The following is a 57,671-nucleotide window of genomic DNA, read 5'->3' on the forward strand; positions in this document are numbered from 1 at the left end:
CAAAATAGCCAACAATCCGAAAAAAATTTCAGAGGGTTGGCTATTCATCGTGCGCACCGTAAGGGTGCGCTATTTTTTTATATTTCGGGCTTACAGTCGAATAAGAAAAAACGATTCGCCAATAATAACGAATCGCCCTTAGTGCAACAACTTTTTATATGAAAATATTATTATTCCGCAAATCAATGTTATGCTAATAATTGTTAATAAATAAAGATAAGGGGAAGTAACCTTACCAAAAACAACCTCATTTTGAAGGGTCTCTGCTTTTTCCCACGCACTTGTAATTTCTGTTTTGTAGTTTTTTGTTTTTATATAACTAACTAGCATCATTCCGACTATATAGACTAAATGAATAACAATTGAACAAATAAATGCTTGCAGGATTGTTTTCGTTTTAGACACCCCTCTACTTACCTATATTAAGATAAGCACCATTTATTTTTAGTCCACTATTTCACAATAGTAAATTTTATATTTATAATTTGTAAATTTTCCACAAAGGAGAATTACATAACTAATGATTATCTAGTCCTTTTTACCTTTATAGTTTGCTAACGAGTAACCAATAACCATACAAATAAATCCACCTACCCCAGTCGTAAAAAGTTCTTTTTTAAAGAAGATCAGACTTATAATCCAAAATAAAATAATTAACCATCCTAAGAAATTTATTTTGTTAGGTTTTATTCCTCTACCTCCATTAGACTCAGGTAAGTAAAAGCTAATCGCGATTAAAGAGAATCCGAATATTTGAAATAATGCGCCTTTAATAAACCAATGAAATGAGGCGTAAAAATAAACCCCTATCAAAAATAAGAGTAAGCCAATCCAAAATAATATACCTCCTATTTTCATTTTTCTTCTCCCCTCAAGAATTTGTTTATTGAGTTTTAATACAATACCACCCAATCTAAACCGCCTATGTCGTTAGTTCAAGAACCAATGAAATCCTTTGTCTAAATAAGACCTATAAACCTTTTTCTATTCTTTTATTAAATTCCCATTTTCATCATATAACTTATACTTATATTCCCCAGATTTTTGTTTAGGCAAATCAATCCACGCTACTGAACTTTCGTGTACTTTTAATTCGTTTTTAAAGACTTGGCCGTTCACGGATAATTCCACTTTTGCAATCTCATTATCTTCATTAGTCACGAACAAAAACTTTAAATTAGGTAACTCCTCACCTTTGAGATGCACCAAGAACGAAGCGAAGGACTGATTTTCCGTCTTCTCAATATGATTCCATTCATAGTTCCCTCTTTTATTCTTGGAAAACTGAATATAACCAGGATTATTATTTATTAAAAACGGAACAACCCGTTCATTTTTTATATCTTTAATTTCTACTATTGTTATAGATTGAGAGTTATATCCGTCAATTGATCTAATCACCTTTAAAATGGATTCTTCATCATTACCATACTCTCTCTTCGTTGCGTTTAATATAAATGTTATTAAAATAAGTACTATGATTACTAAAACAACATAAAGAATTTTTTTATTCTTAATGACCATAAACCAATCCCCCCTCTCCCTACGAAAGCCCTTGCAATATCCACTTATTCAACTTAACTGTCCCGTTATTTGAAGAAGAAAAGCATTGCAGTTGTTCCAGTAATGCACTCCTTTAGCTGAAGAACAACACTTCATAAACTAAGTACGATATACCTATTATTTAATGTTTGTCTTATCCTTTCTTACCTCTATATAATATTAACGTCATACCAGTAATCAGACAAATAAGTCCACCAAACCCAGTCGTAATTATAGATAGTTCATCTTTAAAAAAGTACACACTTAAACTCCAAAATATAAAAATTACCCAGCCTAAGACATTTGTTATTTTAAGTTTTATTCCTGCACCTCCATTAGACTTAGGCAGATATAAGCTAATCGCGGTTAAAAAAAGTCCTAATAATGCAATTAATGTGCCGATTATAAACCAATGAGTTGATAAAAAAGTTTGAACATATACTCCTACCATTAATAAGAGTAAGCCAACCAAAATTAATATTCTTCCTTTTTTCATTTTTCTTCCCCCTAAAGAAATTTTAATTCAATACTATCCAATATACTTAAATACCGTAATATCTTTCCGTTAGTGCAATTAGTATTATTATTTCGCCAGAAGGATATTAAAAAAGAAGTTATTTCTTATACATATCGGTCCACAAAACTCTGTATACAAGTGCAATCTCAGCATCTTCAATACCCGTGGGTAGTTCCCCCTTTTCGCTTCCAACAGAACGCAGTCCATTTTTAGTAGTTCCTAGCCATGCTGCAAAATAAATTGGTTTATTTTTCTCTAAAGTAACTTTTTCGCCTACTAGCTTAATGAAAGAAGAAGTTGTCACTTTCATTTTGGTTGGATAAATTGCTGTATTTAGCCCAGTAGGTGTACCAGCTGTCAGTTTTAAAGTATGGTCTTCATCTAAGATTTTACTTATTCCAAAAGAAATGAGGCTGTCTTTAAATTTTGCTTTCGGTTCATTCGAAGTGGCTAGCAACACTTCTTTAAGCTTTCCGTTTTCATATAACTCCACGGCAAATTGTAAATCATTATCTCCCTTCAAATCGCCTGCAAACTTAAAAAAACCAATTTCATCTACACCTGTTTTACTAATGAGCAAACTTTCTTTTTCACTCATGTTATATGGCGCAATAGTTATTTTCCCAATTGATGACGGTTTTTCTTTTTCTACACCTGTGCACCCCGTTAACAACAAGGTGAAAATTATAAACAACCAGCAGATTTTAATGTATCCCATTCTTTATCCCCCAATTAATCAATGTTCCACTAAATTATTTCAAACTATTCCAATTTTTGCAATATGTCACTCAATTAATAATTTCATTAGCCTTCGGGGTACTTTTTATTCGAAAACAAGTGTCATTAAATGTCGAACGATAGTATTTGTTAGCGAACTACCTTTGCCTGATAATATAAAGCAGAATAGGAAATTTATGAATAGGGTGAGAGTTTATGGCTGGGAATGCTCGGACAAATACGAAATCGGTAATTTCTTTAATACTTGGAATTCTTTCAATTGTAATACCTACATTTGGAATAGTCCTTGGTATTATTGGACTTGTAATATCTAGAATAGGAATAAGGGAAATTGAGAATTTAAATGAGAATGGTAGAGGACTTGCAACATCCGGATTTATTTGTAGCATTATTGGAATTGCTATTAATTTATTTTGGATTTTATTAGCTATTTGGCTTTTCTATTCTTATTCTAATCCAGGGCAGCATATCTACTCTTAAGATTGTTACAAAACAAACGAGATCAGCCTAATGTGGGGCTGATCTCTTATAGTTTATTTTAAATAAAAATCCTGATAGGCAGCGGAAAGCTCCTTGGTTGACCCATAAACCTTTGCTAGTGCTTCCACACTTCTTTTATTAAGTATATCTAACTTATGCTCAGACCTTTTATCAATATAATCAAATTTTGAAAGGTAGTTTAACATCTCTAAATATTTGTTCTTCAACTAGCCATGCAGTTAGTAGAAGAAGGAATAATTAAACCTTTATCGAATATGGACAAACAGGGAGTTTAAAAAGGGAAGGCTGTGAGGATTGATGGTTGATGAGAAAAAAGAGTGTTCAATTTTAGGAACAGTCATAGCGGTTAGTTTAAGTAAGAAGCATACGTTTAGTAAAGAAAATCAAGAGATTATAAAATTATTGAAGGGTTTTGGGGTCGAAGGCGATGCACACTTTGGTTCAACGGTTAAACATCGATCAAGAGTGGCACAAAATCCAAACCAGCCGAACCTAAGACAAGTGCATTTAATTCAAAATGAGTTATTCGAAGAGTTAGTAGACCGTTTTAATATTAAACCTGGGCAAATGGGTGAAAATATAACAACTGTCGGAATAAATCTTCTTGAATTACCTACTGACACGATATTATTTATAGGTGCGTCTGCAATTATTAAAGTAACAGGCTTACGCAATCCTTGTGCTCAAATTGATAATTTTAAACAGGGTCTTTTAAAGGCTGTTTTGGATAAGGATTCAGACGGAAATCTAATAAGTAAAGCAGGAATAATGGGAGTTATATTACAGAGTGGAGAAGTGAAACCAGGTGATACCATCCGTGTTGAATTACCTCCTAGACCATTTAAAAAGCTTGAACGTGTTTAACCAGCCTGGTGCGTATTTGTTCTGTTTTAGACAATGTTGATAGGTGACATGCTGCTGATAACCCATTTCGAGAGGACCCTCGATTCCCATGGCAAAACCCTACAATAATCATTCTTCAGCCGAGCTGTACCATTAGCTTGGCACATTTGGTGGAAAAGCGACTATAAGAAGAAAAGGGTACTCAATAAAGCTTATTGGAACCCGTTTCTACTAAATAATCTTCAAAAAGGTATCCAATTGGCGCTATTGGAACCCGTTTCTACTAAATTATCTTGTAAAAGGTATCCAATGGGCGCTATTGGAACCCGTTTCTACTATTTAATCTTGCAAAAGGTATCCAATTGGCGCTATTGGAACCCGTTCCTACTATTTAATCTTGCAAAAGGTATCCAATGGGCGCTTTTGGAACCCGTTTCTACTATTTAATCTTGCAAAAGGTATCCAATAGACGCTATTGGAACCCGTTCCTACTATTTAATCTTGCAAAAGGTATCCAATGGGCGCTATTGGAACCCGTTTCTACTATTTAATCTTCAAAAAGGTATCCAATGGGCGCTATTTGGATAAGTCGCAATTGGTGGAAATTCTGTAGCAGCCACTCCCAAAAGTGCTCCTATCGGGGAGTTTTGTTTTATTATAAAAAAGTCAGGTAACTGACCTTTGGTAGCCCCCTCTTCTTTTAGTTATTGGCTGGTTCAATAAGGTCTGTTGATTTCCGCTCCAGGCGGCTTCGCGGACCTTAGGGGTGGGCGGTGAGCCTCCTCGGCGTAAACGCCTGCGGGATCTCACCTGTCCCACTGCTCCCGCAGGAGTCTTCGCCGCCTTCCGCTCCAATCAACAGGGTGCAAATATCAATATTGTGCTTTTTAATATAGCCCGGTTTAGTTTACTTAGTTTTCTCCTTTTCTTCTTTTCCATCTGACATTAAATCCTTAGCAGAGTGTTTAAATTCTCTAAGTGTGTTACCGAAAGCACGTCCAATTTCAGGCAGCTTAGATGGACCGAATATGATTAGAGCAATGATAAGAATTAATATTAATCCTGGTACTCCGATATTTTGAAACATGGTGTTTCCTCCCTAATAAATGATTCTATTTTTATCAACAGCAAAATGTTATAGGATCTTCATTCATTTCTAGTTTTGTTTACTGCCAACGGTGAATGTTGTTGATGCAACTTCATCGTAGCCACTACCATAGAAATAAATTAATTTATACGTAGAACCTTCTTTGTATCTTCCTGGATAACTATTATTTTTTGGATTATAAGTAAATTTACAGATTCCATCTTTTACTTGAGTGTACATCCACCATATTGACGCGATTGGTCCCGGTGTTTCATTTATTTCATATAAACCGATCCAATCACTTTTTGGATTTCTAGCATTTTCTACCGTAACTTCAACCGTATCTTCTACTCCATTTAAAACATTTTTAGATAAGCTAATCGTTACTTCTTCTACTACACCGTCCAGCGTTTTCCCTAATACTTTTAAAGAGCTTTTACTTACATTTTCGTATGCATCAAGGGCATGCACTTCAATCTCGTATGTTGTGTTTGGCTTCAATTCGTCAATTTGCACTGTTAATGGATTTGGTACAGGATCTTTATAGAACTCTGAGAAAGCAAGAAATTCTTTCGCTACTTCGTTTGTTTCAACATTTCTTGCTACCACTTTATAGTCATGTACAAGAAGATTGTCTTTAGCTTGAGTAAACATTATGGCTAAACCGGTAACTGTCGTTTTTTCATTAACAACGGAAAGCATCGCATCATTTGTAAAGAAAGGTGCCTTTTTGTCTCTATCTTCTATGTATTTAAAATTATGCTTATTAGCCGGGTAGCTGATTTCGAATGGCTCACCTGTCCAGTCATCGTTATGAATATCACGGCGTTTAATAATTACTTTGTTATTATGAACCTCTACAATCAGAGCTTGATTAAGGATAGCGGCATCTTCAGGCACTTCTCCTTGGATTCTTCCGCTATCAAGCCATAAATAGGCACCTGTTGAAGTCCCAATAGAAGTAAAATCTTTTTGGTGTATAATTCTAGGGTCATCTAACGGATAGTGAGTATGACCAGAAAAAGAGATTACTTGCGGATATTTTTTCAACGTATCGTAAAAAAGATCTCTATTTTGATTGAAGCCCCATTCGCTTCCATAGATGGTTCCTTTAATAGGCTGATGATGAAAGACAAAAATCGGTTTTTTCGGATCATCATCATTTGCTAGCCTTAATTGCTCACCTAGCCATTCAATTTGTTTTACTGAGAAGGTACCCTCTGTGGTACCATCTTCAGTATAAAGAATGATAAAATGATATCCTTTGATTATCTTATGATAGTAAATGGATTCCATCCCCGTTTTCTCTAGGAAACGTTTTTGAGCATCTGCTACCGATAAGCCATTCCAATAGTCATGGTTTCCAATCGCAAACATAGAAACAGCTTGTGGCTGTTTTCTCACATTATAAGCAGACATAAACTTATCATATTCTGATGCAATTCCATAATCCGTTAAATCTCCAACTACCACAAAAGCATCTTGCTTCGGAACAACTTTATTTAACTGTTCTAGAGTAGTAACCAACTTTTCCAAAGTACCATCACTATTATAATTAATATGTACATCACTTATTACCGGAAAAACTAAATCTGGTTTATTGCCAAGTGAATGAAAAACAGAAGAGCTAGATGCTGCACTCACAGGTATACTAGTTAACGAATTTACTAGAGCTAATCCTAAAGCAGCTCCAGCAATTTTAGTTGTCCCCTCCAAAAAGGTCCGTCGATCCATCGCCTTATTTAAAAGATTATCGCGTAACGATTTTTCTGCTTCATGGTTCAATTTATCGTTTTTCATTAGTACTACTCCTCTCAGATGATAGATTAGGTAATTTCAATTTCAAGAAACAGAGCATTTAATGATGTAGAATAAAATTGTAATAATGTACCATATTCATCAAACAAAGTACCTTTAATCCCACAAATTCAAATCTTTTTACTAACGGACTGTAATTTTCACCAAGTTAGAACCGTCGTGTTTCCCACATTGAATTGGAATAAACGACAATTGATACGCACCCCCAAACAGCACGAAATGTAACATTTTCACACAAATTACCACTTACGCAAATTAATAATACTTAAAATTTATTGATTTACTGTAAATAATGTGTAAATTATTGTTGTTTTTATCGTGAATAGCACGAAATGAAACAATTACACAAATTTGCTCTTATGGTGAATTTTTGAACCTTGTCAAAAATAGTAAATAATCAATTTTTCAACTTGAAATTTAAGGAGAGATGGAGTAATAAGGTATTCAGTTAATTTTATATAAAAACCAAATAAAAAGAGGAAAAGTAGACAGTCACTTTTCCTCAAGAATTAACTTATTCACGATATCAATACCTTCTTTATTATATTTCTGTCGTATTTTTTCAGATAGCTTTGAATCAGAAATAATACGTTCAATCTTTTCAAAGTGACAGACTTTCAATAAAGATGCAACATCAAATTTGCTGCTATCCGCTAACACAATGCAGCTTTGAGAATTCTCAAGCATTTTCTTTTTCACTTGGTATTCACCTAACCCATAATCCGTCAGCCCTTCCGTTAAGGAAATACCGCTAATGCTCATAAAAAACGTATCAATGTGAAATCCTTCAAAAAATTCTTCCGCCATAGAACCTACTAGACATAATTCTTCATTTCTAAGTACTCCACCGGGCAGCAATATTGTGTAATGAGGCATTTCTGAAAGTTCATTGGCAATGATTAAGGAATTTGTTAAAATTGTTAGTCTTTGAAATCTGCTTTTTAATTCCTTCGCGAATTCGGTATTGGTTGTGCTGACATCTAAAGCAATAGATTGGCCTTCTGTAACATATTGTGCAGCAATTTTTGCTATTTCCTTTTTTTCCTCAATATTCTTGGTTTCCCGTAATGAGAAATTCATTTCTGTACTGTTAACATTATCTAAGACCGCGCCTCCACGGATCCTTCTTAAATATCCTTCTTTCTCGAGATATTCAAAATCCCTGCGGACTGTTTCAGTAGATACTCCTAACATTTTTGTGATCGAAGATACCTTTACTAATTTATTTTTTCGCAAGCATTCCATGATGTTTTCATGGCGTTCATAAGCTAACAATATTTTCACCGACTTTAGTTATTTAGTATTATTTAATTTTACTAAAATAACACAAATTTGCAAAATTTCACAACAAAACTCATAAATTTTTGTTAATTTTATGCAAATCGCCCTTAAAAGTAGATTCAAACATTCTTCAGAAAGATTATTTCTTAGTTGAAAAAACTCTATCAAGGCATGCCGAAGTTTTGTGGTAATTTGGAGTTTATCAAGCTAACTGAGTGCTTAAAGTTCACCAATTTTATCTAGGAAAATAGTCGGTACCTATCGGGGCGTGACAGGCACCGGGATTAACGAAGTAATTTAACAATAGAGTCAATTCATAAGAGGGACTAATTCATGTCACCTGCTTTAATCCATTTTAGATTTCTAATCATAGCGTCTTTAGACCAATCAGCGGGCATTTCTTGATCTGTAATAACACAATCAATTGATGAGAATGACCCTATATGAAAAAGAGCCTGCTGATTAATTTTGGAAGAATCAGTTACAACATAAACATTTCTTGATCTTTTCATCATAATGGTAGATGCAGTTGCTTCATCTATATTGAAATCGCATATTCCATCTTTGCTAATTCCTCCACATGAAATAAACGCTTTATCAAAATAAAACTGTTCTAATAACTGATTGGTTAATGGTCCACTGATTGAACGTTGCAGTGGATTAGTTGTTCCTCCAAGTACGATTACTTTGCCATCAAATAGTTGGCTTTCTAATCGATTATTTAAGATTTCAGCTGCTGCTAATGAGTTGGTCACAATCGTGATATTTTTTACATGATTAATTGAACTTGCAATATGTAAGGTTGTTGATCCTACATCTAGAGCAATCGTTTCTCCATCCATAATGAAAGTTGCCGCAGCTTCCCCTATCATTTTCTTTTGATTATGAGAGAGGCCGATTTTTTTATTAAAATGAGGTTCTTTAATAAAACCAAAAGATCGAATAGCCCCACCGTGAATTCTGCGTAATTTCTTTTTCTCCTCAAGCGCGCTTAAATCTTTTCGAATCGTTTCTGGTGTTACGTTTAATTTTATTGCTAAATCCATTACATTAATTTTATTTTTTATATCAAGCTCTCTAATTATTACTCTATACCTTTCTGTCATTAAATCCTTATTCATACTATCCTCCTAATGCCTCGATCATTTGAATTTGGTTTTATTTAAACCAATTATAAGAACTGAATATAACAAAATGCCTAAGAATATATTAAGTTTTGTAAATTAATCAAAAATAGAAAATAAAACAAAATCAAAAAGCATCTTTTTCATCTATCTTTTCTACTATAAATAATCTGAATATTTTACTTAGAAAGGCTATTTGTGTCGTTTTCTTTGGCTTATTGTTTTCTGTTTTCTCTTTGTTTTCTTTACTTACCTTCCTAGCATAATTAATAATCTATCAATATTTTTGTTCTACGATGGAATAGTAGATTACGGGGACAATTGCGGCAGTTCTGCTTGTACACGAAACTGTATAATGCTTTTTCCCCTATTTTTACTCTTTTCGATTGCTAGGCTCTATTATTTTTTAAAAATTTGGAGGTAATTTTTATGAGTAATCAGGATCTAAACAAAGGGTTAGACAGAAGGAGTTTTATGAAAATAGGAGGCATGAGTACGCTTGCGTTAACACTTGCGTCTACTGGATTGCCGGGAGATTTATTTACTAAAAATGTACATGCTGAAAAATTAGAAAATCCTAAGCTGCAATTTAACTCCGATGGAAAGTATAAAGTTGTACAATTTAACGACACTCAAGATGATGAACGAATTGATCGCAGGACACTTGAACTTATGGAGAAAGTTCTTGACTCAGAGAAGCCGGATTTTGTTGTTCTTAACGGTGACAATATTACAAGTGGCTGTGATAACGAATTAGAGATGAAACAAGCATTAAATAATCTTGCTCAACCAATGGAACAAAGAGGTGTCAAATGGGCAGTTACATTTGGAAATCATGATGAAGATTCTTCACCCCAAAGTGGAATGTATGAGAATGACATGCTGAAGTTCTATATGAATTACAAATATAATATGAATGAACTTGGAGAAAAAGGCCTAACCGGAACAGGTAACATGAACCTTTTAATAAAAAATTCTAAAGGCAATAATGCCGCATTCAACCTTTGGCTTCTTGATAGTGGAAGATATGCACCAGCACAAATTGCCGGACAGGATTTTAAAGGGTACCCTACTTGGGACTGGCTTCGTTTTAATCAAGTTAATTGGTATTATGAGCAATCCAAAAAGCTTGAGAATCAATACGGTTTTAAAGTGCCTTCACTTGTATTCATTCATATCCCTCTATGGGAACATCGTTTTATGTGGTATGGAAGTGTTGATAGTAGAACAAAAGCTAACCATGATCTAGCAATGACAAAACATAATATAGTAGGAGAAAGAAATGAAGACGAATGTCCGGGACCGGTTAACGGCGGTTTGTTTTCAGCCATGTTAGACAGAGGGGACGTTAAGGGCGTTTTCTGCGGACATGATCATGTAAATACCTACTGTGGCAACTATTATGGAATTTTGCTTGGATATTCTGGCAGCACAGGTTTTGGAACGTACGGTCTTTCTGGAGCCGATCGAAACAGACTTCGTGGGGCGAGAGTATTCAATTTAGATGAAAATAAAGAAGGTGTTCTTGTAGAAACCCATATGGTTTTCGCTAAGGACTATGGAATTGATTTAACAGCGAACGATCAAAGTATGGATCCTTTACCATTAAATAATGGAAAAAAGGAAAAAGCGGTGAAAGGATAAATGTTGTTTATCTTATCCGTATCCATAATTTAAATAGGGAGGGAACAACATGTTACAAAATATAGGAATACCAGGGCTAATTTTAATATTAATTATTGCTCTTATCATATTTGGGCCATCTAAGTTACCTGAAATTGGGCGTGCATTTGGTAATACATTAAGAGAATTTAAAAGCTCAGCAAAGGATATTATGTCAGAGGAAAAAGAAGATCGTGGTGATTCTAAGTAAAAGTGTCGAAGATGTAAGTTCAAAGCTTACATCTTCCTCTTATTTCTAAAAGGAAAAAGGGAGAGCCTAATATGAAAAATCAAGAGTTAACGATTGTTTATCACCTTGGGGAATTAAGAAAGCGAATAATCATTACATTACTCACTTTTATCGTTTTTTTATTTGGATCATTCATTTTTGTGCAGGAAATCTATGATTGGCTTATTCGTGATCTTAATCGTGAGTTAGCAGTATTAGGACCAACTGAAATCCTTAGTATATATTTTATGATTTCAGGTGTGAGTGCGTTCGCACTTACCATCCCGATTGCTGCGCATCAAACGTGGTTATTTGTAAAACCAGGACTAACGAAAAAAGAACGAAAAATAACATTAGCCTACATTCCAGGATTTTTTGCTTTGTTTCTAACAGGGCTTTCATTCGGTTATTTTGTCGTGTATCCAATGGTTCTTAACTTTTTATTATCCTTATCTAAAGGCCAGTTTGAAACCATCTTTACGGCCGAAAAGTATTTTAAATTCATCATAAACTTAACACTGCCGCTTGGATTGGTGTTTGAAATACCGCTCATTGCTATGTTCCTTACCTCAATTGGTGTCATTAATCCAATGCTTTTATCTAAAGCTAGAAAAATATCTTACTTTTTACTAACCATTCTAGCTGCTGTCATAACTCCACCTGACTTTATGTCACAAATATTAGTTCTCGTACCACTATTGGTTTTATATGAATTTAGTGTTACATTGTCTAAAATCGTTTATCGAAAAAAAAGCAAAAAGCAACAATTAGATAATAATATTATTCCAATGAAAAAAACGTCATAAACAAATAAGAAAAATTACTGAGATATGCTGTTCACACCAACATAAAATCGTTTACAATGGAAGTATTAACCAACAAGGAGGCCAAATACATGAAAAGCATGATGAATCAAACCGTACAAACATATAAGGGTGGAACACTTTCTTAAATGTAAACGGTGTACCCCCTTATAAGTGTTTATTTTATTTCAATAACACGAAAAAGGGGTAAATTATGCGTTTTCCAGTAAAAAAATTTTTCTCATATTATAAACCGTATTTAAGTTTGTTTCTTTCGGTATTGGCATGTGCCTTTATTGTATCTGTTTTGACTTTGGTATTTCCGTTGCTCGTTCGCTATATTACGAAAGATGTTCTTGAAGGAGACTTGTCCACTGCGCTAAGCGAAGTGTATTGGATTGGCGGGCTAATGCTTGTTTTAGTAGCGATCCAGAATATCGGGAACTACTTTGTAGACTACAAAGGACATGAAATCGGAGCTCGTATGGAAAGGGATTTGCGCAGCGAGCTGTTCGCGCATATGCAAAAGCTTTCCTTTAGATTTTACGATAAGGAAAAGACAGGTCAGCTCATGTCGCGATTAACAAACGACTTGCTACAGCTTTCTGAGCTGTACCATCACGGTCCAGAAGACTACCTTAAATATCTCATCCGATTTATTGGAGCGTTTATCATTTTGTTCTTTATTAACGCTCCATTAACTATCGCCGTTTTCTGTTTTTTACCATTCTTAGGTGTCTTCTCCTTGTATTTTAATAAGATGCTGAACAGAGCACTAAGAAGAAATAAAGAGCGCATCGCGGACGTAAACGCACAGGTAGAAGATAGTCTATCGGGAATCCGCGTCGTTAAATCGTTTACGAACGAACTCATAGAGATCGATAAGTTTAACCGAGAAAATAATCGTTTCCTTGATAGCCGAAAGAATACCTACAAAGCTGAAGCGTACTTTTTCAATGGTGTTGAAACGTTTATTCAACTGATTACGATTACGGTGATCATCTTCGGCAGTGCTAGTATCGTCAACCAAACATTAGATTTAGCTGATTTGATCACTTTTTTATTGTATATCGGCTTTATGGTGGAACCGATTCAACGGATAACCCAAATGAGCACATTGTTCCAAGAAGGAATTACGGGCTTTCAGCGCTTTATGGAAATCATGAATCTGAAACCGGCAATCGATAACAAATCGAATGCCATGATCATGCCAAAGGTACTGGGTGAAATTGCGTTTCAGCAAGTTTCCTTCCGCTATGAAGACCATTTAGACGATGTCTTCGTAAATTTGTCACTTACTATACAACCTGGAGAGTACGTTGCGTTAGTGGGTCCGTCTGGTGCGGGAAAAACAACATTATGCTCGCTCATCCCCCGCTTTTATGATGTAACAGATGGGGACGTGTTACTAGATGGAATCAACGTCCGTGATATCGACCTACAGTCATTAAGAAAAACAATCGGAATTGTACAGCAAGATGTCTACCTCTTTGCGGGAACGGTGATGGAAAATATCCGCTATGGAAATCCAGCAGCGAGCGATGAAGAAATTATTGTGGCAGCAAAGCACGCCAATGCCCATGATTTTATCATGAGCTTGCCAAACGGGTACGACTCCGAGATAGGACAACGAGGTGTCAAACTGTCTGGGGGGCAAAAGCAGCGACTAAGTATCGCCCGCGTATTCTTAAAGAATCCACCTGTTCTTATTTTAGATGAAGCAACGAGTGCACTAGATAACGAGAGTGAAAGCATTGTCAAAGAATCACTAGAAATGTTAGCAAAAGGACGTACAACCATCGTCATTGCCCATCGCCTTTCCACGATCCGCAGTGCAGAACGAATTGTCGTATTAACGGAGGACGGTATTGTTGAACAAGGCTCGCACAATGAGTTACTAGCACGCGATGGAGCGTATGCACATCTATATTCAAAGCAATTTGAATTACAAATATAAGTCATAATAAAAAATCGGCTCGCTCCTTAAAAAAGGGGAGAGCCAATTTTATCTTTATTCAACAATCTGGCCCTTAACCTAAAGAAAGATCACAACTCTTGCTGTAGAATTGCGCCCTTTAGCTGAATAAGTAAAATTTCTATGTTAGCGCCTATTTTAATAAAATTAAATTAGTGTTGCAATCCGTTAACCATTTTAGTCAATTCCCCCTCAAGTCGATCAAAGTTCTGTTCATTGGCTTCGTAACAGAAACTTCTCACTTTTTCGCATTGATTAACTGATTTGTGGAGCATTTGCCATATAAGTTCGGTTTTGCCTTCTTTCTCAGCAAATGTAATGGTTAATAAAAATTCATGGATTGGCCCCAGATGGTGGATAACAATCTTTTCAGGTTCAATTATTTCGGAAAAGATGGATTTATTCTCATAATCTACACCATTGGGTCCATGCATAATGAAACGCCAAATACCGTTTGGTCGCATATCGAACTCATGAAACGTATTAGTAAAGCCCTTGGGTCCCCACCATTTTTCCAAATGATTCGGGTCACTGAATGCTTTGAACATGATTTCACGTGGCACATTGAAGATACGTTTGTTGACAATCTCGCGATCAGAGATTGGCTCAGGAGAGTTAATAATCTTCGATACCCCAGAGGATACTCTTAACTCTTGATTATTTTTCAACTGTTCACCAAGCTGATCCAGCAAAATACTTGTCCCGTGCTCACGAACTGCAGCTGTATCATGGCCGTCTAGGAATGCGCCTTGCTCGGTAAAAATCAAGTGTGTTCCTTCATCAATTTGTTTAAACTCGACCGTAGCTACAGAAACGGAAATCCGCGTTTCATCGAGATCCATGGTGTAAGAATAGACAATACGGTGGTCAGGAATGATCTCCTGATAGTGAGCCTTAAATGTGTAAACAGGACCTCCTGGAGGGCCGCCATGATTTATCTCTTGTCCACCCACTCGAAAATCAAACTCATCCGCTTCAGTGAACCATTTTGCTTTAAGCTCTGGGGCCGCCCATGCAGCGAATACCACTTCAGGTGTGAAATTATACACCTTTTCAATAACAAAGGTATCGTGTGTTGCAAAGTGTTTTTTCATTCTCACTTCCTCCTTTTTTGGTGGGACGGATGATTAGAAAGGAATTCGCCAAGTCGATCAAATTGGCGCTCCATATTCTTTTGGCGCCCGTAAAAATAATTTTCATGACTTTTTTTCATCATTCCAATTGAATTTGTAAAATCTTGAACCGTCAATGTCTCTTTCGTTTGCAAAATCTCAGATACATTTTGTAAATCTTTTAACAGCTTCTGTTGAACTCTTATATTTTCTCTTAAACGTTCTATTTGAAGAGTCACCACTTCAATAGGGTTATACGTATCGTCGGCCAGGATCGATTTAATTTCCTCTAGCGTTAATCCTAAATCTTTTAGACTAAGAATTTGCTGTAACCGCGAAAGATCTGTGGCGTTATATAGGCGATATCCTGATTCTGAATAGCCTGACGGTGAGAACAATTTAATTTGGTCATAATACCGCAAGGTCCGAATCGTTAAACCTGTTAACTTTGCAAGTTCCCCTGTCTTCCATTTCTTCTTACCTGAAACTAAAATAACCACCCCCTTATTTCGCGAAGATTTTTACCGGTATCTTCACTATAAACCGTTACGTCACGTAAGAGTCAAGGGAAAATTATTTTTTTTGAATCATGAGAAAATCTTTATCCTACCTCGATAGCTTAAGTGTTTTCACGGTCGCTTTTACCTCTAGGAGCACTTCATTTTACCTATGACATTCACCCTATTTAATTCTGAATATTCTTAACCTAAAATTAATAATAGGTTAACATTCTTACAATATTATGGAATCAACGTCGGTAATTGGAATAACGGGTAACAATTTGCCGATGTTACTAAAATTTTGGGAGGTACATATGAGGAGAAATTGGAAAAAAAGGCTCTTACCGATCACCCTGTCAATTGCAATAGCAAGTAGTATGATTTCCCCTAGTCTTACATCAGCTTTGGGGGGCTTTAACTTAAGTTCACCCTTAATCCAAACACCCATCAATGAATATCGAGCCAGTCTTGCTCCAGGTGTATTGGAAAAGCACTACAGCTTTGAAGGAAAAGACGGTAAAAAGATTGAGAGTTTTGTAGTCGATGTGGATGTACATAATCCTAATGTATCTATTGAAGCAGGTACACCCAATGACGGAACAGCATTTGGCCTGCAGCCTGTTAGACAGCAAGCCAGCGCAGCAAATAGCGAAAATCATCAAGTAGTAGCCGCCGTGAATGCCGATTTTTATAATATGGCCACAGGTGAACCACTCGGCATCGTTTATAAAGATGGACAAGCAGTGAAAGCTCAGAATGCAGCAGCACATAAATTCTTCGGTATCAAAAAATCCGGCGAAGCTGTCATTGGTGACGCAACTGTATATGAAGGAATGAAAGATCAATTGCAAGAAGCGCTGGGCGGAAATGCCATCCTCGTAAAAAATGGCCAAATCTATCAAACTCCACAAACAGGAGCTGATAAAGAACCCCGTACAGCAGTTGGAATTAAAGCAGATGGCGATGTATTTTTTGTCGTTGTCGACGGAAGACAGGAGCCATATTCAAGCGGAATCTCCATGCCTGATTTAGCACAACTAATGATAGATTTAGGGGCAGTAACTGCACTTAACCTTGATGGCGGCGGGTCCTCTACCTTCACCACCCGGGAATTGGGCGGCGATAAACTTGAAGTAGACAATCAACCTTCTGACCGTACTGAAAGAAGTGTAGCCAACTCTTGGCTAATTGTCTCAAAAGCACCATCCGATCATCTTTTCGATTCGGCTCATATTGAACCATATGACCAATCCTTTACACCGGGTTCAACGGTTGTCTTCACTGCTAAGGGAAGAGACAAATCGATGGCTTCAGCTGCTTTGCCAGCATCCGGTCTAACATGGAAATTGTCGGATGAATCGTTCGGCACCATCAATGGAAATGGAAAGTTTTTATCAAATGGGAAAACAGGTCAGTTAGAAATCATCTTGAATGATCAAGGAAATGAGGTTGGAAAAAGTATCATCGAAATTGCCCAGCCTGATGAGATGCATTTTACCGGAGCGGAGCTAACCGCAGCTAAAAACAGTGAGACCGATTTAAACTTAATCACAAAATTTCAAAAGAGAAATGTACACTGGAACGCTCAAGATATCGAGTTTGACATCCCTGAAGGAATGGGCTCCATTGATGAATCTGGTATGCTCCGTACTGGAGACAAAACGGTATCAGGGAATATCACGGCTCGCCTGAAGGGCACAAGCCTTACAGCACAAATCAAAGTTTCTGTTGGAAAACTTCCTGAAGTCTTATTTGATTTTGAAGCAGGGCTCGGTGGCTGGAAATCATCCGTTGTCGGCCGTGGTGAAAAAGCAGCACTTATCTTAGCGGAATATCCGGCACCAGTCAGATTTGGCAACCAGTCATTAAAACTGGATTTTGATTTAACGAGCGCACAAACAGGAACCACCCTCGGGGCCTATGCAGGGCCTGGGTCGGACATCGCGATTCCGGACAATCCCTCAAGCATTGGAATGTGGGTGTACGGAACTCCGGAAGCACAAGGTTATTGGCTGAGAATGAACATAGTTGACGGAAACGGCAAAATTCAAACGATTAATCTCACTCAAGAAATACCAGGGATCGATTGGACGGGCTGGAAATACATCGAGGCAGAAATACCAGCTTCCTTTACTGGCCCGTTCAAATTATCGGGGACACAAGCAATAAGATTAATGTCGACGAAATCAGGAATCACCGGACCGATGACAAAAGGCGCTATCTATATTGACAATATTCGTGCCGTATATGGCGAAAAAGTCGATGACTTATATCCACCGGTGATTCAATCGATTAACATTGACGGGAAAGATTTCACGACAAATGCGGTCGACCTGAAAGCAAGCGTGAATGAATATGAAGACGACCCTTTTAAAACGGGAATTGATTGGGAAAAAATTAGAATTTTCGTAGATGGCAAAGACTACTCCAAGTCAGAAGGTCATTATTCATTTGATATGGATGGAACCGTCTCATTAAGCGGGTTAAAATGGGCGGATGGAACACATCAGGTAACGCTCATGGTCCCTGATAAATTCGGAAACCAAGCCATTAAATCGGTCTATTTTACGGTAAACACAGGTTCTACAAAGATTGAATTAGTCAAAAAACAAGAACAAGCTTTGCTGGGCGATGTACTTGACCTAGTAGTGAAAGTTACTAATCCATCTGAGATCTCAGGCTCTACTCTTAAACTGCAAGTAGATAAAAACTTCCCAGTGGAAGATGTTACTTTTTCAAATGGGTTTAGTACAAGTACCTCAAGCTATGATGCCAAAACTGGAATTCTAACATTGAATCTAGTGAATAGCGGCGAAACGGCAGCCACCTCTGATGCTGCAACGATTCAGATTCAAATTCCTGAATCGACAAAAGAAGGCAGCAAGGTAACGTATGAAATGGTGGAAGCTAGTTTAATCTACTCGATGCCAAAAGAAGAAAACTTCGTTTCAACGTATTCAATGAAACCATCCAGTGTTGAAGTAAATGGTGCTTTTAATTTAACGGTAGAGCCAATTTTAATTGGAAAGCCAGCTGTTATGACAGTGAAAACAACTAAAAATGAAGTAATGAGTGAAGCGGAAATTTTTGCCGTCATAGATGGCAGCAATGCCCCCGTTCTCCTAGGAAAAACAGATGTAAAAGGAACTCTTCGCGTCGATAGCATCACAAATGAAGTGAAGAAAATCGCTTTATATGCTGTCAAGGATGGGAAGTATTCGTTTAAAGTGAACACCCAGACCTATCCGCCGCTTGCTGCTGCGACTGAAATAAAAAACATTATTTCTACACCAACAGGTGATCCTTATAAAGAAAAAGCTTTCACCTGGATGTCGAGCCCTTTAGCGAAAGATAAGGCTGTTATTCAATTTGCACGAAAAAAGGATTTTGACAAAAAAGGTGAGAAGCAACTAGAAACAATCACTGGATCATCCAGTAATCAAGTCTTCTCCGGTGAGCAAGATCCCGTGAAAAATGGAATCGTCCGCGTAAATGAAGTAAGTGTAAAGAAATTACAGCAAGGGACAACCTATGTGTATCGAGTTGGAGATGGAGAGATATGGTCAGAGCTGCAAGAGTTCACCACATTAAGCAGAAAGCAGAGCTTTGAATTTGCCGTTTTAGGTGACACGCAATCGCCTGCTGATTTAAGTGACTTTACGAAAATACTTGGGGATCTCGATAAAAAAGACTTATCGTTCATGATCCATGTCGGCGATTTGGTTGATGAAGCCGCAAAATTCAAACAATGGGATGATACCTTAAAAATCCTAAGCCAATACAATAACATCCGGTCTACCGATCTTGTTGCAGCCCTGGGAAATCATGAATACATGGGGGATGCGAATGGTCAGCTGGCAAAAGCCATCTTTAACTCGCCTAAAAATGGACCTGAGGCAGACAAAGGCGGGACCTATTCGGTTGATTACAATAACATGCACATTAGCGTATTAGGCTATACAGATAATACCGTTGTTCTGAACAAGCAGTTGGAATGGCTGAAACAGGATGTTAAACATTCCAGCAAGCCTTGGAAAATCCTTGTGACACACAAACCACCTTATTTCACAAATCCGTTTGGCGGGAATGAAATCATGAAACAAAAACTGCCGCCAGTCGTCGATGAACTAGGGATTGATATCGTGTTCTCCGGCCATGATCATTCCTACGGCAGAACAAAAAAGATTAAAGGCGGAAAAGAAGATCCGCACGGAACGGTCTACGTGGTCGCCGGGACAACCGGTAAAAAACACTATGATGCTGTGGCAGATGAAAAATTTGACTTTGTCAACATGGAAAACATCGCCGTTTCCTTACAAGCCAAAGTGGACAAAGATCAAATCACCATCACAACTATTACATCTGACGGTGAAACCATTGATCAATTTACGGTTAAAAATCTAGATTATCATGAAGAGTAGAAAATAAAAAAAGTGCCGGTTCCACCTAAATTATGGGTGGATTCCGGCATTTTTTTTATTGTAATCTTGTCTCTATTATTGGTATTGTATGCACAATTAAGATAAAGTGCGTGAATAGCCCAAAGTTATTTCAGCATCAGTTTTATCATCTGTAACAATTTTTCCAGAATCGCTAGCAGCTTCTCTTTTACAGCTTTAGTAGATTCGTTAGCTGCTTTTTCTGTTACAACTTTTGTAGATTCGTCTGTTGCTTCTTTTGTTACAGCTTTAGTAGATTCGTCTGTTGCTTCTTCTGTTACAGCTTCAGTAGATTCGTCTGTTGCTTCTTCTGTTACAGCTTCAGTAGATTCGTTAGCTGCTTCTTCTGTTACAGCTTCAGTAGATTCGTTAGCTGCTTCTTCTGTTACAGCTTCAGTAGATTCGTTAGCTGCTTCTTCTGTTTCAACTTTAGTAGCTTCGTCAGTTGCTTCTTCTGTTACAACTTCAGTAGATTCTTCAGTAGATTCGTCAGCTGCTTCTTCTGTTTCAACTTCAGTAGATTCGTCAGCTGCTTCTTCTGTTTCAACTTTAGTAGATTCTTCTGTTGCAACTTCAGTTGTTTCTTCTGTTGTTTTATCTTCAGCTACTACATCTTCGGAAACAGCATCTTCAGAATCTTTCGCACCAGCTAGTACAGCTGAGTTTGCTGCAGCGTGTGCTTTAGCAGTGTCGCTTGCATGTTTGCTCGCTTGAGATTTTGCTTTGTTAGCAGCAGAAGGATTAACCTTAGCTTCTTTCTCAGTGTGTTCTTTAGTTAACTCCGCTTCTTCTTCATCTTTTGTTTTCACAATAGTTTCGTGATCATGAGCAGCTTTCTTAGAATCAGAATCATGGTCATCATCTTGACCCTGATCATCTTCATCCTCTGTTTTCACTATAGCCACATGATGATGAGCGGCTTTCTTAGAATCAGAATCATGGTCATCATCTTCACCTTGATCATCTTCATCCTCTGGTTTTACTGCTGAATCGGAATCATGATCTTTCATTTTTTCATCCTTTTCAACATCCGCTTCATCTTCTGTCTTTTCAGCATGCTTGTGATGAACCTCTTTTGATGGAGAAACGGTATCAGTACTTTGATTTTCTGTTGTTACGTCTGTATTAACATCTGGTTCTTGAACTGGAACTTCCTCTTTAACCGCCTCTTCAGCTGGAACTTCCTTTACCGGCTTTTCAACTTTTCCAGCCTTTCCATGAACGGCTGAGTTTGGTGCAGCATGCATTTTTGCCGATTCACTGGCATGTACACTTGCTTGAGATTTGTTAACCTTTTCAGCTTTTTCAGCCTTGCCGTGAACGGCTGAGTTTGGTGCAGCATGCATTTTTGCCGATTCACTAGCATGCACACTTGCTTGCGATTTGTTCACTTTTTCAGCTTTATGGTGTTCGTTTTGTTCGTTTTCGGCTTTAGGTTGTGCCTTTACTGTTGGGCTCGCAGGCTTTCCAAATTTTGAATAAGATTCATGCTTTTCTCTCTCATGACCTTTTTCCTTATTTTCGTATTTTACATGAACAGAGTGCTCCCCTTTTGCCTTATCAGGGCCAGCAGCTTCCGTAAAATGTCCCCCTGCAAAAATTCCAAAAGATACAGCTCCAGCTAATACAAACGATTTAACAACTTTATTAGGATTAAGATAATGATTCATTTTTAATTCGCTCCTTTTATTTTCCTGTTTCCGTGGCATTTAGCTGCGGTTAACGGTTTATAATAAAGGAGCTTTCTTTCGGCGGTTGTGAAGGTGGAGCATTTACCCATTGATTATTCATAAGTTTATCCCGAGAAAAGTAAGCCTGGACAAGATTGATTTCATTGTATTTATTCCATTCAAACCACTTCTCCAAGAAGCTTACTGTCTGGAAACCCTGGCTGACTCGATCATTTGATTGACCACCAGGACTGTTTAAACGTTGGGTCGGGTTAATAACCTGATCGACGATTGGGATCTCTTCCTTACTGGAAGGGACATTTCCCTTTTGTGGCAGCACTGGTAAAGAAGGTTCAAAATGTTCAACCTTTTTTGGTGCTGATAGATCTGAGCCTTTTGCTTTTGGTTCAAAGCTAGTAACCAATCTCGTCGATTTAGATTTATTTTTTACAGTGTTTCCATCGTTAAGCTCGGCTTTATTTTTAACAGTGATATCAGAGGGGTGTTCGACTTTTTCTTTTACTGCAATATTAGAGGAACGCTTGTCCCTATCCTTAAGCTTATGCTTTCCCTGCCCTCTTATATCATCCCTGACAGCTTCGCTTTTCTCCTGACCAGAAGCCTTAACGGTGTTCTCAGTCTTGTTTATTTTAGATAGACCGTATCCGTTTCCTTTTGCCTGCTCCGGCAAAGTCTTCGGATCTTTAGCAGCTGACTTTTTGGAAGTACCTTGGTTCGCAGCATGATTGGAAGCCTGCTGTTTTACACCATTCTGTTTTTTACTAGCCTGTTCAGGCATCACCACAGTTTTTTCCCTTGGCTTCGCGTTTTCAGCTTTTGCCGGAACGTCAGCCTGTTTAGCTGTGTTCCCCGATTTTTCTGAAGAATTCTTCACTTGAACATGTTCCTTGTGGAAATTCTGCTGTCCACCATGTCCATTCTTTTCGGCAAAGGTGTTATTTGGTAAAAACAGGGCTGCTCCGACCATAAGCACTGGTATAAGAAAATGGCGGAAGTGCAACATCTCACCCCCTTTCATTAATCGTCATGTTCACGAACAAAATTCGTGATAATGAAACATTTTTTGACCATTTTCTTCACGAATATAAAGAAACAATTCTTTTCACCTATGATTCCATGATTCATATTACCCTTAGTTTTGGAGTATTTTGGCGATTCAGAACTATCTTAACTACAGGACAAAACACTCAATGCTGCCATCAAGGCAGCATTTTTATTATTCGATCCCGTTTCATTCAATTGCACAAAAAGACCCTGTAGAGTAATTTTTTATTATAGTGCTACTCTACAGGGGACAGTTTACAGTTCCCACTCTCTCTTTCCAGTTATATTCTTAATTCAATCAATGGACGAGTATATTTTTGGATGAAATAATTTCCTAATAATATACAAAGGCCTAAAGAAAAAACAATTAGGGTTAAGTATTGATTAGATAATCCATCTAATATATCGTCAGAGACGATTGCTTGGATCGATTTAATAATAAATCCGTGTAAAAGATATACATATAAGGTCCGTTGACCAATTATCGTCATTTTAAATCGATTTGACGGGACAATGGCCAAAAACCCGTAAATAACTATTACTGTTACAAAATATTGGGAGGCACGAATGAAACCATCCGTCAATCCCTTCGTACCTAAATCAGCATATGGTGTATCACCAAGCAGCCATGGTATGGCATCCTTTGGAAAGCATGTTCCAAATATCAAAATTGTCATAAGGAGAACTGCGTATCCAATGAATGTTGAATATTTTACTTTCTTAACCCATTTTAAATGCTTGGAATCTAATAAGAATCCTAATAGAAAATAGGGGAAAAATACAAAAGTTCTTGATAATGATAAATAACTACCCACATGATCGACATAACCAATTCCAATGCCAACTCCAACTGCTATAAGTAATCCAACCCATTTTAGCCTTGCAAATACATGAAGGAGAATATTCCAACAGAACAGGCTCAATAAAAACCATAAGGTCCAGTGTGGCTGTAAAAGGTCAATTTTAAGTGTAGATTCTTCTCCGACCAAATAATAAAAAATCGAATAGACTATTTGAAAAATGATGTATGGTAATAAAATCTTCTTTACGGTTTTTAAGAAATAACCTTCCTTATGAAATCCCTTTGAAAAATATCCAGAAATAAGTATAAAGGCTGGCATATGGAAAAGGAATACGACCGAATATAGAGTGAAAAGAATGTTATTGTTACCTTTTAAAGGACTGATAACATGTCCGAAAACGACTAAAAATATCAAAATGAATTTTGCGTTGTCAAAGTAAAGACTCCTTTTTTTAGAGGAATCCATAATTGAACACCTCCAAAAATTTCTTAATCCTTGTTTTTTAAATCTTAAAAAAACCATATATGGGTATTACTCTTACCTACCACCTTACAAGGAAAAATAAACTCTTATAGTGGATTTATGTGAAAAAGCATATTAACTCCTCTTTAAACTTACTATTTGGATGTTACAAAACTATGAAATAAAGGTTAAGAAACCTTAATAAATAATTTGGAGAAGACCAAGGTACTGGGACGAGGTGCCTGTCCAAGACTACTGAAAAAGTGATTGCTTTAAGAAAGTGATGGATATTTTAACAATATATATAACAAAAAAAGAAGTTAGCCACCTATATACAGCAGGTGATTAACTTCTTCTCATTTCATGGACTTTGACAGTGCCCTCTGCCTGTCCCTCTTCTAATCAGTTAAAGCTTCAATTAAAATGTTCACTTCTGTTTCTAGAGCCTCTTTTGCGTTTTTGGTGATATGTTTTTGCAGCCCTTGATTGTCCATATGCTTCAGGAAGTCCTGAGAACTCTTAATTGCCTGAGCTTTGTGTCCTTTTTTATATTGATCTTCTGACTGTTTAAGACTGTTTGTTAGCTGCACCTTCATTGGTCCACCCAATTCCCCGGAGTCAGCAAATTTTTTGATGAGTTTCCCTATCAAATCGTACATATCGCTAGCCGATACAGTAGCTGCATGCACGGGCTCAGATTGCGCCGATTCACCGACACTGTTGAGTGCAGTAACCTTGTAGTAGTATTCTGAACCAGGGTGTAAGCCCGTATCAGTAAAGGAATTTGTCGCAAGCGGTTCGATATTGATTTTTTGAAATGCCCCATCACTTGTCGTTGAACGATAGACGTTATAGCTGTCCGCTCCGGAAACGGTGTTCCAGCTAAGATCAACTGTTTTGATGCCGGTTGCCTTTGCAGACAAGGTGATCGGCGCATCGGGACTGTATTGCTCTTTGTCCGAGACCAAAGAATCATAGACAAGCGCAGATATCGGTACTAAATTGGCGATTGGAAAATTCGACCCGGCAAACCCATTTGGAGGACTGACAACAGGCGAATGCCTTAAGTTAGTAAGAATCGTAATACTCATATTATAAACCGGATCGATAATCGTTAACGTTCCTGTCCAGCCCTGATGCCCATAGGTGCTTCGGCTCGGACCCCAATTGAAATAGTAATAAGCAGCAGCGCTTTTTGAATGTACCCTCCAGCCCAAGCCAGTGGTTGATGAGTCTACCTTGTTTGGATCGGGATCATATGGTGTAGTAAATTCATCGGCAACTTCTTTCGTGAAAAATTGTGTTCCGTTATAAATACCACCATTAAGCATAAGCTGTGTTAAAACGCCCATATCACCTGCCGTTGAGAATAATCCGGCATGTCCGGCAACACCTGCCATCGCATACCAAGCCTTCTCATCATGGACCTCACCTTGTAACGTATACTTTCTGATATTAACCGGTGAATTGTCCTCCATTTTTCCGAAATTAATAAAACCATCTCGGGTATTTCCATTTAACTCTGTTGCCGCAATTTGCGACTTTGAAAACCCTTTTGTTAATGGGTTAAATACAGAGTGCGTTAATCCCATCTTATTATAAATATGCTTTTCCACATATTCGTCTAATGGCATTCCGGTAATCTGTTCCACAAGTAAACCTAGAATCATAAAATCGACATCACTATAAGCGTACGTAGTTCTAGGAGTATATTGCAATGGAGTTTTACAAATGACATCGATTACTCCTGCTCGATTCGTATGATCATTAGTTTGATACCATAAGTCACCTGCTGAATTCTTATTTGGATATTCCGGATCCGGAATAAGTCCGCCGTAGTGATGGAGGATATCACGGATCGTAACCGTTTCTTTTCCAGTACGCGGTGTTTTATTCAGCCCGCCGCTGCCTCCAAGTGTCCACTTACCGGTGTAAACAGTATAGCTATCTTTAAAGTTTTCCCAGCCAGGAAAAGAGCTTAGCGGCCGATCTAAGTTTAATTTCCCCTCAGAGACGAGTTTTTGGATGGCATAGTTTGTTGCATACATTTTCGTGTTGGAAGCCATATCAAATAACGAATCTACTTTTGCTTCTTCCCAGTCGGATTTAGGCAAAAGGGCCGCAGGTTTATAGGCACCATCCACAAATGGTGTATCATACTTTTTCAAATAGCCATACGCGGATTCTTTGACAACTTTTCCATCTTTCACGACAATCATCGCCGCCGCTGGAAACCCACTCTCGACTTGTTGATTAATATAATCATCAATTTTACTTAGTTTTTCAGAAGAAAAGCCTACATCTTCTGGAGCTTTGGCACGGGTTACTTGATCATAAGCTACGTTCTGTTGCTTGAGCAAAAGTACCTTATTATGATCAGCGAGGACGGCTACTTGAAATAATCTCTCGATGTAGCCTATCGATAAATAATAGTTGTTCCCATCCTTATATCCGTCTACGTCATGGAAAACGAGGTCGGTATAGGCAGAGGTCATATTTCCCGTCACATTAGAACCAATTCGGTTCGTATTAATATTGATTTCAAAATAGTCACGATTATGGTAGATGGTTAAAATGTCGGCCGTTCCGGCATTCGCGCCGTCAAATTTGTACGTGTTCTTTCCATATTTATAAGTCAGATTTAATACATCTTTTAAATCTTCAACGGTCACGTACCCTTTATTGTCCTTCTTAGTAATAATCTTAGAATCGATGGCAAGAGGTTCATTGTATACGCGAGCGTCGCCATCAATAAGCCAGATTTCCGCTTTTCCGTTTTTTGCTCTTACAAATCTTTTATCTTCAGGAAAAGCGCTGTCTTCTTTTACGACAACTCCTATGTAGGCATTGTCATCGATGTTTGGAAATTGGTAAGTCATTTTTAGTCCAAATCCATCCGTAGTCTTTTCTGACACGGTACCTTTTACCTGACCATTAAGGGAAAGCGTTTCCAAATTTCCTGTGTAGTTTCCACCCTTTTTATGATAGTGGACGATGAGTTGCGTATTTGTCGCTGCGAAGATGGAAGAGCTGGTTGGGATAAAGGTTAATAGCATCGAAATAATTGTCATCATGGTTACGAGCCCTTTTCTTGTCAATGTTTGCACCTCTTTCAATTATTTTTCCGTGATCATTTGAGTAACCGAACTAGATAATGTTGGACGCTAATCACTTGCCGGCAATCGTCAAAAGGTTAATCTGATTGGGGTTTACCGGCGGACATCACTCCTTGTCTCATGTCAAAAAGAACGAGAATAAAACCACCTTGTTCGAGTAATCCGTCCAAAAATGGTTGCTGTTATATTCAGATTATATAGAATATTATTTCATAAAAGAAGGTTTAATTGTGAAATTTTATTACATTGGTTCCTTTGTACCATTTTTCTTTGCTAGTTTTGAAAAAGAGGAGGTGAGGGTCTAATGTCCTTTTTTATCTTTTTTACAAATAACAAAGGACTTTTGCAAAGTCCTCTTTTTCGTACTTTTTATGTAGCTAAAGACCGCCGTTTAATAGGTTACTTGGTTCTCTTGATATGCCTTCTTTACCCGTTCAATTTGAGTGAGATGGTCGCGGACATGTAGGACTCGGTATTCCAACAATTGCTTAAATGTGAACCGTCCCTGATCGACATACACACCCACTCGTTTGCTTTGTTCGTTAGTTAGATGGTCAAGAATAGGCCGCATACTGGAACGCAACAATTTGAACAGAAGCAGATACTGTTCACGGTCCAACAAATCGTACCCCAAGTTATTCGCCCATGCATTTTGGTCAAATGCAATCAGAATCGGTTCATCCTCCGCCAAGACTTTTTTTAGCCTTGATGTAGAAGAAATCTCGGAATCTGTCACATGTATGATGATTTGATGGATGCTCCATTTGTCCGGCGCAGGCTTGTAACGAAGCTCTTCCTCAGTTAATCCTTCAATGGCTTTCCGAAGCATTGTGTATCCTAATGCGTACTCCTTAATAAGCTCCTCCAATACAATTTCTCCTTTTTTCAAGTAACTGCTTAATAAAAAAACCATAAATAATGTATTCTTGGCTTTGGGTAAATATCCTTTAATCTTTTCTTCAACTATCGAACGGCGTTAGCGATGTATAGCCATTGACCGACATCACTGTATTTATAATTTTTTTCATTTGCAAGTCGTTCAATTTCGGTACTTCTTAAGCATAAATAAAAATTGTATAATAATTATTGTTGTTCAATATAGTATATATGCACAAGGGGGAAGCTTAGTGGTATTTAGCAATCTTGTTTTTCTTTACGTTTTTTTACCTATTGTGCTGCTGATTTATTATTTTGCACAAGATAAGTTAAAAAACATCGTTTTGTTGCTTGTGAGTTTAGTGTTCTATGCATGGGGGGAACCAAAATATGTCTTCCTTATGATATTTTCAATTGTAATGAACTACTTTTTTGGGTTAGTGGTTCAACGTTTCCGCGGAAAAAGTTTTGCGCATAAAACCGCACTGTGGATTTCAATACTGGCAAATTTGTCATTATTGGGCTTCTACAAATATGGTAATTTCGCAATTGAAAATATCAATCAGTTGTTTAATCTTCATATAAACAACGACCCTATTCCACTCCCTATCGGTATTTCGTTTTTCACATTTCACGCAATGAGCTATATCATTGATGTGTATAGAAAGGGAAACGAAGCACAAAAAAATCTATGGGATTTAGCACTTTACATAACGTTTTTCCCACAACTCGTAGCAGGTCCTATTATCCGCTATAACACAATTGCAGATCAATTAAAAAATCGCATTCACAATATTACGTTATTTGCAGTTGGAATTAAGCAATTGATAATTGGATTATCGAAAAAAGTATTGATAGCCAATCCTCTTGGAGAAATAGCGGATACGGTATTTGCTACGGGTCCTGCTGATTTAAGCCAATCAACGGCTTGGATTGGGATTATGGCTTATACACTTCAGCTCTATTTCGACTTTTCAGGTTACAGTGATATGGCACTTGGTTTAGCTAAAATGTTCGGATTTGAATTTCCAATCAACTTCAACTATCCATATATTGCAAACAGTATATCTGAATTTTGGAGACGTTGGCACATTTCTTTATCAAGCTGGTTTAGAGATTATGTTTATATCCCGCTTGGAGGGAATCGCGTTTCCGAGTGGAAAATATACCGAAACATTTTAATCGTATGGACTATCACAGGATTATGGCATGGGGCTAGTTGGACTTTTATGGCTTGGGGTTTTTACTACGGCGTTATCATTAGCATGGAAAGGTTGTTTATGCAAAACATTCTCCAAAAATTGTGGACACCTATTAGACATATTTATGTTATTGTCATCGTTATGGTTGGATGGGTATTTTTCCGAGCAGATAACTTCTCCTATTCGTATGGGTTCATAAAAACAATGTTTGGTTTTGGAGGTCAGATTTATAACAATCAAACCATTTTGCTTCTTCATGACAATACAATCATGCTCTTGATTGCTGTTTTATTTGTCTTTCCTATTTACCCATATCTCAAAGAAAAACTAGAAAAGTCTTTCCAAACAAAACCAATGGTGTTAATTAGTAAAGAAGTTATCGGAAATATAACTTATATTGGATTGCTGTTGGTAGTTACAATGTATTTAGTGAATTCAACATACAATCCATTTATATATTTCCGTTTTTAAAAGGAGTTTGAACATATGAAAATTAGCCATTATGCTCTAGTTATTAGTTTTTTAGTTGTCATCTTTGGGTTTGGAATCGTTTCAAAACTTCAAACAGACCGTCCATCATCTGTTTTCGAAAATCGCACGTTGTCTCAAGAACCTGTGAAGGATTTAAGCCTCATTCGTTCAGGAGAATTTTTCAAACAATACGAAACATATTTTTCAGACCAATTTTTATTACGAGACAAGTGGGTCGGATTGTACACAAAATTACAAGTTTTATCACCGAAAACATTTGTAAACGGTTATTACATTGGGAAAAACGGATGGATATACAATCAACCTGCCATTTATACGCCGGAAGATGATTTGAAAAAATCAGCCGAAGCATTAAATGAACTAGGTAAAACACTAAGTGAATCAGGAACAAAGCTATATTACTTCCCTGTACCATCGAAAACAAATATGACTCAAAAAGATTTACCAAAATATTTACCTGAAGGTGTAGGGGAAAAGAATAAACAATACTTGCTTTCACATTTGGACCGAACGGTAGTCAATTACGAAGACTTTAGACCTGAATACGAGAAAGATGGTTACGAAACGGTCAAAAGTTATTATTACAAAACGGATCATCACTGGAATGAAAAAGGCGGCTTTTTAGCATATAAGCTCATAACCAAAAGAATACACAAAGATTATGAAGCAGTATCAAGTGATGTTAAGAAGTCTGACTATGAACACAAATGTTACAATGGTTATCCATTCTCAGGTAGTTTTAACAGAATGGTATTTAATCAAGTCAGTTTATATGCGGATACAGTTTGTCAGTATATTCCAAAGACCTATTCATTTAAAGACTATGATGTATACAGAGGTGCGGTTTCTGCTGAGAACAAAGTGCCATATTCAAACATTTACGCAGAAGAATTGGTGAATAAAACAGGAACTTTCCAATATGGAAGTGCATTTACATGGGATTTACGAGAATTCAATATCATTAATAAGAAAAGCCAAAACAAGTTAAATGTTTTAATCTTAAAAGATTCCTATTCGAATGCAGCGGTATTCCCTCTTGCTCACCATTTTTATAAAACTTCAGTATTTGATATGAGGTACAACAGGGAAATCACGGCGAGTGATTACATCAAAAATAACAAGTTCGATATGGTTATCATTTTCTATAATGATGGAAATATTATGGGTTCAATGTATGAATTTGATAAATTACCACAATAAAAAGATGCGGCTTCTGCCGCATCTTTTTTTATTTTTTTCAAAGAACTGACACAATAAACTTGACAAAAACAAGATAGTCGATTACAGGGGACCCTGAAAAGAGGTGATTATATGAAAAAATTATTGATTGCATTATCGGTGGTATCCTTTTCCGTTCTTCCAACATTTCAAGTGGCGAATGCAGATACAGGGACAAATAAACTAGTCACCGTTAGTATTAAGAGAGAATTGGGAAATAACACATCATTGAATATTAATATAACTGGAAATTATTTTATTTCGGAAATTAATAAGCAAATAGATAGTACGAAAAGTTATAAGTTAGAGGCAAGCGGCGGAAAACTTATTTTATCTGAAAATGGTGTAACACTTGAAGGAGCGCCTAAACAAATAAAAGACATTTACAAACTTATAAAAGGTGATTTGAATAATCCTAATAATCTTTCTGCAGGAGGGAAGATTGCTTACATTGACTTTAAATCGGATCTTGCATATATTGTGACGAATGATAATAAAGTAAAAATGTTAAACATAAAAACCGGTGAACCAGTTTTTGAAAACGGAGAAGATAAAATTCTAAGTTTAGATAATACGTATATGATGAAAGATAATTTTGTGAAAGTAATTCCTGACAAGAAAAACAATTATCTATATATAATTACAAGCAAAGAAGCAAAAGTGACTGATATGCAATTAAATGAAATTTCCTCTACAAGACTGGAAAGCTATCGTTTTTTAGTTAATGAAGAAACCCAACTAAATTTTTATAAATATGACGAATATGAATGAAAACCAGTTTTATTTAGATTTGAAATTCCCAAAATTGGAATACCAATTGACCTAAAAAAATAATCAAAAATAAGGCGAATCGATCAAAATGGATTCGCCTTTAATTTACATTTTCTTGTTTTTGTAGATTATTTATATTTCATTTACTTATATATTTTTAAGTCTAGCACGGAAATTGTTTCACAAATAGGGGTAGAGCTAGGAAAATGAAGATTTACAACATTAAGCAAATTTCAACATAAAATAGTCGTTCCTTTACACGTTTAGGAACCGACTTTTTTATTTGGATTATTGAACTAAAGCACCCGTTAGCCATCCATGCTGCACAAAATCAGTGCTGCACCACAGAGAATGAAAATGGGTAGGAAGTGTCAATACTGATACTGACCTTAATCCAGTCAACCCTAATCCATAGGCTTATTAATTAACGCTCTCCTCTTTTTTTTAAACGATTGAGCAGGGTCTTCTTTAGTATTGTCATTTTTCTATTCTTGAAGAAACTTATTTTCATGGTAGTTGAACAAGACATTTTGTTTACCCCTCAACGATTGCAAGATATTTTTTGATTTCTCCTTCAGATTCAACAAATAAAATATCTTCTCTTTCTTTGGTGGAGAAAATCTTCGCACCAATAGGAAGTTTATTCGACATTTCATCTATAAAATCTGTGTTAGTATCATTTTTTGTTTTTATTTCACCGATTTGAACATCTTTTGTTAAAGACAATTCTTCTACCCAATCAATATTTGTTTGATAAATTATGCCCTTATACTGAAAAATATCAGCATCAGAATTCAATGTTAAAACTTCTTTAGCATCGATACTATCAATTGTTACTGTGGTTGATTCCCCTTCATTGGAACATCCACTAATCATAAATAACGCTAAAGCAATCGGGACATAAAATAACTTTTGAACCAATGTAATACCCCCCTTATATATATAGTCGGAAATACACTATTATAAGTTTCTTCTTGCACTAGTCGAGTAGAAAGGAACCTCTCTACCTTACGGTAGATTGTGTTCCTCCCCCTCACAGAACCGTGCTTGCGCTATTAACGCACACGGCTCCTCCTAGTTACCATTCACAAAACCTTGCTAATCTCTTAGGATGAAATTTTGCTAATTCTGCTATCCTTACTAGTTTTGTCTCCATTTATTATTCCTACCTCTGTGTGTAGTAAATGTGTCCCTAGCAAGGGTGATAACTGGTAGCTAGCCTTTCCTCCATCGGCATTACCCAACTTCATTGGTACTACACTGCTATCCGACTCCCTACACCGGCATTTGGTTTCCTTACTTTTTATCGCTTGTACACCATACTCTTCTAACAAGAAAAGACCGGTAGGGTCTCCCGAGTTGCCGTATCATATCAATGTGTAACGTGCCAAGGTCTCTGACTCCAGAGAGGTTTTATCCGTCTTGCCTTAAACGAAGGATAAAATGTAGCTTTCTGCTGCAGGTAAAGCATCAGCCCTCTCAATTTACTAACATTATGGAGCTCAATCCCTTCAACCATTTGGCTTTCGGCCCGCCACCTAACTGTCTACGCTTAAAGACTAAAGTTACCTTTAGCCCTCCAAGACTCGCTACGAGCGAATGGCTAGTTCTTACTCGACGGGAATCCCACCCGTTATATGATACGACCTAGGCTCGGCCGCACACCTGCCCCGTTACTTTAAGTACATTTCTTCACAATATCTTCCTAATTTTAGCATAATACCATAACTGTGTTGCACCACAATCTGGCCAAAAATGAAAAAAGAGCGCTTTTCCTTGTTGCAGGATAGCGCCCTTTTCTTGAATAAACAAAAAGCTGATATTAACTGGTATTATTCAATTAAAAATCCTCAAATGTTAGTGATCAAGGAGTATAATCATTCTTGTCCCTTGTAGTAGAGTAACGGCGTTCATGCCCGTGACCTACGACTTTTTGGCGAGTATTGGACGAGAAACTTTAATTCATTGGGCTTCCTCGTCGGCCGAGGGGCCGTAGATGCCCGGCACCGGAATATCTAGAAGCCGCAAATAAACCCCGAGCTGCGCCCGGTGATGAACCATGTGGCTTAATCCGAAGGTGCGGAGCGCGATCGCCCGCGGCTCTCGAAGGATGATATGGTCGCCGTGGCGCAGAGTCCATTCCTCGCCGAGCGCTTTCTCTTCGCATTCGGTGAGCAGCTTTTCCAACTTGCCGACGTTTACATCGAACTCCTCCAGAACGTCAGCGCGTTTTTCCAAAGGCTCGCGCATCAGCGGCACGGACGAAAGATCGAATTCCGGGTACTTAAAAATCGCGACTTGCCAGTTTAGCAGGTTGATCAGGTGCGTGGCCAGCCCGCCGAGCGTCATCGATTTCTCGTGCGGCTTCCACGACATATGCTCATCGGGCAATCGTTCCAGAATGCGGCGCGTAGTGGCCAGTTCATGCGATGCGTCGCCGACGATCAGTTTTTTGACCATAAATTCCTTTCCTCCCTTATGGGTATTGTAAAAGCAATTAACTTACTCTTTTTTAATATTATTTATCAGAATGAATTATTCCTTTAAATATTATTATTTATCTAATGAGCAGGGGACTGGTCTTAAATTCATTCGGGGCGTGACAGACATCGTAATTCACGTTAAGTTGCTCCTGCCGAGGAAGCAGCTGCATGGTCAGCTTTTACACAATCAATTGCGATTACCAGTGCAATAATGACGGTTTCCATCGCTTCATTCAATATTTGAACCTTGTAGCTATCTCCCCATGTGAACCACTCCTTGCTCACGTTACCGACGACCTCGCCATACTGCAATACCTGAAAATTCATGTCCCACCAATTACCTTGTACTTCAATTCCGGCTGCATCTATCGTATAGCGTGCTTTAAAGAAAGAAAACTCCTTCTTTATTGTCAACACCTCTCGACCATGTACCTCAACAAAAAACTTCGGTAAAAAGCTGAAAACTTTTTTCGTAATAAGCGCAACTTCCTCTCTTTCTGTGTTCGTAATGGAGAAAGTCTTTGGAACTTTCATGAAACTGCCCACAACATAATAAACGTCCTTCTCCTGTTGGTCCTTCACAGTAAATTTCTCAATCAGACTGAATACCTTCTGCTTTATATAAAGCTGCTTCATACTGCCCCTCCTTTGATAGCTATTGCCCCAGCACCGTCCCCCTGGCCTTTCATTAAAATTCTCATCTAATAGAAATAAGTATCTTATATTTCCTGTTTAGTAAAATTATAGCATATTAATTTTTGAAAAATATAATTTATTTAAGATAGTTCGCTTGATATTCAGCGGACTAATTTTTTTGAAAAGGAAATGAAAATGGAAATTTTATGCTAAAATTAGATTAATAATATATCTAAAAAGGTATGGAAATGAACTTATATTGATAATCCGTTTGGAGGGGAAAAAGTGAAGAGATTTCTATTGGCAATGATGTTTCTTTCAATTGTAATTAGCACTATTGGTTGTTCAAGCAGCGGAGCATCGTATAGTTCTGAGGAAGCTATTAAAAGAGGCGACATTGTTTATCAGCGGGAAGCCGCTAATTTAGAGAGGTTTGAACAGTTCTTACTTAACCTATCCAACAAAAAAGAAGACACTATACGAGTTACAGGTTATACAGACGAAGGAGACCCTATATTCCAAGACTTGCAATTTGATGGAAAGGATATTCAATATACGTATGATAATTCAAAGGATGAGTTTGGTGGAAAAGATAAAGGAATAAAAAAAGATGTTTGTACAGAAATAACTAAGAAGGAAAACGAACAAGGCGAAGTGGAATTCTTTATAAGTGGCTGTTCAAAGGGTAATGACGGATTTCTAATTCGTGTAGAAAAAGATAAATTAAAACACAATTGAGCGAGAATAAAAGCAAAATAATAATAAATAGTTGAAAAACGCTTGGAGCCAAGCGCCTTTTCTTTCGGAAAAACGTACTAGAGAAAAGAAAAATCACCCTACGCAAAAAAATAGGGTGGTTGATGCTTTTATTGATTCGCTATAAAATTGAAAATTCGCTAATATATCTGTTCTACTTATTAATAAGGTGTAATTTTACACTATTCCAATGATTTTTGGAAGCAGAATGAGGGTTAATAACAACATTCTTTACGGAAACAGCCTTATTATACTTCGAAACAAGAAAACCTACGCAGCACATTCCATTGACCTTTAAACCGTTTTTGATAGTTCAGCTGACTCCTCTTGTGCTTCTTCTTTTAGCTGAGATTTATCAGAGAGTTTTACAAATGGGTAGTAAATGGCTATTGTTACGGCAAGAGTAATGATTTGAATAACGGCACCGCTGATTTTACCTCCTGTTGCCAGATACCCGCTAATGATTGGAGGCATGGTCCATGGCACGACAATGCCGATTGGTTTTGCTACTAAACCTGCAGCCATGCTAAAGTAGGTAATCAGCGCAGCAGCCATTGGAGCCAGAATAAATGGAACGAGCAATTTGAAATTTAAGACAATTGGCAGTCCAAATAACGCTGGTTCATTAATATTGAATAGTCCTGGTGCAACGGTGAGTTTTCCCATTGCTTTATTGTTTTTACTTTTTGAAAATAACCAAAGGCAAATAACCAGTCCAATGGTGGCCCCGCCGCCGCCGATCCAAACGAAGTTAAACATAAATTCATTTGTAACAATATGCGGCAATTCCTTTCCGGCTTGAAAGGCCAGTCGATTGGCATCCGTATTTTGTAACCAAATCGGTTGAATCACCGGGTTGATGGTGTTTGCACCGTGAATCCCAACAAACCAAAAGATTGAATTTAGTGCGATGATCACCAATGTGCCCCATAAACTTCCACCAAGAACACTAAGTGGTTTCCCTAGCGTGTTTGTTAATAGCGTATGAATGTTATCAATACCTGCTAGTCCTAAGAATAAATAAACGAGACCCCAAAACAAGATCACCATTAATCCTGGTAATAATGCAGCAAATGATTTCTCTACTGCTACCGGTACGCCCTCCGGCATTTTTACGGTAAAATTTTTCTGGACGAAGAATCTAAAGATTTCTGCAGAGATCAAACCTACTACGATGGCTACAAACAAGCCGCCGCTGCCGAGGTAGGTATAGGAAATTCCGGAACCCGCTTTCGAAATGAGGTCTGGCGTCACGATGACAAAACTGGATAAGGCAATAACTCCAGCGGCAACGCCATCCACTTCATAATGCTCAGCTAAACTATGGGCCATTCCAAATACAGCAACAAGCGCCATCAGTCCAAAAGAGCCATTCACGATTTTGCTAAAAATAGGCGCTAAACCGATGTCAGCCAGCCAATCCGTGTATCCACTGATCGGCAGGTTTCCTAATATAAGAAAGATGGATCCGATAATAATAAGCGGCATACTTAATAAAATTCCATCCCGTAATGACCGAAGATGTCTTTGGTTACCAATTCTCCCGGCAATTGCTTCTACTTTTTCTAACAACTTACTCACTCCTTTATTAAGTTTTTATCTAAAAAAAATCTTTATGACAGCGTAAACATAAAGCTGGACCAAGGGTTTAGGTAGTCTAATAGAAAGATTGATTCTTCTGTAAGATGGCCAATGACATTCCTATCTCCGTCATTTTCCATATCTTTTAACGCGATTTGAGTTTCTCCCTTATATTGGCCAAAACGATTGTTACAAATCAAAATATCGCCTTTTTTGATAGGGAGGGTATGATCGGCCGGAATATCCTCATTCGTATATTTAACACGTGTGCCAGAGGATCGAATCATGTATTCAGATCGGTCGCCTCGATACTGGTGAACCTCATCGAGAATCATCTTCCTTTCTAACTCTGAAACATGGGCTGAAAATTCAATTTCAAATGTCGGGTGGGTATTTAAATACGCCTCTGACATCGCCCTTAATTCTTCTTCCGAAGCATACGCGTTTCCAATTAATAAATCATCAATCGTTCCCATTAATCGATAATGGGTAACTTGAGTATGAATAGATAAATTTCTATGTTGTTCCAGCGTAGATAATCCTGTCTGAACCGGCCAAGGTCCCAGATCGCCCTCTTGAGAGGTGACAAATGCCCCCGTATGGATATGATGTTGATTGAACATACTTGTCGTTTGTTCAAAATGGCGCTGGGAAATCCCAGAATACTTTTGAGGATAAAAGTTATGTGAAGCATATAAATAATCAAGATTAGGCTGGTAGCTCATAATCGTATCGATATATCTAGTGCCGCTGCTCATATTGACTTCAATGATTAAACCATATGGATTTTTTGTCATTTTCGCTTCCTCTGCTCCGGTAAAACCCAGATCCAGACGAATTCCTGTCGCACCTAATTCTTTAAAAAAGGCAAGATCGTTATAACTGACATGTAACTGCTCAAATAATTGGGGGTTAATATCCAAGATCGTTTCCATACCAATAGAATTGCCATATTCTATTATGTTTTTAAACTTAGTTACCACTTCATCTTGTTCGCCTTCAATTTCAAGCAAACTAGTAAAAATTCTTGTATATCCATACTTTCTGGCAAGGTCCAGATATTCCTTGTCACGTTCAAAGCTGCTCTTTGCCGGATAAATCGATACACCAATACGTTTCATGTTTTTTGCCTCCTGACTATTCAATAGACTTTTGAAAAAGTAACACGTTCATCCAAATCGGTTTGGATATCCATATTAATCACGTACATTCACTTTTTTATGGACATCAATTAGTTCCTTCACCAAATCCAAAAATGTAATCGCATTCATTAAATGGTCTTGTGCATGAACCATTAATAGCGTAACCTCGAATTTTTCCCCGGAAGCTTCTTGAGATAACAAACCAGTCTGGGCATGGTGTGCGTTTACTAATTCCTCATTTGCTTCTTCAAGTAGTTGGTCAGCCTTTTCGAAATTCCCTTCTTTAGCAGCCTGGACGGCCTCCATTCCAAAACTTTTGGCATTCCCGCTATGCATAATTAACCCCATGACAACTTCTAAATTTTTTTGCTCTTCCACTGGATGTATCCCTTCCTTTTTAGCTTGTTAGATGGCCCTAACAATTAATTTCCATTGTTTTTAATCAATTCTAATGCAGTGTTTAACACTTTTTCGCCATCCATTTTACCGTAGTCTTTCATATCAATGACTGCGACCGGAATATGGGAATCAGCCACTAATTTTTCAAATTTATTTTTCATGAAACGGACTTGCGGACCAATCAAGATAACATCTGCTTTTTCCTTTGCTAATGACTTGGTCGCTTCGTTAGAAGACAGCGCGGTAACTTCGGCATCGATCTCTTTTTCCTGTGCTGATTTTTGCATTTTAGTCATTAATAAACTTGTACTCATTCCTGCAGAACAGACAAGTAGAATTTTCTTCGTGCTCATTTTTCATTTCCCCTTCACCTTTTATCATTCAATTACTTTACACTGTAAGTATAAGATGAAACCGCTTTATTTTTAAGTTGAAATATTTCCTTTGGGTAACGGAAAGAAGTACTTATTGAATGGAATTCCTTAAATGGATAACCTTTGAATAAGGCTGTGTTATAGAACAATGTTGATTGGAGTGGAAGGCGCGAGACTCCTGCGGGAGCAGCGGGACAGGTGAGACCCCGCAGGCGCTTTAGCGCCGAGGAGGCTCACCGCCCGCCCCGCGGAAAGCGAAGCGCCTGGAACGGAAATCAACATTCACTTTTAACACAGCCTTGAATAAAGAATAGGGGGCAATTTAAAAAAAGCCAATTGCTTGTGTAAGCAATCAGCTCAGGTCACCAATTTGTTCATACATTGTTTTGATGATTTCCTCTTTGGAACTGCTTTTAATTAATTTCTGAACAATGGATTTATGTTCAATAATTTGAATTAATTGCTGATACATTTGATTTAAATTACCGGTATCGCCTTCTTTAATATTTAATAAACAAACAAATTGAACCATTTTTTGTTCATCCCATTGGATCGGTGATTTTAACGTACATACCGTCCAAAATGTTTCATTTGTTACGGGTTTAATGGGATGCGGGATTGCAACTAAATTGCCAAAACAAGTAGATGCCAGGTTTTCCCGCTCTAATACCAGCTCTACATAATCCGTTGAAACAAGATCTTGTTTAGATAATTCATGACACAAGAATCGAATCGTATCTTCCTTTGTATCCAATTCTTGATGAATAAAAATTCGTGATGGATGTAAATATGCCTGTTGATCACTTTTAGAGGAAGCTAATTTTTTCTTGATAGTTGTTATATCTTCCTCTTCTAAAAATGTATGGACCACAAGAACCGGGATACCTAAGTTTTCCTTTATTGGAATGGTGCTAATAATAAAATCAATCCCCGATAAGTTATAGGTGGTTAGATTATAATAACTGATGGTATCTACAATTTCGATGTCACTTTTAAATACATTTTGCAAGTGATAGAACAGAAGTTGTGCACTTCCCATACCGGTTGCACACACAAGTAAAACCCTTTTTGCTTGTTTTTGTTTTTCCTTCATTCGTTCAAGGGCCGCTCCAATATGCAAAGCAATGTAGGCGATTTCGTTTTCACCGGCTTCTTTCTTTAAGTAATCCTCTATACATTTACTAGCCACAACAGCGCCTTCAAATGCGCTTGGAAATTTTGTCTTCGTTTGGCTTAATAACGGATTTCGCATATTTAAACCGTATCTTAATCGATTCATCGCTGGCCGGAGGTGTAAGGTGATTCCTTTTATAAATTCTAAATCGTTGTGGAAGTCCCAATTAAACTCCACCCTTAATGTTTCAATCATGCAATTCACAAGAGTATTTACTTCATCAAATTCGCCAAAGTTGATTACTTCCTCTTTGGTTAATAATTTTGTCCCTAGTAAATGGACCATAATATAATCGATTTCCGATTTCGGAAAAGATAACCCGGTAATGGCCTCGACTTCTTTGATCACTTCCATTGAAACCATTTTTTCAAAAGTATGTTCATTTCCAAATTGAACACCTAATGGATCGATAATAAAGCCTTCTTGTATTCTTTTACATGCAATCACAATGTGAATGGTCAAGTTTTCCAGTTCCACATCCGAAATGTTAATAGGATGATCATTCACCTTTTTTATCAGAACCTCTTTTACTTTTTCAAAAAGTTCGCCTTCTACTAGTTGTAAGGGGCTACCTTTCAAGGAAATATCCCCATTTTTTCTTAAAATCAAATTGGATAAACAGGATCTTTTCTTGTACTCGTCCCCTTCTACCTTTGTTCCGTAGTGTGGGCGGTTCGTGATTTTCAATTTATATTTTTTTATCATTTGCCGGACTAGTTTCAGGTCTTGCTGCAGCGTTGATCTGGAAACAAACGTTTCTTCCTCTAACGTTTCAAATCTAATAAAATCCGGAGCCAGCAGCAATCGTTTTAATAGATATCGAACCCTGTCTTCCTGTTCCATGAAAGTGGCAGACTGGTTATTCTCTTCAAACAATAAAGAGGATTTATTTGAAAGAAATTCGGAGTTAAGCACTTTCATTTGGTAGCCTTTTCCACGTATGGATTCTATCTGAATCCCCAGCATACTGCTGTCATGCTGCAACTGTTTTATCTCGTTACGGACGGTTCTGTCACTAATACCTATTTCTTTCGCCATCCATTCAGCCGTTATCGGTTCCGAGGAGTCTGTTAGAAACTGTAGAATATCTTTTTGGCGTTTCGTTAACGATAACATTCAAATCAATCCTTCCAGCAAATGCTACTATGACTTAATTGTATCAAACTTTGCCAGGCACGACTCGAATTTTGTCGGTTAATAACCCATTCATCCAACTTCAACGACCGTTTTTAACCTCCAATTATGGAAGAAAATGTTGAGTACCTTCTAACTGACGGGCGGTCTTATACCCTTCCCGGCTATTTATCATTTGCAGTGTCGAGCCACTCACAACCGCAGCCAAAAGTCCGTTGATTCTACAAATCTCGACATATAACGGGTGGTGACAGGCACCCCTTCTAGCAAAATTATTCTCCCGCCCCCTGTCCTTTTTACCTTAAAAACCATAAATAGAAAGTGAAAGGAGGTGGTAACAATGGCACACGCATTATTACTAGGAACGAAGCTTCGCTTGGTGTTTGAAGCGGGGATGGACGAGAAAGGAAACCGGATTTACAAAGCTAAAACGTTTAGCAATGTGAAAAAAGAAGCAACGGTTGACCAGTTGTTTCAAGCTGCACAGGCAATTTCTGTTTTGTGTAAAGACACGCTAAACCAAGTGGAACGCAATGACAGTACGGAGATTTTAGCTTAATAGTCCAGCTGGGGTGAAATCTTAAGGATGGGAGGTGAAGGGAATGGCAAAAACATTGGAATTACAATTCGGCACGGAGTTTGGCAAGACGGCAAACATTTCGGTGGATAATCCAAGAGAGCCGATTAATGAAGTTCTCGTGAAACAATCAATGGAGCAGATTATTGCTTCTGGAGTTTTCACAACCGCCGGCGGTATGTTGGCGACTGTAAAAGGAGCAAAAGTCATCGAACGCAATGTAACTGATTATGAACTTGTTTAATAAGGAAGAGGCCGGTTTCGTATGGATGCCGGCCTTTTCTTTCCATCCCATTTAAAATAGAAAGGAGCGAATACTCGTGGAAGAAGTCATTTCATTCATCAGCCAGGTCGGATTCCCAATTGTGGTGACCCTCTATCTGCTCTATCGGATTGAATCCAAGCTAGATGCGGTGGTCCAATCGATACAGGAACTGCCCAACCGGATGAATGCGAGATCATAGATCAGTCATTTCGCTGCAATTAGAGGTGGACTGCCCTGCCCATATCGGGGCAGGGTGGCTATTTTTCCATTTAGCGCTATCTCTAATGAAAATAAAAAAATGCCCAGAGAACCTCTCCAAGCATAAATTAAAGTTATTGCATAACACCGTTCTTATCAAAGTAATACCATTTCCCATTAATCAACTGCCAGCCGACAGCTTGTTTGCCTGATGATAAATAATAGTACCAATATTTATTGTTTGGCCCTAAATTAATCCATTCCTTCGAGGCCATTTCGCCACTTGGTTTAAAATAGTACTTTGTACCACTTATGATTTGTATTCCGGTTGCCATGCCGCCCCAATTGTTGAGGTAGTACCACTTTCCGCTTAGATACACCCATCCGGTTGCCATTTCGCCGCTAGCTTTAAAATAATACCAATATTTCACACTAGCTGGAGCTGGGTAAAGCGATTGATTGGAGGGAAGATATTTCCAGCCAGTCGCCATACTTCCCGTATTTCGATCAAAGTAATACCACTTACCGCCAACCTTTTTCCAATCGATTGCTGCTGCACCACTCGAATTGAGGTAATACCATTTTCCACCAATGGACTTCCATCCACCGGAAGCCATTACACCATTTTTATCAAATATATATAACTGACGGCCAATATAATTAGGACCTGTTACCATATATCCTTCTTCATCGTCTAAGTAATACCAATTCTTGTTCCAGTAAATCCATCCTGTTACAAGCTGCCCGCTCGATTTGAAATAATACCAATCCCCTTCAATGAGCTGCCAGCCTGTTTGCATTGCTCCATTTTGATTAAAATAGTAGAAATCCTTATCGATCATCGCAAACCCAGTGACCATCGTTCCATATTCGTCGAAGAAATACCATTTACTATTAATATACTGCCAATCATAAACGAGCACGCCAGTTGGTAAAAAATAATACCAGCCATCCTCGATATATTTCCATCCAACTACCATTTCACCATTTTCATTGAGGTAGTATTCATTGTCATCTACATAAATCCACCCGGTCATCATGACACCGGTTTCATCAAAATAATAACGCTTCTTATTGTAAGTAAACCAACCTGTTACAGGGTTACCAGATTTGTCATAAAAATAACGCTTGCCATTGATGTCCACCCAACCCGAGGCTGCTTTTACAGTGAAATCAAGGGAACTAAAATCTCTCGTATTTCCATCTTTATAAAAGACGCTATTATAAAAATATTGATAGTTAAAATTGTATCGATCTGTTACCAGGATATGATCAAGCTTCCACGTTCCCGTCGCAAAAGAATGATCAATCATAATAGAAGCCACTTGTGGGTTAGAGGAATCGCTTAATCGAAATGTCCGTAACTCATTCTGAGGGGTGCGATAAACAGCTTCTATTTTGGTAGAGTCATACGTTCCTAGATTATTTAAGCCAGCCGCAAGAATCTTTACGGTCGTACCGAACGTGGCCTGATTCTTATCAATGCTTACAGCTCCCAACTGTGGCTGATACCCTGTCGGATCCACATAAAAATTTCCCGCACGTAAATCCGTTGCCTCGGCATCACCTGGGAACAATTCAGCATTTTTAAACTTGTATTGTATTGAATTCACAAAAACGCCAATTTCACTAACCTTCCAATTCCCTTTTGCATGATAGTCCTCTACTTTTAAACTAGTAACATACTTTTTAGTTGCCTCATCATACTTTAAAAAGGCTGCTCTTCCGTAGGTGGGTCCATCAACCGCAAGTAAGCTGAGATTGACAGTAACAGCAGTCGCCTCCGGCTCGATCCCTAAATCTAAGCTGATGTTAATGGAATCGCCCACTTTGGCTTCTTTTGAACTAAGCTGAAAATCCTTTACCACTACTCCAGCTGCATGTGCATGGTTACTAGCAACATAGGGAGCAAGAATAATAAACAACGCAACAAATAAACTCCTAAACATGAATCCAGAAACTCGACTTCTCTCCAATTTAATCCCCCTAAGAATTTCAGATACCTTCAATATATATTCGCATGAATCAAACTGCATTAGGAATAATCAAAATTAATGCTCTAATTCTACAATTCTCGGCATATATCGGGTGACAGGCACCCGAATTTAACCCTGTTGGAATTTGCATGGGTCCTCCAATAGTGAACCGCTTAACCTAAGGGATCTTCTCCAAATCGCTCCCATAGAGCTGGAAACATCGCTTCTAAATCATCGGCATCTTCCCAATCAAATTCAATTTCATTATTATCTGCCAGTCCCTTTTGAGACAGCAAATCTAGCATCTCGTCATGCAACCTTTCATCCCATTCTGCAGGGTCTCCATCCTTTTTGAGTGTGTAGGCATCAAAGCCTACACTTAGGAATTCTTCGTATTCAGGAACACCTTCTTCTCCCAAATTTTCATCAGATAGATAGTTAGCTAAGAATTCGGGGTTCTTTAGTGTTTTCTCGTATACTTCCTGCCCTTGTGAAATGAGCCATCCTCTAAAATAATCAAAAGAATCATCCGAACATCCGCCCATGATCAGATAAGCCGCTCCCCATAGACGGGATTGATAGCTTTCATTCATGTAACTTTGAAAAATAAACTCAAAATCCACAATCTCATTAATTGGTCGCCTGCTAAGTTCTTCTGTCAGCCATTCGACCCGTTCTTCTTCGTAAGACTTGGACTGCTTAATTAAATTCCAGTATTCCGTTTTATTCACTCTATGATCCCTCCAGTATATGTTGAAAGAGAATTACTTCTTTATCCCTACCTTTTTCAATTTTGCTTAAATCACAAATCACTTAATATAAATACTTGCCAATTCATAACATCTCTCTTTTGTGAGTCGTAGAACTGTACCAACGTATTCTAATTCTGCCATTGACCCACCTCCCGAATTAGCTGCTGAAGCATTTGCAGCACGATCTCGGTCTTTTATCCATTGACGTTGTTCGTCTTTCAATTTGTTCATTTCACTGGCCGGAAGTTGAAGTTTTAAATAACCATAAATCTCATTTAAGGCATGATCCCACCTCGTAATTTTTTCATTTTCGGCTTCTAGCATTTCCGATGTGACACCATTTGTATATAAGTAATCCAGCTCCGCAAACCCCTCCTCAATATCATTAAGCTTTTTTATAAACTGTTTCTTTTTACTAGCGGCCGCGGCACCTGCTGCTGCTTGGGCCTTTTCTTTAGCGGCTGCCTCTTCAGCTTCCTTTTGCTTCTTCAATTCTTCATTAACGGTGACTTCCATTTTATTTACTTCTTCTGAAAAACGATTAAATACCTCTTTCACCTTCTGATCTTGTTTAAGTTCCGTTATGAGTCTTTCGGCTTCACTAAAATTTTCTCCGTTAACTAAAACTTTAATGTTTTCTACTTTTTCGGTGACTAATTTAATTTGTGCTTTTCCTGCCTCCGCTGTTTTTATGGATTGGTTTAATTCATTCTTAAGGCTGCTTACCAATCCACTTTGTTCAAGAAGTTTATTAGCCCTTTCCAAAGCCGCCTCCCACTTCTCATTTCCAATGTCCTCTTTCACTGCTAATAATGCTATTAAGTTATCATAAGATTGCTTTGCCGCTTTATCTTTAGGTTTCTCATTTAAGGGTAGTTCAAACGACGCTAATGCTTTATCAAACTCCTTGTTGGCCAGCGCCAGTTTTCCCTGTTCCATTGCTTTGTCATATGTACCATTTCCGCATCCGGCCAAAACTATAATGGTTAAAATTGCCGCCATTAATTTCCTCATTTTTCCCCACCTGCCAATAAAGATTGTATTCACATGTTATTGACCATCTCCTTTTTAATTTTTATATTGCACCGTTTACGTTTTATGACGAATACTATTCACATTTCCAAAAGTTCAATATAATCATGTCTTTAGCGGGTAATTGGTTCTATTAATATTCTACCAGTAAAAGCTACATTTTTTTACAATATTCTTCGACAATTCTCACCAAATTCCAACTCCTTTTACTTTGATTTACCAGGAGCTGGATTTGTAAATTTGGCTCATTAACCAGTGGAGTTAATTGCTAATATAAAAGTATTATCTTAGAAATAGTTACATATTAAGGAGGCGGTGTTTTGTGACGCCAGCGGTACCATGGCGATTGGCTGTGAAAAGCGAGGTGACTATTTGTTAAGTTTTCTTCTATCGGGTGGAACCGGAATTGTGACGAGGGAGTTGTGAAATTACGGTGGAACAGAAAGCCACCAGAAGCAGGAAATTTTTAATTGAATTTTGAATTATGTACACAAAAACTTTAAAAAACTATCCTGCTTCTTAGCAAATGGAAATTTTACGATGATTACTGAGTAATGTTCCCTTTCGATAAATAATCCTTTGGTCTATAAAGTGCTACGAAATGTGGAGCAAAACTTCCCGATTGTCCCCTAAAAGAACCGTCCCCATGGTCTGACGGGATTCCCAGGATTCTAATGAGAATTAGGCCATGTTCCTTAAAAAAATATCAACTTCTTCTTTATATGGCATTGCCGGTGCTGTCCCTAATTTAGTAACAGATAATGCAGCAGTAGCATTTGCATAAGAGAGCGCCTTTCTTAGTGGATATCCATTTGCTAATGAAAATGCAAGACCGCCATTAAACGCGTCCCCCGCACCTGTTGTATCTAGTGCATTTACACTAAAACCCGAAATTAACTCTCCTCCTGATTCTTTTGTGTAGAGATAACATCCCTTTTTCCCAAGTGTGATAATTACATTGGGCACACCCCATTTATTCAACTTCAATGCAGCTTGAAGCGCTGACTCCTCATCAACAATCTCTATTCCCGTTAACAAAGAACCCTCTGTTTCATTTGGAGTGATATATTGGATTTTCTGCAGGAATTTTTGTGGGAATTGTTGATATGGCGCAGGGTTCAATATAACTGGCACGCAATATTTATTTGCTATTTCAATTGCTGCCTCAACCGCCTCTATATTGGTCTCTAGTTGAACTAATACTACTTTTGACTCCGCAATCTCTTTTTCAGCTTGTTCAACATCTTCCCTTGAAAGGTTTCCACAAGCACCGAGGGCAACAATAATCATATTTTCACTTGATGAATCAACAGCGATAAGCGCTGCTCCAGTTGACTCCTCTTCATCCTCAAAAATATAATTGGTATTTATTTTTTCATTATTAAAGTTTTCTCTTGCCAGTGCCCCGAACTCGTCCTTTCCAACTTTTGTTACCATGGTTACCTCCCCGCCTAATCGGGCAACTGCAACCCCTTGATTTCCTCCCTTTCCTCCTGGGCCCATTTTGAATGGACCGCCCAATACCGTTTCCCCTATTTTGGGCATTTTCGGTGTTTTGCACATTAAATCAACCACATAGCTTCCTACCACAGTTACTTTCGACATGCCTCCACCCCATTAATTAATAAATGTTTGTGCTTCTTTTTTTTAAAGCTTAAAATAGTTATAAAAAAAGAGTAACTAGTTTTTGTTCCATAACAGAAACTAATCCAAGGTCTGTTATTCTAGCCGTTGGGATTACAGGCAGACATAGTGTTGCAATCTTTAGTAACGGTTTCATTTCATGTATACCTATCCCTTTTAATGCCTGATTCATTGTTTCAACCTTTAATGATAATTCATCACAAGGTAATTTTGACATCAATCCAAAAATAGGTAATTCAATTTTCTCTAACACTCGATCATTTTTGACACATATAACTCCGCCACCACATTTTATCAGTTCTTTAGCGACTAAAACCGCTTCTCCCGGATTAGAATAGACAATCGTAAGATTATGGCTGTCATGGGAAACTGTGCTTCCAACAGCTCCTTCAGAAATACCAAAATTCCTTACTAAACCAATTGTATAATTTGGGCGGCCATGTCTGTTAATGACCGCTACATACTTTAAGTTCGTATCTTGACTAATATCAAGGTAGTTGTTTTTAACAGGAAGAGTTTCAATGTTAAATTTTGTAATAGGAGAACCTTCACTTCCATATGTAATTACTCTTGTAGAAATAAAACCATCTTTGATTGGTGCTTTTATTTTGAAAAACTCTACGTTTGGTGTGGATAGTTTGATAGTATTTGTTTCTTCAAAATGCAGCTTTTTAGCAGGTATATCTACTAACAATTTACCATTATTAGCCACATGCTTACCGTTAAAAAAGATACTAATTGGTTTAATATCAGTTTGTGAAGGTAAAAGAATCAGGTCTGCAACATAGCCTGGGGCAATTGCTCCCAAATTTTTAATTCCAATTTCTTTGGCTGCCCGGTAAGTCCCACTTATTATCACTTCAATGGGGTTCATGCCTTCATCGATTGCCCTTTGCATTACATAATTGATATGACCTTCATTAATTAAATCACTGGGTTCACGGTCATCTGTACAGAAGCTTAAATTAGGAAGGTTTTCATGCATTTTAAACGTAGAGACAAGTGAACCTATCGACTGAACAAAAGAGCTTTCTCTTGCATCGACATACATACCTTGACGTATTTTTTCCATGGCTTCATGCCCCGAATAACTTTCATGATCACTTTCTATCCCAGCACATAAATAAGCGGATAATCTTCTACCATTAAGCAATGGTGCATGGCCTTGAATAAATAAATTCCTTTTTTCAGCTATTTGCAATATATTCATGACTCTTTCATCACTTTGGATTACACCTTCAAAATCCATGACCTCTGCCAAGCCAATTACTCGATCCCAGTTTAAAACTTCCGAGATTTCCCTTTCTCCAAATTCAGCTCCTGAATATTCTAGACCCTTAACAGATGGAACACAGGATGGGGCAAGAATATACTGCCGCATTGGCAGGTCCTCACTAGCTTCTAACATATACCTAATACCTTCTAGGCCCACAACATTGGCTACCTCATGTGGATCCGTGATAACAGTTGTTGTTCCTAATGGAAGGACGGTTTTGGTAAAATTAACTGGGTTCAACATTGAACTTTCAATATGGACATGAGAATCAATAAAACCTGGAACAAGGTAATTTCCCTTCCCATCAAAAACCTCTTTGGCTTCCATTGACTCTTTTAAAGAATCATTTTCAACAAAGATTGTTTCAATATGGGCAATAAATCCATCATAAATGCCTATTTCTGCTGGATATACTTCTCCAGTGAAGCAATTTAGCATTTTTACATTCTTTATAAGCAAGTCCATTGGTCTTTTTCCTAGAGCTGCTTCAATTAGGTCTTTTCTACTTTTAGGGTATAAGTTCATTTCCGTTCACCACTCAAAAGAAATTCTTTTCCTAATACTAAAGGAAAAGTAAGGATATTGATCCTTACTCTATGCTTACGATTTAAAATGTACTGCTATTAATCAGCAATTTCTAAAGCTACCTCTACCATTTCCATAAATGTTTTTTCCCTTTCCTCTGCTGAGGTAAGTTCTTCCGTTATAATACTATCACTCACAGTCAATAACGAAAGTGCATCAACCTTATATTTGGCTGCAAGCGTATAAAGCTCTGCAGTTTCCATTTCCGTAACCAACACCCCATAGTTCGCCCATAATTTCCAATCTTCTGAATTGTCATTGTAAAAAATATCTGTACTCAATATGTTGCCAACCTTCACATTCAGTTGTTTCTTTTCTGTTATTTCATATGCCTTTTTAAGCAACCGGAAGCTGGCTGTAGGGGCATAATCCATCCCCTTAAATCTGATCCTATTTATATTTGAATTTGTTGATGCACTCATAGCCAAAACAATATCTCTTATCTTTATTTCTTCTTTCATCGAACCACATGTACCAATCCTAATTAGGTTTTGAACTCCATATTCAGTAATTAACTCGTTTACATAAATCGAGGTTGTCGGCATTCCCATACCAGTTCCTTGTATAGATACTTTTTTCCCCTTATAATAACCTGTAAACCCGTACATCCCTCGCACTTTATTATAACAAATGGAATTCTCTAATAAATTTTCTGCAATATATTTTGCTCTTAAAGGGTCACCAGGTAAAAGAATCGTTTGTGCAATATCACCTTTTTCCGCACCAATATGTTGACTCAATTCTATTCCCCCTTTTCTTATCCTATATGCTCCGGTCCAAAACCGTAGGGTAATAACTCTTCAAGGGTAAATTCTTTATAAACCTCTTCAGATTTTGCAATTATTATTTTTAAATCACCTTTACAAAATTCGTTAATTACCTGTCTGCAGACCCCGCACGGTCCACTCCAACCAAGTTCGTCCCAATCCTTATCCTTAGGTCCACCGACTGCAACCAATGCTTCGAATTCTCTTTCACCTTCGGATACTGCTTTAAAAATAGCAGTTCTTTCCCCACAAACTGTAGGTGTAAAGGCTACTGATTCAATATTACAACCCGTATAAATCTTTCCACTCTTTGTTAGAAGTGCGGCCCCCACTTGAAAATTCGAATATGGGGAATAAGAGAACTCCATCGCTTCAAATGCTTTTCTTATTAGTAGTGATCGGTCCATAATTTTTCCATCTCCCTTATCTTTATTATAGTAGTGACTTTTGTTTATCCTTTTTATTTGATTCCCTAATCTTCTTCGACTTTCTAGAAGAATATATAACTAGCCCCACAATAGTCGCGAAATATGGGAGCATTTGAATAAACTCAGATGGTACCCTTAAGGATTGGAGGTTATTGGATAAGGCATCTGCAAATCCGAAAAATAAAGAGGTTAGAAAAGTACCAACTGGTGTACTCCCTCCCATTGCTTCTGCAGCCAATGCTATGTATCCTCTACCAGCAATCATATCTCTTGAGAACCATGAGACATATCCCATAGACATGTATGCTCCACCAAATCCACATAAAGCACCGCTTATAGCTAACGATATATATTTTATTTTATTCACGCTGATTCCTACTGAGCTTGCCGCATTCTGATTTTCTCCAACGGCCCTAATTTGAATTCCAAGAGGAGTTCGGTTGAGCAAGAAAAATATCACAATGACTAATAGAATGGAAAAGTAAGTAAGGACATTATGTCCGGAAATTATTGGTCCTAAGATAGGGATATTCTTTATCAATGGCAACTGGATAGCAGGAAGCACCTTACTTGCAAGGGATGAAGAAATGCCTTTGTCCTTTGCGACAACATAAAGGAAGAATATTGTACCCCCACTCGCCATAAGATTTAACGCTATCCCGGCTAAAATAATATCCGCTTTTAAATTTAACGAGACATAGGCTAAAAGGATTCCAAGAAAAGCACCAACCACTACAGAACCAATTAATCCAATCCAAGCACTTCCCGTCATCGCACTAATAATAACGCCAATAAGTGCAGATGATAGCATGGTCCCTTCAAGACCAATATTAATTACACCGGCCTTACCTGAAACAAGTGCTCCAAGGGCCGCAAATAATATAGGGGTGGTCACTCTTAAAACTGAGTAACCAAAACCAACTGAAAATATGATTTCAATTAATTTCTCCATTTCAGACCTCCCCCATCGTCTTATCTGTAGCATTTCGATAAACTCTTCGATGTTTCCAAGAGGACAAGAAGCTTTCTGCCGCGATTAATAGAATCATAACTCCCTGAATGATTGCAAATACCTCGCTTTGAACGTCAGTCATTCTCCCCATTATGTCAGCCCCGATTCTTAAATAAGCTAAGAAGAAGGCCGAAAGCGGTACCAAAATAGGGTTGTTTCTAGCAAGAATAGCAACAATGATAGCATCCCACCCGTATGATGGCATATCTGTCCACGTAAATCGATTATAGATTCCCAAAATTTCTGATGCTCCGCCAATCCCTGCAATGATACCACCAATTATCTGTGAATATAGGATTACCTTCGAAACCTTTATACCGGAGTACTCAGAAAACCTAAGATTCTGACCTGTCATTCTAATCTCATATCCCCATTTGGATCTGTAAAGTAGGTAATAACAAAAGACAATCATACCCACTGCAATCAGAAATCCAACATGAATCCTTGTCCCGCTAACCAAATTGATTAATCTGGCAGTTGATTTAAATTCAAAGGAGGCAACGATTCCTGTACTCGGGTCCCTAAAGTAATGATTGATAATAAAAAGACCACCAAAAAACATAATATAATTGAACATTAATGAAGAAACCAATTCGCTTGCTTTCCACTTAATCTTTAAAATAGCTGGAATGACACAGATGATTCCGCCTATAACACCGGCTGCGACTAGACAAACTAGCGGATGAATAAAATTGGGCAAATTGAGTTTAATAGCTAAGGCCGATGCGATAACACCACCCATAAAGAAGGAACCAGCGGCCGCTAAATTAAACTGTTTTGCCTGAAACATAACACTAATCGCAAGCCCCGTAAAAATTAACGGGATCGTCATTTCAATAACATAGCCAACGCTTCTTACAGACTGAAGTGGACCAGTTAAAAAGGTTGTAATAGCTGTCAGCGGTTCATCACTCACGATAAAAATAATGATGGTTGCAAAAACTAGAGAGACTACAATTGCAACAACTGTTCGTATAAGCTCAAAATACAAATTAGTAGTAATATGTTTTGAAAATATACTTTTATTCATTTGTAGCCCTCCTTAATTCATCATTTGATTGTTTTTTTAGTCCTAACATAAACAGACCTAATTCCTCTTCCGTTACCTTCTCAGAATCGTTAAAATGAGCTACAATTTCTCCGTTATACATCACTGCTAAGCTATCACTTAATTCTAATACTTCATTTAAATCCGCAGAAATCAGCAAGACTGCTTTTTCTTGATCTCTCAATTCAATAATCTTTTTTCTGATAAATTCCGATGCCCCAACATCAATACCCCTGGTCGGTTGATTGGCTACCAGTAATTCGGGATTAGAAGAAAATTCTCTTGCTACAACAACCTTTTGAATGTTTCCTCCAGACAGCATCTTTACATTTTGGTTTGGGGAATTACATTTCACTTTATACTCTTCTATTAATCTGTCAGTTAGTTCCCTTATTCGACTTCTTTTTAACAGGAATTTGCCATTTAGCTCTTTCGAATCGTATTTATCTGAGATTAAATTTTGTTCTATATCAACATCTTGGGCAACTCCATAGGTCATTCTGTCTTCAGGTATATGAGAAATCCCCAAATTCCTGATTGATTTAATCGTAAGAGGGCTAATATCCTCTCCTAAAATTTGCACTTTTCCACTATACCCTTTTCTAAGACCAGTAATAATCTCTACTAACTCTCCCTGCCCATTACCCTCTACTCCAGCGATTCCTAATACTTCACCTCTTCTTACATAAAGCGAAATTTTATTAAGAATCTTTTTTCCATCATCGTTTAGATAGGATAAGTTAGATACCTTTAATACGGGTTCTTTGGGATTACTCTTGCTTTTTTGCATTTTTAGTATGACATCTCTGCCCACCATCAATTTAGATATTTCCTCTTTTGTCACATCTTTTGTAGCGTAAACACCCATACTTTTTCCACTTCTCATAATTGTTAATCGATCACAAATCGATTTAATTTCTTGTAGTTTGTGAGAAATAAAGATAATAGAATGGCCATTCTCTTTAAGTAGAATAAGTTGTTTAAAAAGCTCCTCGGTCTCCTGAGGAGTTAAAACCGCAGTAGGTTCGTCCAATATTAATATTTCCGCACCTCTGATTAAAGCCTTCAGGATTTCTACTTTTTGCTTTATTCCGACGGATAATCCTTCCACTTTGGCATTGGGGTCAATATTGAAATTATATTTTTCTGCCAGATTTTTTGTAATTGTAAGTGCTTGTTCTTTATCAACAAATATTCCCCGTTTCGGTTCAATGCCTAATAAAATATTCTCTGCTACAGTTAACGATGGTACGAGCATAAAATGTTGATGCACCATTCCGATACCATTTTGAATGGCAACATTTGAAGAAGTAATCTTTACACTTTTCCCTTTTACAAGAATTTCCCCTTCTTGAGCAGTTTCCATTCCGAATAGAATCTTCATTAATGTAGACTTCCCAGCACCGTTTTCGCCAACAAGCGCATGTATTTCTCCTTTATTAATTGAGAAGTCGACACCACTGTTGGCAACAATTCCATTCGGATATACTTTGGTAATATTCTTCATCGAAAGAAATTGATCGTTCACTTTGACAACTCCTTTGTAGAAAGGAAAGGGTACATCAATCAATGCCCCCTTCCTTCTATCCTAGAATTTCACTGAATTACGCAACTTGTTCAATTGATCCGCATCCATCCCAGAAGCTGATGTTACTTTAATTTCACCACTAATGATTTTTTTCTCAATTTCTTTCAGTTCATTTCTTACTTCTTCACTTACTAGATTCTTATAAATATCATTTTCAGCTAATCCAATACAATCTTCATTAAAACCAAGAACTTCTAACTTTCCATACGACAGTTTTCCATCCATATGCATATCAATAGCTCTAATTAATGACGTATCAACACGTTTTAAAGCTGATGATACAATTAAATCCGCCTTATCAGGTGCAGAATCCTTGAATAATAAGGCTTGGTCTGAGTCAACACCAATACAATATTTATTAGCATCTTTTGCTGCATCAATTTGTCCTAGCCCCGCTTGGCCAGCAACATTAAATCCAATATCTACCCCTTGGTTATATTGTGCTAACGCCATCTCTTTTCCCTTTGCGGAATCGACAAAAGATCCTATATAAGAGATTGCAACCTTCATATCTTTATCAATATATTGAGCTCCTTCAATATATCCCACTAAGAAATCATTAACTACAGGATTATCAATACCTCCTAAAAATCCAATTTTCTTTTCAGGATTAACTAGCGGCATAGTTGATGTAGTAACTTTTGCTGCCAATGCCCCAGCCATGAAACCAGCTTCATTTTGCTTAAACGTAATGGCATATACATTCTTCAAATTGTACTTTTCAAAGTCTGGTTGTCCATCAAATATAATATATTTCTTTTCTGGATGATCTGGAGCAACTTGTTCCAGATATTCTTGCATTGCCCAAGTACCAACTACAATGATATCCCAATCCTGGTCTGACGCATCTTGCAAGCCTGGTCCCCATTTAGTTTGATCCATTCCAAGCTCTACAGTTTTAACTTTTACTTTATCCCCATATTTCTCTTTAATCATATCCATACCATGTTGTGCAGAATCAATAAATGACTTATCTCCTAAATTCCCGTGCACAATAAAGCAAATTTTCAAGACATCACTCTTTGAACCCGTCTTTTCGCTATTACACCCTGTAAGCGCTGCCATTAATACCATTAATAATAAGAGAAACCGAACCCCAAGCTTTTTCATAATTTTCCCCCTTAGCTCTTTTAATTTTCCAATAACCTAAGACAATTAATGATTTACCAACCAGGTTGCAATTCTTCTCCATAAAACATTATAAAATTCCCATTCACAAAAATCTGGTGAAGCCCAATGTGGCGCACAATCTGTTGCGAAAGCTAGTGTTCTTCCCTTACCAAATTGACCAATTGTAATGATTGGATCATCCCCATTCGCTATTAAAATTTCTGCATGATTCTTAGGTATTAATCTGTTATAACCAAAAATTACTGGCCACTCATTTGGGAAATCACTTAAAATACCATGTTTTTCATCCCCCAGTGTTAAACGGCATCCTTGTGGTAATTCTACCCGGTCATCATTTGCAAGTAGAGTTACTGGAAGTATTTCTTCAATTGCAGTATTTTTATATTGACCTTTACCATCAATACCTTGAAAGGTAAGATAGCCTCCGATCATTCCAAACGCCCCCCCCTGTTCAACATATTCTTTAATCAAATTCAACTTGTTTGTTGTGACTAAGGATTTATAGAAGGTATCTGGATGAAGTAAAAATGTATTTGCACCTACATCACTTATCAGAATCAGATCATATTTCTTAATATCTTCTAAAGTTGTCGGAAACTTATTATGTACTTCATGTGAGGCGATATGATGAAACTCAAAACCATCATTATCAAATGCACCCTTTATCCATTTTGTTGTTTCTTCATAACCTCCAACAGTAAAATGATCAAATCCTTTGAATTCTGTAGTTTCATAAAACCAAGTTTCGCCTATAAATAATACGGAAATGTTTTTCATATGTCCCCCTATACAATAATTTTGATTATTTAATGTTCTTCTGTAAAAGCCCTTCTTTCTACTGAACCACGTATAACGAGTTCGGTGCCTAACATTATTTTTCTATGCGTGATTTCAGCCTTTTCCATCCCCTTTCTTTCTAACAATAGTCTTGTAGCAGTACTTCCCATCTCAGAGGTTGGCCTCCTAATAATGGTTATCTTAGGACTTACAAAGTTAGCTAATTCATTATCATCAAATCCAATTAAGGAGATTTCCTTTCCAACTTCCACTTTTCGGTCATTTAGCGCCTTTATACAACCTACGCAAGTTAGATTGTTACTCGCAAATATGGCTGTTGGCGGATTTTCTAAATCTAGTAATTGCAATGTAGAATGATATCCATTATCCTCAAACCAATCGCCTTTTTTAATGTAATTAGGATTCATATTCAGATGATTTTCTTTAAGCGCCCTCTCATATCCCCAGAATCGATCCTTACCAATATTAAACTCTGTTGGTCCACTGATAATGGCAATGTCCTTATGACCTTTCTCAATAAAGTGCTTTGTTGCTTGATAAGCACCGTCAAAGTTGTCAATAACTACACCATCATATTTAGAACCCTCAATATATCTATCAACCAAAACAATCGGTTTTTTAAAATTTGCATAAAAATCAATATCAGTACTTGCAGGAACAATGATAATTCCGTCAACAATTTTACTTAGAAATCCTTTAAAGAATTCCTCTTCCTCTTCTTTATTATCATTGGTTGAAAAAACCAAAGTAAAGTACCCTTGGCTTCTTGCATACTCCTCTGTACCTTTGATTACTGCTGTATAAAATGGGTTAATTATGTCTGGAACAATCACAGCTATCATTTTTGTCTCTTTTTTAACCATTGACACTGCCACATTACTGGGAACGTAATTTAATTCCTCTATTACTTTTAATACTTGCTTTCGCGTATTTTCACTTACCCGATCCTTACCATTAAGTACTCTGGATACTGTCGAAACAGAAACTCCAGAAGCCTTGGCAATATCTTTAATAGAAAAATCAGCACTCATCTACATCATCCTATTCTTTTATGTAAAGCCATACATAG

Annotated in this window: 50 protein-coding genes; 14 read left to right on the forward strand and 36 right to left on the reverse strand. The window is 37.5% G+C overall.

The window, feature by feature from the left end:
- Positions 1-528: 528 nt before the first annotated feature.
- From ACIQCO_RS25110 to ACIQCO_RS25125, 4 genes are all read right to left on the reverse strand, one after another.
- A complete protein-coding gene (locus ACIQCO_RS25110; RefSeq protein WP_400434449.1) occupies positions 529-912 on the reverse strand; it encodes a hypothetical protein in 384 nt (127 codons plus the stop codon).
- A gap of 72 nt (positions 913-984) precedes the next feature.
- Positions 985-1,524 carry a hypothetical protein gene (locus tag ACIQCO_RS25115; protein WP_400434451.1) on the reverse strand — a complete coding sequence of 180 codons (540 nt, stop codon included), beginning with the start codon at positions 1,522-1,524 and terminating at the stop codon, positions 985-987.
- Between the two features lie 172 nt (positions 1,525-1,696).
- Positions 1,697-2,038, reverse strand: coding sequence for a hypothetical protein (locus ACIQCO_RS25120; protein WP_400434453.1), 342 nt, complete (start codon positions 2,036-2,038; stop codon positions 1,697-1,699).
- Between the two features lie 118 nt (positions 2,039-2,156).
- Positions 2,157-2,777, reverse strand: a complete 621-nt coding sequence (locus tag ACIQCO_RS25125; protein ID WP_400434455.1) for a hypothetical protein — start codon at positions 2,775-2,777, stop codon at positions 2,157-2,159.
- Between the two features lie 215 nt (positions 2,778-2,992).
- Here ACIQCO_RS25125 and ACIQCO_RS25130 point away from each other — a divergent pair, with 215 nt between their 5' ends.
- Together ACIQCO_RS25130 and ACIQCO_RS25135 are read left to right on the forward strand one after the other, a co-directional pair.
- Positions 2,993-3,277, forward strand: a complete 285-nt coding sequence (locus ACIQCO_RS25130; protein ID WP_400434457.1) for a DUF4190 domain-containing protein — start codon at positions 2,993-2,995, stop codon at positions 3,275-3,277.
- 318 nt (positions 3,278-3,595) lie between these two features.
- Entirely contained in the window at positions 3,596-4,162 is a 567-nt protein-coding gene (locus tag ACIQCO_RS25135; RefSeq protein WP_400434459.1) for an MOSC domain-containing protein, read from the forward strand.
- An 886-nt stretch (positions 4,163-5,048) separates the two neighbouring features.
- Here ACIQCO_RS25135 and ACIQCO_RS25140 read toward each other — a convergent pair.
- The 4 genes from ACIQCO_RS25140 to ACIQCO_RS25155 form a co-directional block, all read right to left on the reverse strand.
- Entirely contained in the window at positions 5,049-5,228 is a 180-nt protein-coding gene (locus ACIQCO_RS25140) for a twin-arginine translocase TatA/TatE family subunit (protein WP_400434461.1), read from the reverse strand.
- Between the two features lie 69 nt (positions 5,229-5,297).
- Positions 5,298-7,028 (reverse strand): metallophosphoesterase family protein, encoded by a 1,731-nt coding sequence (locus ACIQCO_RS25145; RefSeq protein WP_400434463.1) that lies wholly within the window; start codon positions 7,026-7,028, stop codon positions 5,298-5,300.
- Positions 7,029-7,538: 510 nt separating this feature from the next.
- Entirely contained in the window at positions 7,539-8,330 is a 792-nt protein-coding gene (locus ACIQCO_RS25150) for a DeoR/GlpR family DNA-binding transcription regulator (RefSeq protein WP_400434465.1), read from the reverse strand.
- Between the two features lie 323 nt (positions 8,331-8,653).
- Positions 8,654-9,448 (reverse strand): DeoR/GlpR family DNA-binding transcription regulator, encoded by a 795-nt coding sequence (locus tag ACIQCO_RS25155; RefSeq protein WP_400434467.1) that lies wholly within the window; start codon positions 9,446-9,448, stop codon positions 8,654-8,656.
- A 432-nt stretch (positions 9,449-9,880) separates the two neighbouring features.
- Here ACIQCO_RS25155 and ACIQCO_RS25160 point away from each other — a divergent pair, with 432 nt between their 5' ends.
- The 4 genes from ACIQCO_RS25160 (at position 9,881) to ACIQCO_RS25175 (ending at position 14,102) form a co-directional block, all read left to right on the forward strand.
- Positions 9,881-11,095, forward strand: a complete 1,215-nt coding sequence (locus ACIQCO_RS25160; RefSeq protein ID WP_400434469.1) for a metallophosphoesterase family protein — start codon at positions 9,881-9,883, stop codon at positions 11,093-11,095.
- 49 nt (positions 11,096-11,144) lie between these two features.
- On the forward strand, positions 11,145-11,324 hold the full coding sequence (tatA, locus tag ACIQCO_RS25165; protein ID WP_400434471.1) for a twin-arginine translocase TatA/TatE family subunit: 180 nt from the start codon (positions 11,145-11,147) through the stop codon (positions 11,322-11,324).
- 71 nt (positions 11,325-11,395) lie between these two features.
- Entirely contained in the window at positions 11,396-12,148 is a 753-nt protein-coding gene (gene tatC / locus ACIQCO_RS25170; protein ID WP_400434473.1) for a twin-arginine translocase subunit TatC, read from the forward strand.
- Positions 12,149-12,359: 211 nt separating this feature from the next.
- Positions 12,360-14,102: an ABC transporter ATP-binding protein gene (locus ACIQCO_RS25175; RefSeq protein ID WP_400434475.1), complete on the forward strand. Its 1,743-nt coding sequence runs from the start codon at positions 12,360-12,362 to the stop codon at positions 14,100-14,102.
- 170 nt (positions 14,103-14,272) lie between these two features.
- Here ACIQCO_RS25175 and ACIQCO_RS25180 read toward each other — a convergent pair whose 3' ends face one another.
- Positions 14,273-15,214 carry an SRPBCC family protein gene (locus ACIQCO_RS25180; protein WP_400434477.1) on the reverse strand — a complete coding sequence of 314 codons (942 nt, stop codon included), beginning with the start codon at positions 15,212-15,214 and terminating at the stop codon, positions 14,273-14,275.
- Positions 15,215-15,216: 2 nt separating this feature from the next.
- Entirely contained in the window at positions 15,217-15,732 is a 516-nt protein-coding gene (locus ACIQCO_RS25185; protein WP_400434479.1) for a MerR family transcriptional regulator, read from the reverse strand.
- A gap of 314 nt (positions 15,733-16,046) precedes the next feature.
- Between ACIQCO_RS25185 and ACIQCO_RS25190 the strand changes: the two genes are divergently transcribed.
- Entirely contained in the window at positions 16,047-20,153 is a 4,107-nt protein-coding gene (locus ACIQCO_RS25190) for a phosphodiester glycosidase family protein (RefSeq protein ID WP_400434481.1), read from the forward strand.
- 125 nt (positions 20,154-20,278) lie between these two features.
- Here ACIQCO_RS25190 and ACIQCO_RS25195 read toward each other — a convergent pair whose 3' ends face one another.
- The 5 genes from ACIQCO_RS25195 to ACIQCO_RS25215 all read right to left on the reverse strand — a co-directional run bounded on the left by ACIQCO_RS25195 (position 20,279) and on the right by ACIQCO_RS25215 (position 28,155).
- Positions 20,279-21,880 carry a hypothetical protein gene (locus tag ACIQCO_RS25195; protein ID WP_400434483.1) on the reverse strand — a complete coding sequence of 534 codons (1,602 nt, stop codon included), beginning with the start codon at positions 21,878-21,880 and terminating at the stop codon, positions 20,279-20,281.
- Between the two features lie 10 nt (positions 21,881-21,890).
- Positions 21,891-22,835 (reverse strand): hypothetical protein, encoded by a 945-nt coding sequence (locus tag ACIQCO_RS25200; RefSeq protein WP_400434485.1) that lies wholly within the window; start codon positions 22,833-22,835, stop codon positions 21,891-21,893.
- 352 nt (positions 22,836-23,187) lie between these two features.
- Positions 23,188-24,174, reverse strand: a complete 987-nt coding sequence (locus ACIQCO_RS25205) for an acyltransferase family protein (RefSeq protein ID WP_400434487.1) — start codon at positions 24,172-24,174, stop codon at positions 23,188-23,190.
- Between the two features lie 395 nt (positions 24,175-24,569).
- Positions 24,570-27,269 (reverse strand): penicillin binding protein PBP4B, encoded by a 2,700-nt coding sequence (gene pbp4b / locus ACIQCO_RS25210; protein WP_400434489.1) that lies wholly within the window; start codon positions 27,267-27,269, stop codon positions 24,570-24,572.
- 409 nt (positions 27,270-27,678) lie between these two features.
- Positions 27,679-28,155 (reverse strand): DinB family protein, encoded by a 477-nt coding sequence (locus tag ACIQCO_RS25215; protein WP_400434491.1) that lies wholly within the window; start codon positions 28,153-28,155, stop codon positions 27,679-27,681.
- A gap of 259 nt (positions 28,156-28,414) precedes the next feature.
- Between ACIQCO_RS25215 and ACIQCO_RS25220 the strand changes: the two genes are divergently transcribed.
- The 3 genes from ACIQCO_RS25220 (at position 28,415) to ACIQCO_RS25230 (ending at position 31,846) form a co-directional block, all read left to right on the forward strand.
- The gene (locus tag ACIQCO_RS25220) at positions 28,415-29,836 is read left to right on the forward strand and encodes an MBOAT family O-acyltransferase (RefSeq protein WP_400434493.1); all 1,422 of its coding nucleotides are present in this window, start codon (positions 28,415-28,417) and stop codon (positions 29,834-29,836) included.
- A gap of 15 nt (positions 29,837-29,851) precedes the next feature.
- Positions 29,852-31,057 (forward strand): alginate O-acetyltransferase AlgX-related protein, encoded by a 1,206-nt coding sequence (locus ACIQCO_RS25225; protein ID WP_400434495.1) that lies wholly within the window; start codon positions 29,852-29,854, stop codon positions 31,055-31,057.
- Positions 31,058-31,168: 111 nt separating this feature from the next.
- Positions 31,169-31,846: a hypothetical protein gene (locus ACIQCO_RS25230; protein ID WP_400434497.1), complete on the forward strand. Its 678-nt coding sequence runs from the start codon at positions 31,169-31,171 to the stop codon at positions 31,844-31,846.
- Positions 31,847-32,380: 534 nt separating this feature from the next.
- Here the strand turns inward: ACIQCO_RS25230 and ACIQCO_RS25235 are convergent.
- The 3 genes from ACIQCO_RS25235 to ACIQCO_RS25245 form a co-directional block, all read right to left on the reverse strand.
- Positions 32,381-32,767: a hypothetical protein gene (locus ACIQCO_RS25235; RefSeq protein WP_400434499.1), complete on the reverse strand. Its 387-nt coding sequence runs from the start codon at positions 32,765-32,767 to the stop codon at positions 32,381-32,383.
- A gap of 1,041 nt (positions 32,768-33,808) precedes the next feature.
- Complete coding sequence (locus ACIQCO_RS25240; RefSeq protein ID WP_400434501.1) at positions 33,809-34,306, reverse strand: DinB family protein; 498 nt, start codon at positions 34,304-34,306, stop codon at positions 33,809-33,811.
- Positions 34,307-34,467: 161 nt separating this feature from the next.
- Complete coding sequence (locus ACIQCO_RS25245; protein ID WP_400434503.1) at positions 34,468-34,965, reverse strand: LURP-one-related/scramblase family protein; 498 nt, start codon at positions 34,963-34,965, stop codon at positions 34,468-34,470.
- Between the two features lie 285 nt (positions 34,966-35,250).
- On the opposite strand from ACIQCO_RS25245, the gene ACIQCO_RS25250 reads away from it, so the two are divergent.
- Positions 35,251-35,703 carry a DUF4362 domain-containing protein gene (locus ACIQCO_RS25250; RefSeq protein ID WP_400434505.1) on the forward strand — a complete coding sequence of 151 codons (453 nt, stop codon included), beginning with the start codon at positions 35,251-35,253 and terminating at the stop codon, positions 35,701-35,703.
- A 312-nt stretch (positions 35,704-36,015) separates the two neighbouring features.
- On the opposite strand, the gene celB is transcribed toward ACIQCO_RS25250, so the two are convergent.
- The 5 genes from celB to ACIQCO_RS25275 form a co-directional block, all read right to left on the reverse strand.
- Positions 36,016-37,293 carry a PTS cellobiose transporter subunit IIC gene (gene celB / locus ACIQCO_RS25255; protein WP_400434507.1) on the reverse strand — a complete coding sequence of 426 codons (1,278 nt, stop codon included), beginning with the start codon at positions 37,291-37,293 and terminating at the stop codon, positions 36,016-36,018.
- A 41-nt stretch (positions 37,294-37,334) separates the two neighbouring features.
- Positions 37,335-38,423, reverse strand: a complete 1,089-nt coding sequence (locus ACIQCO_RS25260; protein WP_400434509.1) for a DUF871 domain-containing protein — start codon at positions 38,421-38,423, stop codon at positions 37,335-37,337.
- A 75-nt stretch (positions 38,424-38,498) separates the two neighbouring features.
- A complete protein-coding gene (locus ACIQCO_RS25265) occupies positions 38,499-38,822 on the reverse strand; it encodes a PTS sugar transporter subunit IIA (protein WP_400434511.1) in 324 nt (107 codons plus the stop codon).
- A gap of 44 nt (positions 38,823-38,866) precedes the next feature.
- Complete coding sequence (locus ACIQCO_RS25270) at positions 38,867-39,196, reverse strand: PTS sugar transporter subunit IIB (protein WP_400434513.1); 330 nt, start codon at positions 39,194-39,196, stop codon at positions 38,867-38,869.
- A gap of 373 nt (positions 39,197-39,569) precedes the next feature.
- On the reverse strand, positions 39,570-41,507 hold the full coding sequence (locus ACIQCO_RS25275; RefSeq protein WP_400434515.1) for a BglG family transcription antiterminator: 1,938 nt from the start codon (positions 41,505-41,507) through the stop codon (positions 39,570-39,572).
- A gap of 358 nt (positions 41,508-41,865) precedes the next feature.
- Between ACIQCO_RS25275 and ACIQCO_RS25280 the strand changes: the two genes are divergently transcribed.
- The 3 genes from ACIQCO_RS25280 (at position 41,866) to ACIQCO_RS25290 (ending at position 42,566) form a co-directional block, all read left to right on the forward strand.
- Complete coding sequence (locus tag ACIQCO_RS25280) at positions 41,866-42,084, forward strand: DUF1659 domain-containing protein (protein ID WP_400434517.1); 219 nt, start codon at positions 41,866-41,868, stop codon at positions 42,082-42,084.
- 43 nt (positions 42,085-42,127) lie between these two features.
- Entirely contained in the window at positions 42,128-42,346 is a 219-nt protein-coding gene (locus tag ACIQCO_RS25285) for a DUF2922 domain-containing protein (RefSeq protein ID WP_400434519.1), read from the forward strand.
- A gap of 76 nt (positions 42,347-42,422) precedes the next feature.
- A complete protein-coding gene (locus tag ACIQCO_RS25290; RefSeq protein WP_066093399.1) occupies positions 42,423-42,566 on the forward strand; it encodes a YvrJ family protein in 144 nt (47 codons plus the stop codon).
- Positions 42,567-42,699: 133 nt separating this feature from the next.
- Here ACIQCO_RS25290 and ACIQCO_RS25295 read toward each other — a convergent pair whose 3' ends face one another.
- From ACIQCO_RS25295 to ACIQCO_RS25355, 13 genes are all read right to left on the reverse strand, one after another.
- Positions 42,700-44,541: a cell wall-binding repeat-containing protein gene (locus ACIQCO_RS25295; RefSeq protein WP_400434521.1), complete on the reverse strand. Its 1,842-nt coding sequence runs from the start codon at positions 44,539-44,541 to the stop codon at positions 42,700-42,702.
- 173 nt (positions 44,542-44,714) lie between these two features.
- Positions 44,715-45,272, reverse strand: coding sequence for a DUF4240 domain-containing protein (locus ACIQCO_RS25300; RefSeq protein ID WP_400434523.1), 558 nt, complete (start codon positions 45,270-45,272; stop codon positions 44,715-44,717).
- Between the two features lie 78 nt (positions 45,273-45,350).
- A complete protein-coding gene (locus tag ACIQCO_RS25305; RefSeq protein WP_400434525.1) occupies positions 45,351-46,307 on the reverse strand; it encodes a lysozyme inhibitor LprI family protein in 957 nt (318 codons plus the stop codon).
- 699 nt (positions 46,308-47,006) lie between these two features.
- A complete protein-coding gene (gene rbsK, locus ACIQCO_RS25310) occupies positions 47,007-47,930 on the reverse strand; it encodes a ribokinase (protein WP_400434527.1) in 924 nt (307 codons plus the stop codon).
- Positions 47,931-47,988: 58 nt separating this feature from the next.
- Positions 47,989-49,770 (reverse strand): adenine deaminase, encoded by a 1,782-nt coding sequence (ade, locus tag ACIQCO_RS25315; protein ID WP_400434529.1) that lies wholly within the window; start codon positions 49,768-49,770, stop codon positions 47,989-47,991.
- Positions 49,771-49,868: 98 nt separating this feature from the next.
- Entirely contained in the window at positions 49,869-50,570 is a 702-nt protein-coding gene (deoD, locus tag ACIQCO_RS25320; RefSeq protein ID WP_400434531.1) for a purine-nucleoside phosphorylase, read from the reverse strand.
- Positions 50,571-50,587: 17 nt separating this feature from the next.
- A complete protein-coding gene (cdd, locus tag ACIQCO_RS25325; RefSeq protein ID WP_483874177.1) occupies positions 50,588-51,004 on the reverse strand; it encodes a cytidine deaminase in 417 nt (138 codons plus the stop codon).
- A gap of 25 nt (positions 51,005-51,029) precedes the next feature.
- Positions 51,030-51,977 (reverse strand): ABC transporter permease, encoded by a 948-nt coding sequence (locus ACIQCO_RS25330; RefSeq protein ID WP_400434533.1) that lies wholly within the window; start codon positions 51,975-51,977, stop codon positions 51,030-51,032.
- Between the two features lies 1 nt (position 51,978).
- Positions 51,979-53,067 (reverse strand): ABC transporter permease, encoded by a 1,089-nt coding sequence (locus ACIQCO_RS25335; protein WP_400434535.1) that lies wholly within the window; start codon positions 53,065-53,067, stop codon positions 51,979-51,981.
- Positions 53,060-54,613 (reverse strand): ABC transporter ATP-binding protein, encoded by a 1,554-nt coding sequence (locus ACIQCO_RS25340; RefSeq protein ID WP_400434537.1) that lies wholly within the window; start codon positions 54,611-54,613, stop codon positions 53,060-53,062. Before ACIQCO_RS25340 ends, ACIQCO_RS25335 begins: the two co-directional genes overlap by 8 nt.
- Before the next feature lie 60 nt (positions 54,614-54,673).
- Complete coding sequence (locus ACIQCO_RS25345) at positions 54,674-55,783, reverse strand: BMP family ABC transporter substrate-binding protein (protein WP_400434539.1); 1,110 nt, start codon at positions 55,781-55,783, stop codon at positions 54,674-54,676.
- Positions 55,784-55,828: 45 nt separating this feature from the next.
- A complete protein-coding gene (locus tag ACIQCO_RS25350) occupies positions 55,829-56,581 on the reverse strand; it encodes a glutamine amidotransferase (RefSeq protein WP_400434541.1) in 753 nt (250 codons plus the stop codon).
- 29 nt (positions 56,582-56,610) lie between these two features.
- A complete protein-coding gene (locus ACIQCO_RS25355) occupies positions 56,611-57,633 on the reverse strand; it encodes a LacI family DNA-binding transcriptional regulator (protein ID WP_400434543.1) in 1,023 nt (340 codons plus the stop codon).
- Between the last annotated feature and the right edge of the window lie 38 nt (positions 57,634-57,671).

Origin of the sequence: Neobacillus sp. NPDC093127, from assembly GCF_044754175.1 — a bacterium.
Lineage (GTDB): Bacteria > Bacillota > Bacilli > Bacillales > Cytobacillaceae > Neobacillus.

Excerpts from the sequence above, each read along its gene's own strand:
- ACIQCO_RS25205 (WP_400434487.1), bottom strand. The coding sequence starts at position 24,174 with ATGGATTCCTCTAAAAAAAGGAGTCTTTACTTTGACAACGCAAAATTC.
- ACIQCO_RS25305 (WP_400434525.1), bottom strand. The coding sequence starts at position 46,307 with ATGAGGAAATTAATGGCGGCAATTTTAACCATTATAGTTTTGGCCGGA.
- ACIQCO_RS25245 (WP_400434503.1), bottom strand. The coding sequence starts at position 34,965 with ATGAAGCAGCTTTATATAAAGCAGAAGGTATTCAGTCTGATTGAGAAA.
- ACIQCO_RS25145 (WP_400434463.1), bottom strand. The coding sequence starts at position 7,028 with ATGAAAAACGATAAATTGAACCATGAAGCAGAAAAATCGTTACGCGAT.
- ACIQCO_RS25285 (WP_400434519.1), top strand. The coding sequence starts at position 42,128 with ATGGCAAAAACATTGGAATTACAATTCGGCACGGAGTTTGGCAAGACG.
- ACIQCO_RS25160 (WP_400434469.1), top strand. The coding sequence starts at position 9,881 with ATGAGTAATCAGGATCTAAACAAAGGGTTAGACAGAAGGAGTTTTATG.
- ACIQCO_RS25140 (WP_400434461.1), bottom strand. The coding sequence starts at position 5,228 with ATGTTTCAAAATATCGGAGTACCAGGATTAATATTAATTCTTATCATT.
- ade (WP_400434529.1), bottom strand. The coding sequence starts at position 49,770 with ATGAACTTATACCCTAAAAGTAGAAAAGACCTAATTGAAGCAGCTCTA.
- ACIQCO_RS25350 (WP_400434541.1), bottom strand. The coding sequence starts at position 56,581 with ATGAAAAACATTTCCGTATTATTTATAGGCGAAACTTGGTTTTATGAA.
- ACIQCO_RS25195 (WP_400434483.1), bottom strand. The coding sequence starts at position 21,880 with ATGCCACGGAAACAGGAAAATAAAAGGAGCGAATTAAAAATGAATCAT.
- ACIQCO_RS25270 (WP_400434513.1), bottom strand. The coding sequence starts at position 39,196 with ATGAGCACGAAGAAAATTCTACTTGTCTGTTCTGCAGGAATGAGTACA.
- ACIQCO_RS25355 (WP_400434543.1), bottom strand. The coding sequence starts at position 57,633 with ATGAGTGCTGATTTTTCTATTAAAGATATTGCCAAGGCTTCTGGAGTT.
- ACIQCO_RS25115 (WP_400434451.1), bottom strand. The coding sequence starts at position 1,524 with ATGGTCATTAAGAATAAAAAAATTCTTTATGTTGTTTTAGTAATCATA.
- ACIQCO_RS25275 (WP_400434515.1), bottom strand. The coding sequence starts at position 41,507 with ATGTTATCGTTAACGAAACGCCAAAAAGATATTCTACAGTTTCTAACA.
- ACIQCO_RS25280 (WP_400434517.1), top strand. The coding sequence starts at position 41,866 with ATGGCACACGCATTATTACTAGGAACGAAGCTTCGCTTGGTGTTTGAA.
- ACIQCO_RS25180 (WP_400434477.1), bottom strand. The coding sequence starts at position 15,214 with ATGAAAAAACACTTTGCAACACACGATACCTTTGTTATTGAAAAGGTG.
- ACIQCO_RS25155 (WP_400434467.1), bottom strand. The coding sequence starts at position 9,448 with ATGAATAAGGATTTAATGACAGAAAGGTATAGAGTAATAATTAGAGAG.
- ACIQCO_RS25260 (WP_400434509.1), bottom strand. The coding sequence starts at position 38,423 with ATGAAACGTATTGGTGTATCGATTTATCCGGCAAAGAGCAGCTTTGAA.
- ACIQCO_RS25175 (WP_400434475.1), top strand. The coding sequence starts at position 12,360 with ATGCGTTTTCCAGTAAAAAAATTTTTCTCATATTATAAACCGTATTTA.
- ACIQCO_RS25240 (WP_400434501.1), bottom strand. The coding sequence starts at position 34,306 with ATGGTCAAAAAACTGATCGTCGGCGACGCATCGCATGAACTGGCCACT.
- tatA (WP_400434471.1), top strand. The coding sequence starts at position 11,145 with ATGTTACAAAATATAGGAATACCAGGGCTAATTTTAATATTAATTATT.
- ACIQCO_RS25225 (WP_400434495.1), top strand. The coding sequence starts at position 29,852 with ATGAAAATTAGCCATTATGCTCTAGTTATTAGTTTTTTAGTTGTCATC.
- ACIQCO_RS25125 (WP_400434455.1), bottom strand. The coding sequence starts at position 2,777 with ATGGGATACATTAAAATCTGCTGGTTGTTTATAATTTTCACCTTGTTG.
- cdd (WP_483874177.1), bottom strand. The coding sequence starts at position 51,004 with ATGGACCGATCACTACTAATAAGAAAAGCATTTGAAGCGATGGAGTTC.
- ACIQCO_RS25345 (WP_400434539.1), bottom strand. The coding sequence starts at position 55,783 with ATGAAAAAGCTTGGGGTTCGGTTTCTCTTATTATTAATGGTATTAATG.
- ACIQCO_RS25130 (WP_400434457.1), top strand. The coding sequence starts at position 2,993 with ATGGCTGGGAATGCTCGGACAAATACGAAATCGGTAATTTCTTTAATA.
- ACIQCO_RS25190 (WP_400434481.1), top strand. The coding sequence starts at position 16,047 with ATGAGGAGAAATTGGAAAAAAAGGCTCTTACCGATCACCCTGTCAATT.
- rbsK (WP_400434527.1), bottom strand. The coding sequence starts at position 47,930 with ATGTCGAAAGTAACTGTGGTAGGAAGCTATGTGGTTGATTTAATGTGC.
- ACIQCO_RS25120 (WP_400434453.1), bottom strand. The coding sequence starts at position 2,038 with ATGAAAAAAGGAAGAATATTAATTTTGGTTGGCTTACTCTTATTAATG.
- tatC (WP_400434473.1), top strand. The coding sequence starts at position 11,396 with ATGAAAAATCAAGAGTTAACGATTGTTTATCACCTTGGGGAATTAAGA.
- ACIQCO_RS25330 (WP_400434533.1), bottom strand. The coding sequence starts at position 51,977 with ATGGAGAAATTAATTGAAATCATATTTTCAGTTGGTTTTGGTTACTCA.
- ACIQCO_RS25135 (WP_400434459.1), top strand. The coding sequence starts at position 3,596 with ATGGTTGATGAGAAAAAAGAGTGTTCAATTTTAGGAACAGTCATAGCG.
- ACIQCO_RS25230 (WP_400434497.1), top strand. The coding sequence starts at position 31,169 with ATGAAAAAATTATTGATTGCATTATCGGTGGTATCCTTTTCCGTTCTT.
- ACIQCO_RS25335 (WP_400434535.1), bottom strand. The coding sequence starts at position 53,067 with ATGAATAAAAGTATATTTTCAAAACATATTACTACTAATTTGTATTTT.